The following is a 55937-nucleotide window of genomic DNA, read 5'->3' on the forward strand; positions in this document are numbered from 1 at the left end:
AGGGCCCAAGGAGTCTGGCGTAGCTTGCCAATTACCAAGACCTACCACCAATACCGGATCTGTCGGCCCTACCCGGAGGTGCTGAAGAAGAGCGGTTAATTTTTGGGCGAGCAGTTGAGCCACAGCTTCCTGTACCGGAGGGTTGGCCGTAAGTAAACCTGGGGCTTCTATGGTAATATATGTACCCGGGGGCTTTCCTAGAGCCTGCGCTCCTGTGGCACTAAAAATATGAATGGTTGTGACGGTTGCCTGGGGATAATGTTCTTTGTCTTCTTTGACCCCTGGGATTTCCTGCTTAGTGGCACCACGTAAGAGAGCGTGGGCTTCTACCGCTAAATCTAGGTTTACGCCACAAGCGCGATAGAACTGGTAACGGTCCACGGGCTATTTTCCTCCTTGGATTTCCTGCAATAGGTTATCCAGAACTAAAAAAAATATGCATGGGCAGGGAATTTCTCCCCAGGTGTTGAATAAATTTAGTAGGTGCTAATATTGACAGCGAAAAAGGGCTATAGTATAATCCTGCACAAAAGGAGGGATGAAAAAGTGGAAATAAGAATTTCCCCCAAGGCGGAGGAATACATCAAAGGGAAAACAAATGCTATAACTATTCGCTTGGAAATGTGTGGTAGTTGAGCTGGGCTTACTGTTAGACCTGCCGTGTTAGCAGGACCTCCCCGTGATCCCAGCGGTTACCTAGTACATCAGGTAGATGGATTACAGGTTTATATTCAAAAAGGGATAAAAGCTACCAATCGAGGGCTCGATATAGATCTTATAGGATTTGGCCCCTTTAAACAACTAGTAGTGGATGGGATTTCCCTGCACTAGTGAATTTTAGACTTAGGAGGTGACATCATGGCTGGGCAGGTTATTAATGTAGATCAAGGGGATTTTGAAGCGGAGGTTCTTACAGCTCCTATACCTGTAGTAGTGGATTTCTGGGCCGCTTGGTGTGGTCCATGCCGGATGATGGCTCCTGTCTTAGAGCAGGTGGCTGCTGAATACGGTGGACGTATCAAGTTTGTAAAATTAAATGTAGATGAAAACCAGGAACTCGCGGCCCAGTATGGGATTATGAGTATCCCTACCCTAGTTATCTTTAAGGATGGCGAGGAAATAGGTCGTTTGATAGGGTACATGCCTAAGGAGAAGTTAAAACAGAGCCTGGATTCCCTCCTTTAATGGGAGAGAGTACCGAGAGGATTGCGGAGGAAGAGAAGATGCAAAGACGGCAAGCATATATAGATGCTTCCCGGTGTGATGGTGCCTCAGATTGTCCTCCACGGGACAATTGTCCTGCGGGGGCCATTTTCCGGGAAGGGGATGAGGGACCTTATTTTGTAGGTCCTGAATGCCGTGGCTGTGGCCGATGCATCTCTTTCTGTAATCTAAAGGCTATTACTTTGCTTTAGGTCTAGAACAGTAGTAGGCAATTAGTGGGAGACCAGCTAGCTCCTCGTGGTTACGGGTGAAGGGAGAGCGGAGCTACCGGGAATTCCGGTGGCTCTGCTTTTTTGGTTAAAGCTGTTTTCCCGAGTGATAAATTTTACTTAATTGGAGAAGGCATCTTTTAGATTGTGTCGAAATGTTGTAATAAAAGGGAGGGGTGACTTTGAAAAAGATTAAGGTAGAGGATAGTATAGGGTATGTTTTAGCCCATGATCTAACTAAAATAGTGCCTGGTGAGTTTAAAGGGTGCCGCTTTAAAAAAGGGCATATTATTCAGGAAGAAGATATTCCAGAACTATTGAATATGGGTAAAGAGCATATCTACGTACTGGAACTTAGCCCCCAAGACGTGCACGAAGATGAAGCAGCCTTAAGATTAGCTAGGGCAGCTGTGGGGTGGGAGAATACAGGGCTTAAGATAGGGGAACCTTCTGAAGGCCGGGTCAATGTAGTTGCTGAGTATCCTGGGCTTCTTAAGGTCAATCTCTCAGCCCTTAAGGCGATTAACCAGATTCCCGATGTCATTTTAGCTACCTTGCATAACAATTATCCTGTTCAAGGAGGACAAGTGGTAGCAGGTACCCGGGTTATCCCTTTGGTCACGAAGGAGGAATATGTGGCCAGGGCTGAAGATATTTGTCGGGCAGCAGGGGGGATTTTAAAGATAGCTCCTTATCGACGCCTCCGGGTAGGTGTGGTTACTACGGGAAACGAAGTATATAAGGGCCGGATAAAGGATGCCTTTGGGCCAGTAGTCAAGGCTAAAATTGTCCAATACGGGTGCCAAGTAGAAGAGGAGAAAATAGTACCGGATGATGCTGTAATTATAAGCCAAGCTATTAGAGAGATGGTGGACCGGGGACTTGAACTCATACTCATTACTGGTGGGATGTCAGTAGACCCTGATGATGTAACCCCGCTAGGTATACGTTTAACAGGGGCTGAAGTAATTGCCTATGGTGCACCTGTATTGCCTGGGGCTATGTTTATGCTGGCCTACCTTGAAAGTGTCCCTTTAATGGGTTTGCCTGCCTGTGTCATGTATTACCGGGCTACTATTTTTGATTTAGTCTTGCCCCGTATTTTAGCTGGAGAACGGCTCACTCAAGCAGACATAGCGGATCTCGCTGCGGGTGGGCTTTGTCTTGGCTGCCAGGAATGCCGCTATCCGGTTTGTCCCTTCGGGAAGGGTGGGTTATCTTAATAAAAATATAAAAAAATCCGCTCCCCAGCGAGGAGCGGTAGTTTTCGCCGCCGACGGGCACCGGCGGCGTGGGAGAGGAGAAACCGGAGGAAGAGCTCATGGGGGAGGGTTGTTAGGTAACCCTAAGCTCTTCTGGCTATATTATGGGAAATGGAAGCCTGTTCTATACATGGGAAGGAGAAATTTTTTTGTGATATAATAGCCCGGGGGTATCCTAATGTTACGCATTATAGGCGGGATAGCCCGGGGAAGGCAACTTAAAGTACCTCGTGGCTCTAATATCAGGCCTACTTCTGCACGCGTACGAGAAGCCCTTTTTAACATTGTACAAGTAGAGGGAAAAAGCTTTTTGGATGTTTTTGCAGGTGCAGGCGGGGTGGGTCTTGAAGCTTTAAGCCGCGGGGCAAGGGGAGCTACTTTTATTGAAAACCATCCCTTGGCTTTAAAAGCCCTCCGGGAAAATCTAATACTCACAGGTTTTACTGACCGGGCAGAGGTTATTGGTCAAGATGCTTTACGAGCTGGACAGAGGCTGTTGGAACAGGGTTATAGGTTCGATATTATTTTCCTGGATCCACCCTACGAGAAGGGGTTAGCGGAGAAGGTGGTACCTATTTTGGGGGAGCTACTTTCTCCAGATGGGTGGCTAATCTTAGAAAGTAGGAGCCGGGAAGTCCCACCAGAGATCCCAGGCGCGGCTTTAGTAGACGAGCGCCGCTATGGGGATTCTGCATTGCGTTTTTACCGGAAGGTAGTAGAGGAAAGGGGAGAAGGGTGAAGAATAGACAAAGGAGACTAAATGTTATGGTAGGTTATGGTAGGCTAGCGCAAGAAGGGCGAATGGGGGTAACTTTAGGGTGAAGATTATAGAGCTTATAGATGAACTAGAAAAGATAGTGGAGAAGTCGCCCAGGATCCCGTTTACTGAGCGGATTTTAGTTGAGGGGAGTTTGCTGCTCGATTACTTAGACCGGTTACGGACCCTGCTTCCAGATGAGCTGAGACAGGCCCAATGGATACAGCAAGAAAGGGAGCGCCTGCTTGCCGAAGCCCAGCAGCAAGCCAAGGAGCTTCTGGCTGAAGCGGAGCAAAAAGCTCAATCGCTAGTCCAAGAGACGGAGTTGGTAAAACAAGCCAGGGTAGAAGCCGGGGAGATAACAAGCAGGGCACGCCGGTTGGCCGCAGAGATTAAGACCAGGGCTGTAGCTTATGCTGACGAAGTCTTACGGGAGCTAGAAAACTATCTTTCGGAAATTCTATCCAATATAAAGCAGGGACGACAGGAACTAGAGGCTTATCGTCCCAGCTCTTCTCCATCAGCGTCTCCGGATGATCAAGGACCAGACCCCAAGGCTTAAGAAAGCCAGGAAAGTAAAGATAAAGAAATTCCATAACCCGAAGCTAATATAGTAAACCCATAGAGTTGGCCAGGAGGATGGAGGTGGTGAGAAAGGCCGTTCCAGGAGCTTAATTACGGGTTCTGCTGGGCCATAGAAAAATAGGACTAGCTGGGAAGCTAAAACGGCGTGGAAAAAGCGGGCCAATATAAAGGGCCAGAGGCGCAAGTTCGTAGAACTTATCATGGAGGCTACCTGGGCATGGATAGAAAGGCCAGCCCATCCCAAGATAAAGCTAATGGTGGCTAGGCGTGTAGTAAGCGGTAAAGGTAATTCACTGGCTAGTTTGGTTCCTATGGTCATCTCTAAACAACCAGCCACCAGGGCCGGGGCTACCTGGGGATCTAGGTTTAAAAGGCGGAGCAGGGGTTTTAGGATAAGGCTTAAGTTATTTGTCCACCCCCAAAGCTGGATCATGCGGATAAATACAGAGAAGACTATAATAAAGCCGCCTATGGTGAGGAGGGCTTGAAAGGAATGCCTGATGGCTTCCCCAAGGAGGTGTCCTAAAGGCGGGGACTTTTGTTGCTGCCCGCGCAAGAAGACTTCCCAGGCCCGGCGGAGCCAAAAACGCCAGGCCAGGGTTTCTTTAGAAGAGGCGGCATCAGAGCGTCGATAAAACCGGAATATAAGACCTAAGAATAAGTTAGCTCCATAATGAGCTGCGGCAATAATGGGTCCTATCTCGGGTTTTTGCAACATTCCTACGGCTACAGCCCCAAGCATGAAAAGTGGGCTAGCGTTATTTGTGAAACAGATTAACCGTTCTCCCTCTGCTGCTGTAAGGACTCCTTGGTTTTTAAGCTGAGCTGTCAAAGAGGCGCTCAAGGGGGCCCCTGAAGCGTAACCCATGATCACTACTAAACCTGCTGCACCAGGGATATTAAAAAGGGGCCTCATGATCGGCTCTAAAAGCACTCCCAAAAAATGTATTATACCTAATCCCAATAAAAGCTGAGAAAGTACAAAAAAGGGCAGCAGAGCAGGCACCACGATCTGCCACCAGGCTTGTAGACCGGTGAGGGCGGCCTCAAAGGCCTGGCGCGGGTGAAGGATGACGCTACCGGTAAGTATTACTATAAGTACAGTAGTGACAAGGTTTAGTATAAGAGAAGAAGGGGTTTTAGCCAATGCCAATTATCCTACCCCCTCATTTTCAAATATACTAACGTTAAGATGGGATTAGACCTTAAGGAGGGTGAAAGGGTAAAAGTGAAAATACTAGTACTCAATTGTGGAAGTTCCTCAGTAAAATATCAACTCTTTGATATGGCTGAGGAAAAATCCCTGGCCAAAGGATTGGTAGAACGCATAGGTCTTCCTGGTTCACGTTTAACTCATCGCCCGGTGGGCAAGGAAAAGATAGTAAAGGAGGTTCCCGTACCCGATCACGGGGCAGCCATTAAGCTTTCCTTGGAAGCTTTAACTCATCCCCAGCATGGTGTAATAAAAGAATATAGCGAGATCCGCGGAATCGGTCACAGGGTGGTTCACGGTGGCTCCTTTTCTGCCTCAGTATTAATCGATTCCCAAACTAAGGATTTAATTGCGGAGCTAGAAGCCCTGGCTCCCCTACATAACGGCCCGGCTTTGCGAGGGATTACGGCTTGCGAGGTTATATTGCCCCACACGCCTCAGGTAGCTTGCTTTGATACAGCTTTTCATCAGACCATGCCAGATTACGTCTATACTTACGCTTTACCCTATGAGCTTACTCAAAAATACCAGATCCGGCGTTATGGTTTCCATGGCACCTCCCATAAGTATGTAGCTCAACGGGCTGCTGAGCTGGTTGGCCGACCGTGGGGGGATCTTAAAATAATTACTTGCCACCTGGGTAACGGATCTAGTATCACAGCCATAAAAAACGGAAAATCTTATGACACCAGTATGGGATTTACACCTTTACCTGGCTTAGTCATGGGAACACGTTGTGGGGATATCGATCCAGCCATCGTAACATTTCTTATGGAGAAGGAAGGATGGACTACTAAAGAGGTGGAGGAGGTTTTAAACCGACGTTCAGGAGTCCTGGGGGTTTCTGGCTTAAGCAGCGATTTTCGCGATATTGAGGAAGCTATGGAGGTCCAAAATGAGCGAGCCCGGTTAGCATGGGATATGTTTGTTTATAGTGTTCGCAAGTATATTGGAGCCTATATAGTAGCCCTGGGGGGGTTAGATGTTCTGGTCTTCACGGCTGGGCTAGGGGAAAACTCACCACGGGTTCGCCTGGACATTTGCCAGGGGTTGGACTTTTTAGGTATCCAAATTGACCAAGACAAGAATAATGTACGTGGTGAGGAGAGGGAAATTACAGCGCCGGGGGCACAGGTGCGGACCTTTGTTATCCCGACTAATGAGGAATTGATGATCGCTAAGGATACTCAGGCTGTTTTACAGGAGAAGGGGTTAATGTAAACTTGCCTGTGAGGACAAGAGGGATGATCTACAGGTTTGTGGCCTACTGTTGACAGTATAGAAGGGTGTCCGTTATAATGAGCGAGGTGAACCGCAGTGAAAATTGGGATAAATGAGCTTAAGATGAAACCGGGAAACCAATTAAGGTTTAGTTTTGAGGAAACGTGGAGGGAGCTTCAAGGAGGTAAAGAGAGCATTCCTGTGGTGGCACCGGTAAAGGTAGAAGGGGAACTTACAAACACAGGCAAGTTTATTTATTTAAAGGGCGAGGCTTCAACCAGTTTAAAGTTGCGCTGTGCCCGATGTTTAGAGACCTTTATTTATCCCCTTGAGGTACCCTTAGAAGAGGAATACTGTAGCGAGGCTGTATTCCAGTCTCTTCCAGAGGAAGATGCCTTGCGGGATGAAGTCCGCGTTTATCAAGGGGATATTTTGGACTTAAAGCCTGCAGTGGAAGAGGCTTTTATCCTGGCTCTACCTATGAAATGGGTTTGTCAGGAGGAGTGCCGGGGGTTATGCCCCCGGTGCGGGAAGAACCTAAATATAGAACAATGCGATTGCCGGGAAGAAGAGGTTGATCCGCGCCTGGCCAAATTAGCCAAATTGTTATCTGAAGATAGGAAAGGAGGTTCGTAAAGGTTGGGAGTACCGAAAAGGAGGGTTTCTAAGGCCCGTAAGAATAAGCGGCGTTCTGCATGGGCTAAAATGTCTCCTCCCACCTTGGTACCTTGCCCGCAATGCCACGAGCTGAAACTTGTCCACCGGGTTTGCCCTCATTGTGGATACTATAAAGGGCGAGAGGTGCTTAAAGTAGCTGAGGAGTAGATTTTAAACCGGCAATGGAGCCGGTTTTATTTTTAGGAAGCTTTGTTAGGCCTTGCATAAAAGTGCCAACCCGTCTATACTTATTATAGCCTGGTAATATTACATGGTCCCAAAGAAGGTCGGAGATAATCCGTGCCACGGCTACGCAGCAGGCGGGAAGAGCGCCAAAAGGCCCTCCTCCGGTACTTAGAAGAGCATCCCTTCGCCACCGATGAAGAACTGGCGGCGCGGTTTAAGGTGAGTATTCCGACCATCCGCTTGGACCGCTTGGCTTTAGGGATCCCAGAAGTGCGGGAGCGGGTGATGACTTTAGCCCAGGAAGCACGAACCCGGATGCGGGGGATTACGGAGGAGGAATTGATAGGGGAGCTGATAGAACTCCAGCCCGGACGGTTAGGTATCTCCTTGCTAGAAGTACGTCCTGAGATGCTAATTAAGCCTGGGGGAGCGTGCCGTGGCTATTATCTTTTTGCCCAGGCTAATTCCCTAGCTCTGGCCACGGTAGGCAAGGAAATGGTTTTAACCAGCAGCGCCCGGGTACGGTATCGGCGTCCGGTGTATGAAGGGGAGAAAGTAATAGCTAGGGCTACAGTCAAGGTGCAGCGAGGAAGTACATTCCTGGTTTCTGTCCATTCACGCGTCAACACAGAAATAGTTTTTAAAGGCCAATTTGTGATCATGGCTCCCGAAGTGGAGAGTAACCAAGGAGGAGTAACCAGTTGAAAATAGCTGTGGATGCCATGGGTGGCGATCATGCGCCGGCGGCCGTTGTGCGGGGTGCGGTAAGGGCGGCCGAAGAGGGTTTAGCTGAGATTATCCTGGTAGGAGATGCTAGCGCTATAGAAAGAGAGCTTAAAGCTCTTCCAGCTACTAAAAAATTAGAGGTTGTACATACTGAACAGGTCATTACTAATGAGGAACCCCCAGCGCTAGCCCTACGACGCAAAAGGGAAGCTTCCATCGCCCTTGCTACGCGATTAGTAAAGGAGGGCCGTGCCCAGGCGGTAGTTTCCGCCGGAAGTACAGGTGCCCAGATGGCGGCTGCCCTTCTTATCCTCGGCCGTAGCGGGAACATCCAACGGCCAGCTATTGCTACCCTTTTGCCCACCCTTCAAGGTCCCAAGCTACTCTTAGATGCGGGGGCTAATGTAGATTGCCGCCCCGAGCATCTCTATGAGTTTGCCCACATGGGAAGCCTCTATGCTAGCAAAATTTTGGGTGTTTCTGAACCCCGCGTGGGTCTCGTAAATATTGGGACAGAAGCTGCTAAGGGGAATGAAGTAACTTTAGCAGCTTATCAATTGCTAAAAGAAGCGGAAATTAATTTTGTAGGCAATGTAGAAGCCCGGGATCTCCCGCGTGGGGTGGCCGATGTCTACGTATGTGACGGCTTTACGGGCAATGCCTTGCTTAAATTTGGAGAAGGCCTGGCCGAGGCTTTCTTTATTAAAATTCAGAGCGAAGTAAACAAGAGCTTTACTGCCCGTTTAGGGGCAGCTCTCCTTTTGCCTACTTTACGGCGTCTTAAGCGGGAGGTGGATTATGCCGAGTACGGTGGGGCTCCCCTTTTAGGGGTTCAAGGCATCAGCATAATATGTCATGGCAGCTCCGACGAACGGGCTATTTACAACGCTATCCGAGTAGCAGTGCGTTGTGTGCAGGAAAGGCTCGTAGAGAGCCTGGGGCTACTCCCAAGAATTAATAGCGAGAGAAAGAAGGTGGAGGATTGGCAGGGTTAAAAAGGGCTGGTATTATTGGTACAGGTTCCTACTTACCAGAAAGAGTTTTGACTAATGAAGATCTGGAAAAGATAGTGGATACTAGTGACGAGTGGATACGTACCAGAACTGGTATCCGGGAGCGCCGTGTGGCTAGGGAGCAGGAGGCCGCCTCTGACTTAAGCCTAAAAGCTTCTGAGCGGGCTTTAGAGAGTGCCGGGGTAAGAGCAGAGGAGATCGAGTTAATTATTGTAGCTACGGTTACACCGGATACCCTTTTCCCAGCTACAGCCTGTCTAGTACAGGATAGGCTGGGGGCTAAAAAGGCCGCTTGTTTTGATCTTTCTGCCGGTTGTACTGGCTTTTTATACGCCTTAGGGGTAGCCCAGCAATTCGTGGCCTGTGGAACCTATCAGAAGGTTCTTGTCATTGGAGTGGATGTATTAACCAAGATTATTAACTGGGATGATAGGAGCACTTGTGTTTTGTTTGGTGATGGGGCGGGTGCAGTAGTGCTAGGGCCTGTTCCCGAAGAGGAGGGGATACTTTCCCTTTACCTAGGAGCTGACGGGAGCGGCGGTCCATTACTGGTAATGCCGGCGGGAGGTTCGAGGTTACCGGCTTCACTAGATACAGTAACGCGCAAATTGCATACTATTCACATGCAAGGCTCAGAGGTTTTTAAATTCGCGGTACGGATCATGGGAGAAGCTTCCCTGAAAGCCCTTGAGCAAGCTAGTCTGACCAAGGAAGATATAGATCTTTTGATCCCCCACCAAGCTAATATGCGCATTATAGAGGCGGGGATGAAAAGGTTGGGTTTACCGCCAGAAAAGGTTTATGTTAACCTCGATCGGTACGGCAACATGTCTAGCGCCTCTATACCTGTGGCCCTCGATGAGGCGCAAAAGCAAGGGAAGCTTGCCCGGGGTGATAACGTACTCCTCGTTTCCTTTGGTGCTGGTCTTACTTGGGGAGCGGCAGTGGTAAGATGGAGCATGGATTAAAAAGATTTGGGGAGCCAGAATGGGAAGGGGAGGCTATTTATCGTGTGGCGTACGCCCTTATGCGATCTTTTGGGCATTACCTATCCTATCCTCCAGGGTGGTATGGCCTGGGTGGCCACAGGGGAGCTGGCAGCAGCGGTCTCCTCTGCTGGAGGGTTAGGGATAATTGGGGCAGGTAACGCCCCACCGGAGATGGTTAGGCAAGAGATCCGTAAGGTCCGGGAGCGTACAGATCGTCCCTTCGGGGTAAACCTCTATTATATGTCTCCTTACATAGAAGAGCTGGTGGACCTGGTAGTGGAAGAGCGGGTGCCGGTGGTTACTACGGGAGCAGGGAATCCTGGTAAGCATCTTCCGCGGTTCCGGGAAGCCGGGATCAAGGTTATCCCTGTAGTAGCCTCTGTGGCCCTGGCTAAGCGGTTGGAACGCTTGGGTGTTGATGCTCTTATAGCCGAAGGGATGGAATGTGGGGGACATATTGGAGAGATAACCACCATGGCGCTAGTACCCCAAATTGTAGACGCTGTTAAAATACCGGTGATCGCAGCAGGAGGTATCGCTGATGGTCGCGGCTTGGCTGCAGCTTTAGCTTTAGGAGCTCAAGGGGTGCAAATGGGGACCCGTTTTATCTGCGCTAGCGAATGTACAGTACATCCCAATTACAAGGAGGCTATCTTGCGGGCTGGAGATCGGGATACGGTAGTAACCGGTGGTCATGGGCATTATGTTCGCGTCCTGCGCAATAAATTATCTCGCCAGTTTGAAGAGCTAGCTGCTCGGGGCGCTAGTTGGGAAGAAATGGATAAACTAGGTGCGGGGAAACTACGGGCAGCAGCCGTAGAGGGAGATATAGAGTATGGCTCTGTCATGGCTGGTCAAATAGCTGCTTTGGTCAAAGAGATTAAACCCGCAGCCGAAATTATTAAGGAAGTAATGGAAGAGGCTACAGCTATACTTTTCCGGCTGGGCGACATGGTAAAAGGTGGAAATTAAAGGGAGTAAAAGAAAAAATTTAAGGGAGAAAAGATTTTAAGAGATTTTAAAGGGAAAAGACAAAGAAGAGGAAAAAGATAAAGAGGAAGAAATAAAAAGGAGGAGAAACTTTGCAGGCTGGTATTGTCTTTGTATTTCCAGGCCAAGGCTCCCAGTATGTAGGTATGGGAAAGGAACTAGCCCAGGCCTTCCCTATAGCTGCCCAGACCTTTAAGGAAGCGGAGGAAACTCTAGGTTGGCCCTTAACTAAGCTTTGTTTTGAGGGCCCACCGGAGGAACTGGCCCAAACCCAGATCACCCAGCCGGCTGTTTTGGCGGTAGAGGTAGCGTGTTTGCGCGTTCTTACAGAACATGGTGTAGAGCCTCAGGCGGCGGCTGGCCATAGCTTAGGAGAATATGCAGCGCTGGTGGCAGCAGGAAGTCTAAGTTTTCCTCAGGCGTTAAAGCTCGTTGCTCGGCGGGGGGAGCTCATGGCCCAGGCTTGTGCACCAGGCAAAGGAGGCATGGTAGCTGTTTTGGGGGTTTCCGCGGCCCAGGTGGAAGAGATATGTCGACGGGTAAAGAGGGGGGTAGCAGAACCGGCTAATTATAACGCACCTGGGCAGGTAGTGGTGGCTGGGGACCAGGAGGGCTTAGAAGAACTTATGGAGTTAGCTCGAAAGGAAGGAGCCAAAAGGGTGGTACAGCTTAATGTCAGTGGTCCCTTCCATTCTAGCCTGATGAAGCCGGCTGCCGAGGGGTTGAAGGTGGAATTAGAAAGGGTCACTTTCTCCCGCCCCAGGATTCCGGTAGTCTCCAACGTTACTGCTGACTATGTCCAGGAGGTCGAAGAGATTAGGCAAAATCTAATAACCCAAGTAGCTAGCCCAGTCCGTTGGGAGGAGAGTATTAAAAGATTGATTAGCGATGGCTTCGAGATCTTTATAGAGGTAGGTCCAGGGAACGTACTGAGCGGCCTGGTACGGCGTATAGCACCTGAGGTGAAACTTGCCCGCGTGGAAGATCCGGAAACTTTGGTTAACACATTAAAGATGCTGGGGAAGGAGGGCTAGCGTGATCCTGGCCGGACAGGTAGCGGTGGTTACTGGAGCTTCACGGGGAATAGGGAGGGCTACTGCCTTAGCTTTAGCCCGCGCGGGAGCCAAGGTGGTGGTAAATTACCTAACCCAAGAAGAGGCGGCCCTGGAAGTGGTAAACCTTATTCATCAGGGAGGAGGCCAGGCCCTGGCCCTAAAGGGGGATGTGTCCCAAAAGGAGGAGGCCCAGGCCCTTATTGAAGGCGCTTTATCCGCTTTTGGAAGGGTGGACATCTTGGTAAACAATGCGGGCATTACCCGGGATAATCTCCTCCTACGGATGCGCCATGAGGACTGGGAAGCTGTTTTACGGACCAATCTCACAGGGGTTTTTTTCTGCTGCCAGGCAGCTCTAAAGCCCATGTTCCGCCAGCGTACAGGGCGGATTATAAATATCACCTCAGTGGTGGGCTTGACTGGAAATACGGGGCAGGCCAATTATGCGGCAGCCAAGGCAGGGGTCATCGGCTTTACCAAATCGTTGGCTAAAGAAGTGGCTTCCCGGGGTATACTGGTCAATGCTGTAGCCCCTGGCTTTATAACCACCGATATGACAGAAAACTTAGGAGAGGAGGTGCGCAAGTCTTTCCTAGAACGTATTCCTTTGGGCCGGCCGGGACAGCCAGAAGAAGTGGCGGATGTAGTGGTGTTTTTGGCTTCTCCGGCCTCCCGTTACATCACAGGACAGGTTATTGTCGTAGATGGGGGCCTTAGTATGTAACGGGATATTGTTTTATTCTTGGAAGGAGGTGAACTAGGGTGGATAGTATCTTTAATAAGGTTAGGAGCATAGTGGCGGAACAATTGGGGGTCGATGAAGAAGAAATAACCCCGAATACTTCCTTCGAGGATCTCAATGCGGATTCCTTGGATATTGTAGAACTTATAATGGCTTTAGAAGAGGAATTTGACATTGAGATCCCTGACGAGGATGCAGAAAAACTTACTACAGTAGGTGCGGCAGTGGAGTACATCCGGGAACATATCAAGTAGGAGAAGCTTTTAGAAAGTGGCCTGCTTTGGGAGTAAACCAAAGCAGGCCTTTAGGACTAACTCCTCAAGAATGCGGGGGAGAGCAGGTGCGTAAACGGGTAGTTATCACTGGGATGGGCGTAATTTCTCCCATAGGCAACGATAAGGAAACCTTCTGGCGGTCCCTGGTCGAGGGGAAATCAGGGATAGGGCCTATTACTCGCTTCGATGCTAGCGGATTGCCCACCCGTTTTGCTGCCGAAGTAAAGGACTTTGATCCTACTCAAGTTTTAGAAAGGAAAGATATTAAGCGTATGGACCGCTTCAGCCAGTATGCTGTGGTGGCCACCAAGATGGCCTTACAAGATGCTGGGTTGGAAGTTAATAAAGTGGGGCCTGAACGGGTGGGAGTAGTGTTCGCCACTGGTATTGGGGGAATGGAAACTTTTGAGGAACAGACTCGTATCTTGCTCGAAAAGGGGCCAGGCAAGATCAGCCCGTTTTTTGTGCCCATGATGATCGCTAATATGGCGGCAGGGCAAATAGCTATTCATACGGGAGCGCGAGGCCCTAATTTTACTGTGGTGAACGCCTGTGCTGCTGGTACTAATGCGGTAGGGGAGGCCTTCCGGGTGCTCCAGCGGGGAGAAGCCGAAGTAGTTATTACTGGTGGAAGCGAGGCTAGTGTGACCCCCTTAGCCCTGGCTGGCTTTAGCGCTATGAAGGCCCTTTCTACCCGGAATGAAGCGCCGGAGAAGGCTAGCCGACCTTTTGATCGTTTACGAGATGGCTTTGTCCTGGGTGAGGGAGCTGGTGTACTTATATTGGAGACTTTAGATCATGCTTTAGCCCGGGGGGCGAGGATCTATGCCGAAGTGGCCGGGTACGGCTGTACAGCTGATGCCTATCATATAACTGCCCCGGATCCTGAGGGTCAAGGGGCTGCCCAGGCTATGGCTTTAGCCTTAGCTGATGCCGGTGTACAGCCAGGAGAAGTAGATTATATAAATGCCCACGGTACTTCTACAGATCTTAATGACCGGATTGAAACTTTGGCCATTAAAAAGGTTTTTGGTGCCCATGCTTATAAGCTGGCCATAAGCTCCAATAAGTCTATGATTGGGCACCTTTTAGGGGCGGCCGGAGCTGTGGAACTTATTGCCACTACCCTTACCATTTACGAGGGGATTATTCCACCTACTATAAATTATGAAGAACCGGATCCCGAATGCGATCTCGATTATGTACCCAATAAAGCGCGGCGGCAAGAAGTGAAAGTGGCCTTATCCAATTCCTTTGGCTTTGGAGGCCATAACGCTACCGTTTTACTTAAGCGGGTGGAAGTTTAGTGGAAGAGGGAAGAAGGCAAAAGTTACAAGCCTTTCTTCGAAAATGGGGCCTGCAAGTCACGGAGCTCGAGCTTATAGATCTTGCCCTAACCCATCCCACCTATGCTATAGAACATAATTTACCGGACCATAACCAGCGGCTAGAGTTTTTAGGCGATGCAGTGCTGGGTTTAGCGGTAGCGGAATATTTATATAAAGAGCTACCCACTTTAAGTGAAGGAGAGCTTACCCGCCTCCGGGCAGCCATAGTCTGCGAGGCTAGTCTAGCCCAGGCTGCCCAAACCTTAGGTTTAGGCGAATTGCTCCTTTTAGGTCGGGGCGAAGAACAAAGCGGTGGTCGCCAGCGTCCCTCTAATTTAGCCGAGGCCTTGGAAGCATTTTTTGGTAGCCTCTACCTCACCTTAGGCCTTTCGGTAGTTAAAGGGCTGGTGCGGCGCCTTTTCGCCCATTTTTTGAAGGAAGAGGCTCGTCGGGAGGTTATAGATAGTAAGAGTAGGCTTCAAGAGTGGGTTCAGAGCAGGGGACCAGAAAATGTGACCTATCAGCTTTTAGCCCAATGGGGGCCGGACCACGATAAAAGATTTAGGTGCGGCGTTTTTTACCGGGGGAAGCTTTTAGCCACAGGGGAAGGTAAAAGTAAGAAGGAAGCAGAACAGGAAGCCGCCCGCAAGGCCCTGGAACAACTATGTACTCATGGTCTTCTTCCCTAGATAATAAACTTTTGGAGAATAACTTTGGGAGAATAGCTTAGCTTTTCAATTAAAATATGCTGTATAAAATGCTAGTAACCCCTGGGAAAGGCAGGATTTACTATGTTGGCGTCGAAATAATATATAAGATTTTTAGATAAAATCGGAAAAAGAGCCTACACAGGCCGCTACAAACTAAGGGGAGGAGGACCATGGAAGTACTAAAGGTGTCTGCACAATCTAATCCCAAGGCTGTAGCTGGGGCCCTGGCAGCTGTCTTTCGCCAATACGGTAAGGCCGAGGTTCAAGCTGTAGGGGCAGGGGCGGTAAACCAGGCAGTTAAGGCTATTGCCATTGCCCGCGGGTTTATCGCTCCCAATGGTATAGACTTAGTAATGATCCCTGCCTTTACCGAGATAAACATTGATGGCGAAACACGAACAGCTATAAGGTTTATTGTAGAGCCGAGATAAAACAACGACGGGAACTGCTCAAAAACTTGGGCAGTTTCTTTTATGGGGGTCTGAACTCCTTTGTTGTTGAAATCCTTGGAAATCCAAGGTTTTAAAACCTTTGTGGACAGGATTAAATTAGAATTTGGGCCTGGTATCACCTGTATCGTAGGCCCTAATGGAAGCGGAAAAAGTAATATTGTAGACGCCATAGCTTGGGTTCTTGGTGAACAAAGCGCCCGGGCCCTCCGGGGTTCACGCATGGAAGATGTAATTTTTGCAGGCAGTGAAAAGCGCCGGCCTGTAGGGTTAGCAGAGGTCACCCTTGTATTAGATAATACCGACGGCACCTTGCCCCTCCCTTATCCTGAAATAGCTATCACCCGACGTCTAATGCGCTCGGGGGAGAGCGAATACAAATTAAATAAGATCCCCTGCCGGCTACGCGACATTCAGGAGTTACTTATGGATACCGGAGCAGGAAGGGAAAAGTTTTCTTTTATAGGTCAAGGTCGGCTAGAAGAAATTTTAACTGCCCATCCGGAAGAAAGGCGCCTTCTTTTGGAGGAGGTCGCAGGTATCACCCGTTCCCGGTGGCGGAAGGAGCAAGTTTTAAAACGCCTGGCGGAGACGGAGCAAGACCTAGTAAGATTAAAGGATATTTTACGCGAATTGGAAACTCAGCTAGAACCCTTAGAAAAAGAAGCCCAGAGGGTCCGTCGCTACCAAAAATTAGTGAAGGCCCTCCGGCTAGCTGAATTGATAGAAAAGGAGAAAGAACTTAAAGCGCTGACCCAGAAAATAGAGGATTGCAAGGAGCGAAAAGAAAAGCTTCAAGGAGAGTTTATAAAAGTCCAGGAGGAAAGGGAGAGACTAGCTGAACTTTTAACCCACCGGGCCCAGGAGGTCGAAACTGCCGAGTTAGAAAAACAGCGCCTGGAAAGGGAGCTCCGGACACAAGCGGCAGAACTCGAGAAGACCAGAGGGGAGGAAAGGATTCTAAAGGAAAGACAGGAACTTATAAATAAACGCCTGGCCGAATATGAGCAGGAACTCTCCCTTTTAGAAAAGGAATTGGCAAGCCTAGCGAGTGAGCAAAAAGGTTGTCTCCAACGCCTTGCTCAGTTAAAAAAAGAAAGGGAAGATTTACAGGCTGAAAGCTTAGAGTTAGAGGGAAAAATTAGGGAGTTACAGGCCCGAAAAGAGCAAGCGTTAAGGGGTTTGGCCCGCTGGCAGGAGGAGTTCCGTCAAGCGGGTGATTCTTTTTTACACCTTCAAAGTGAATGGGCGCGCCTTTTAGAGCGGGAAGGGCTAGAAAAACATCGCTTAGCCCAGGAGAAGGGTGAACTCAAGGATCTCATAGCTAAAGCTCAAAGGTTGCAGCAGGACAAGGAAAATTGGCGCATAGAGCTTAAAAAGTGGGAAACCACGCTAGAAGGTTTAAAAAGTAGAAGGTATACTCTTAAAGATGAGATGGCTACCCAGCAAAAAAACTTAAAAGAACTTGAAACCCATTTATCCTCCTTGGAAGAGCGTCGCCAAGCTTTGCTTACCCATTTGCGGGTATTATATCGAGCCCGGAAGGAGCGCCAAGGATTTTTCGAGGGTGTAAAAGCTATCCTTACCGCCGCTGAAAAGGGGAATATAGGGGGGATCCTAGGAGTAGTAGCAGAAAAGATTGAAGTTCCCCCTGGCTTGGAAAAGGCTCTGGAAGCTGCTTTGGGGTCTGCTGCCCAGAACATCCTGGTAGAGACCGCTAAAGATGCGGAGGCGGCTATTAGATTCCTCAAGGAAACTAAGGGAGGATGGGCTACTTTTCTTCCCCTAGATTGGCTATTCTCGCGTACACTCCCAGCAAGGCCTTTAGACGTTGTAGGAGAAGAAGGAGTACTAGGGGTAGCCTCTGAACTTGTACAATATGAAAAGACCCTGCAACCGGCCATGGAGTATCTATTGGGTTATACTATCGTAGTACGCGATGTGAACCTGGCCTTGAGGCTAGCTCCCCGCCTACGGCCACCAGCACGCCTGGTTACCTTGGACGGAGACTTGATACATCCCCAGGGTACCATAACTGGCGGCTTCCTATATAAGCGCCAAGGTTTTTTCACTCAGATGGCGGAAATTAGGAGTAGGGAAGAAGAAGTGGTCGCCATCGAGGCCGAGCTCCAGAGGATAAAGGAGGAAAGGAACAAGCTAGTTTCTGTTTTGGATGAAGCCCGGGAAGAATTGTTAAAATTAGAAGGTGAGATCTCTACTGCGAAAGGCCGGATTCCAGTCCTGTTGCAAGCTATAAGCGAAGCAGCAGAAGAACTTAGAGCGCTGGAGGATAAAATAAGTTTAAGGAAAAGTAAACTTGAAGGGATAAACGAGGTTTCTCTTAAGCTCCTAGAACAGAAAGAACTACTCAAAAATCAGATGGAAGCTATAAAGGCCCATAAGGTTAGCCTAGAAGAGAAGTTAAGGATAGCCACTCGAGAAGTAGAGGAGGCTGAAGAAAATCTTAAATCTAGCCAGCAACGCTTGGCTAGTGTCCTGACCCGGTTAGAAACCCTGGAACTTATTTCCCGGGAACTAGAAGCCCAATTGACCTCGTTGGAAAGGCGGCAGGGAAACTTATCCTCCAGGCGGCGGGAAATTTTAAGGGAGAAGGAAGAAAAAGAGAAGGTGGTGGTAAGGCTTAAGCAAGAATACCAAAACCTGATAGAGAAGCTTAAGGAGCTTATTACCTCCTATGGCCAGTTGGAAGAAACTCTCCAACACGTTACGAAGGCCGCCTGGGAACAACAAAAAGAGTATTCCAGGTTGGTTGCTCAAAGGAATGGGTTAGAGCGGGAAATGGAAGACCTTTCTAATCGGCTACAAAAAGAAGAAGTAAATTTGGCCCGGTTAGAAGCGGCTTTAAATAATGGCTACCAGCAGCTTAATTTGCTTTACGGCCCTGATTGGCCGGAGTTACTAGCCAAACCGCGTCCCCATTTGCTTAAGAAAGTACCTGAAGCGAAGAAACGTCTCAGCGCTAAATTAGAAGAACTAGGGCAGGTAGACGTGGGGGCCTTAGGTGAATTTGAAAGACTTAAGTCCCGTTATCAACAGCTTGCCAAAGAAGTGGCTGATCTGGAAAATGGGAGGGCTTCCCTTCAAGCTGCCCTCCGGGAAATTGACACCTTTATGGCAGCTAAGCTACAGAACACCCTAAGGGAAGTGCAAGAAGCTTTTAATTACCTTTTCCAGGAATTGTTCGGCGGCGGAGAAGCTAAATTAGTCCTTAGCGGGGATGGAGATATCCTCTCAGCAGGTATAGATGTCATTGCACGGCCTCCAGGGAAGAAACCCCAACACCTGGCCCTCCTCTCCGGTGGCGAGAAAGCGTTGACAGCAGTGGCTTTTGTTTTTGCTCTGTTAAAAGTGAGGCCCCAATCCTTCTGCATTTTTGATGAGATTGATACCGCTTTGGATGAGGCAAATGTACAACGCTTCGCCCAGCTTTTGCGTTCCTTTTCTTCTAAGACCCAGTTCATAGTGATTTCCCACCGCCACGGCACTATGGAAGCTGCCGACGTCCTGTACGGGGTCACTATGGAGGAAGAAGGGGTATCCCGGCTTGTTTCCGTGCGCCTGGAACAAATACCAGCTTAAGAAAAGGATTCCCCCTGGCTAAAGCATCAATCTCTTAGCCGAGTATAAATTAAGGGGAGGTAGGGGAGCAGTTGCAGTTTTTACAGAGACTTAAGGCGGGACTTTCCAAGACCCGGGAAAATTTAGCTAGTAGGATAGAAAAGCTCTTTACAGGGACACAAAAAATAGAAGAAGGCTTTTTTGAGGAACTGGAAGAAATTTTACTTGGGGCCGATGTGGGTGTAACTACCACTTTGCAGTTGGTAGATAACCTTCGCCAAAGGGCGAAAAAGGAGAGGAATGTAGATACTTCATTCCTTTTTTCTGCCCTCCGGGAAGAAGTTATAAAGCTCCTGGGGGAAGAAGTACGGCAGCTAAACTTATCCCCTAGCCCGCCTACAGTTATCCTAGTAGTAGGTGTTAACGGGAGCGGAAAAACAACAACTGCTGGTAAGCTAGCTTATCGTTTTAGCCGGCAGGGGAAAAGGGTTATTTTGGCGGCAGCCGACACCTTCCGGGCTGCAGCAGCCGAGCAGCTAGCTATTTGGGCTAAAATGGCTGGGGCAACCTTAATACGGCACCAGCCGGGAGCCGATCCTGGGGCTGTAGCCTTCGATGCAGTGAAGGCCGCCCTTAGCCGTCAGGCGGATGTAGTTCTAGTAGACACAGCCGGGCGCCTGCATACTAAATATAATCTAATGGAAGAACTTAAGAAAATACGCCGGGTTATTGAAAGGGAACTACCCGGAGCACCCCATGAAGTATTGTTAGTCCTAGATGCTACCATAGGGCAGAACGCCCTTGCCCAAGCCCGGCTGTTTAAAGAGGCCGCAGGGGTAACGGGTATCGCTTTAACTAAATTGGATGGCACGGCCAAAGGCGGGGTCGTTTTAGCCATCGCCCATGAACTGAATATCCCGGTAAAAATAGTGGGCCTGGGTGAGGACCCGGAGGATTTGGAAGATTTCCGACCGCAGGAGTTTGTCCTGGCCCTTTTTGATAAGCCTTGATTTAAAAAACGAAGGGGAGAAGAAGTATGGCCAAATTACTCATTAAAGGATGTATCATTGTTCCTGTTAATGGGCCGGTCATCGAAAGAGGAGCCATCGCTATAGAGGGAGACTATCTTACGTATGTGGGCCCCCAAGAAACTCTCCCCCCTGGATGGGAAGGGGCCGAACTGATAGAAGCTCAAGGCATGGTAGCCTTACCAGGTTTGGTGAACAGCCATACCCATGCGGCTATGACCCTCTTCCGGGGGTATGCTGACGATTTGCCCTTGCGCCAGTGGTTGGAAGATAAAATCTGGCCCTTAGAAGGGAAGCTCAAAAAGGAAGATATCTATTGGGGTACCATGCTTGCCCTGGCCGAGATGATACGTTCTGGTACCACCACCTTCGCCGATATGTATTTTCATATGGAGGTAGTGGCCCAAGGGGTGGTGGAAGCGGGCTTAAGGGCCTGCTTGTGCCAGGGCCTTATAGGCGTGCAGGATATAGCGGGTTTAAGGTTACGGGCTGGGGAGAGCCTGGTCCGGGAATGGCAGGGGGCAGGGGAAGGCCGGATCACCACTATGCTGGGGCCCCATGCACCTTATACTTGTTCCCCTGAGTATTTAGTTAAAGTGGCCGACCGTGCCGCCAAGCTAGGGGTGGGATTGCACATCCATCTAGCTGAGACTCGGCAGGAGGTCGAAGAGATTAAGAATAAATACGGTCTTCCGCCTGTAGCCCATGTGGCCAAATTAGGCCTCTTTAAGGTGCCCACCTTGGCTGCCCACTGCGTACATTTAACTGAAGAGGAAATACATATTTTAGCTGAAAATAAGGTGGGAGTAGCCCATTGCCCGGAAAGCAATTTGAAACTAGCCAGCGGTATTGCTCCAGTACCTGCTATGCTTAAAGCTGGTGTCCGGGTGGCCATTGGGACCGATGGAGCAGCCAGCAACAACAACCTTGATATGTGGGAAGAAACGCGGACAGCAGCTCTTCTGGCTAAAGGAGTTACCGGGGATCCCACAGCCCTTAAAGCCAGCGAAGCTTTGACCCTGGCCACCTTAGGCGGCGCCCGGGCCTTAGGGCTAGAGAAGGAGATAGGAAGCCTAGAACCGGGCAAGAAGGCGGATGTGATCCTAGTTAGGACTAGTGGCCCCCACTGGCGACCCCTTAACGATGTTGTGGCCCACTTAGTCTATTCTGCCCGGGCAGAAGATGTGGATACAGTAATTGTCAACGGCCGCGTATTAATGAATCGCGGAGAGCTTAAGACCTTAGACCTGGAACGTATATATACTGAGGTGAACCGAAGAATGGCAGATCTTACCGGATCTCCTCGCTTTTTAAAGGTATAGTCACGCTCACAGTTGTACCCTTACCCGGAGCAGTGATTATCCTTAGCTGACCGTTTAAAAGTTGTACCCGTTCACGCATCCCGAGGAGGCCATAACCTCCTCCTTCTTTTCTATTCTGGACGGCTTCCAAGTCAAAGCCCTGCCCCTCATCGCGGATTACCACAGTAACTTTATCGGGCAACATTTCCATCTTAACCACTGCGCTCTTCACTTTAGCATGCTTCTTGATATTGTTAACGGCTTCTTGAATAATGCGGAAGAGGGCGATCTCCACGGCACTGTCCAGGCGGCGTTGTTGACCAAAACAAAGGAAATCCACTTCCAGTCCATACTGCTCGGCATAAGTAGAGAAATAGCGTTTCAAGGCAGGTACAAGTCCCAGGTCATCGAGGACCATGGGTCGTAGGTCGAAGATGATTTTGCGTATATCTTGGAGACTGGTAAGTACGATGTTTTGCAAGGCCTGGAGCTCATCCCGAACCTTGCCCGGGTCCTTATCTAAAAGTTTTACACAGTATTCCGCCCGCATGACTATATTGGCTAAGGACTGGGCGGGACCATCATGGATTTCCCGCGCTACGCGCCTACGCTCCTCTTCCTGGGCGCGTATAATACTAAGCGCTAAGTGGTATGTTTGTTCCAGTTCACCTATCCTGGAGGTTAGATCTTGGAGTTCCCCGGTTAAAAATTTAAGCACAACTCCTACCTGGTGCACGAGTTTCTCGGCTTTTTCCATTGTGAGCTGCAAACGCCGCAAGCTAATCTCCAGGTGGTTCCGGCGAAAGCTTAGTAATTTTTCCTTTTCCCGCAAGCGAATAAGCTCCACCTGCAGGTTATAAGCTTCCTCATAAGCTTTTTTGATATCTTGCTCAGTGTACCGGTGGAAATCTTGGCTGACCTCGGCTAGGCGGAGCCTGGCCCTTTTTTCAGCCTGTTCCAGCCTATCTACTTCTTCTATAAGGGCTTGAAGCTCAGCTTTAACCTCGGCCAATTCTGCACTGACCTCTTTTACCTCAAGGCGGGTGTTTTCAGCGATTTCATAGATCTCGGAGCGGTTGCGTTCAATGGTTTCAATGGTTTCCTTAAGGATATGGTCCAGGGCCCTAAGGTCTTGCACCAGGTTCACTCCGTTCCAGCAGTTTAAATCTTGTATTGAGCTGCCAGAGCGTGGAGCCGTTCCCCTAAGCGTAAGAGCCTTTTAAGGTGAATATGGATTTCTGCCCAATCAGGCTCCCCTTCTTCTTTTGGCCAGTGCAGCAACAAGTTGCGTAAGACGCTTAAGGGTTCTTCCAAGCTTTGGACTAAAATTTGGGCTGATTCCTTTAATTCTCCATACCTCTCTTGAATCTCCTCCTGCTCTAAGGCTTCTTTAGCTCGCATTTTTCCTTCCAGTTCTTGCCATGTATCTTGGAGAGAAGAACATTGCTCTTCTAAAAGATTTAATTCAGCCAAGATTCTTTGGGCGGCCTTAAGATCCACTTGTACTATATCCAATAGTTTAGAAATCCTGGTTTGGGTTTCCTCTAAGAGTAGGTTTATGTTTTGAAGGGAGCGGTGTAATTCTTCGGCAGAAGCGATCAAATCGTCCCTTCCTGATTTAGCTGCTTCTAGCGCTACTTCAATTATGAAGGAGGCTAACCGTCCTGTTAGGGATTTTAAACTTATCATATGGTGAGACCACGGTTCACCCTGACTTAAGATTAGCTCATGGTACTCCTGCCCTTTATTGAAAGCGGAACGGAATTCCCTAAGCTGACGGGTCACTGAGTCTAAAATGCTAACAGTTTCACTAATCATACCCCGGCATTCGCTGCTCCATTGGCTACTTATTTTTTGCCTTTCATCCAGGCGTTTCAGCCCTTCACTGATTTTATTAGCTAAGGTTGTAGATTGGATAAGCACATTTAATTGTTCCTGGGCGCTTTCTCGTATATAGGTTAAATGTTGGTAGAAATTATTTCTTGCTTGAGCACTACCTTCCAGGGTTTCAGCGAGTTTTTCTATCGCCTTTTGCCAATCAGCTGTACTTGTTTTTACAGTATCTACTAAATTGGCTAAGTGAAAGGATAGGTTGTTAAAACGTTGGGCCAGGGTTTCCCATTCATCTCTAGGTATCTCCAGACGATGGCGGAGATCACCAGTTGAAGCTAGCTCTGTAACAGCCTCCAGTTGGCTAAGGCGTTTCCGCCAAATTATCCTAGCCAAATTAAGCGAGCATAATAGAGTAGCTGCTACCAGGCTGGCGGTATATGTAATGCGGATAAAAGCCATATTTTTCCAATATTTTTGCCACCCTATCGTGCCCAAGTTTCCTGTATTTATTTCTGAAGTTAACTTTAAAAACATTACCTTTTCATACTGGAAGTAGGCCACAGTAATACATAAGATGAGGCTTACGAACAAAAGGGACCAGATTAACTCTTTCTTACGGACACCCACATGGATTTTAAAGGTCATGGCTTTTTTCCCTCCCATAAAGTACAAGTTTATCGCCTACACTGGTGTTAGTCGCCAGAATGCGCCCAGCCGGCAATTCTACTACAGCTTGGGAGGAAAGTACCCAAGGGCTAAAACGAAAAGGGGGGAAGTTCTTTAAGGCAAGTAGAACTTTGCCTTCCTTCGATAAGAAAAGTATATCTAGGGGGAAACGTAAAAACCATGTGTGGATACCTTTACAGGGGTATAATAGTAAAGCCTCCCCATCTTCTAGTTTTTGTTTCCCCATCCATCCTTTAAACCTCTCCTTGAAGGTGCAGGCCAAGCGAACCTGGTGGGCTAGTACTACTTGTTTAGTGAGATTCCACAAAACCATTTTTTTACCCCCTTATTCCTGCCGAGGTATATACCCGTAGCTATTCCGGTTTTAGTCTAAAAAATATTCAACCACTCTAATTAGGGCTGGACCTAGAAGGACCACAAATAGGGCTGGAAATATAAAAAAGACTAAGGGGAAGAGCATTTTTACAGGGGCTTTCATAGCTGCTTCTTCAGCCTGTTTCTGCCGTTTTAGGCGCATCTGCTGGGCATGGAACCGAAGGACGTTACCGATACTTAGACCCAGTTGATCAGCCAAGATTATAGCTGAAGTAAAGGAAGCTAACTCTTCTACTCCAGTACGGTCGGCCAGGCTCCTCAAGGCCTGGGCCCTACCTTTACCCATTCTTATTTCTTGCAAAGTAAAGGCTAATTCTTGAGTTAAAGGGCCCTTGCTTTTTTCTACTACTTTAAGTAAAGCGCTGTCTAAGCTTAAGCCAGCTTCCACACTTACCGTAAGGAGATCCAGTACCCCGGGTAAGGCTTTCTCTATAGCCCGCTGGCGAGCCTTGCTACGGATCTCTAGATATATGTCCAGAAAATACCATCCTGCAAGCCATCCTCCTACGATAAGGGAAGCCCAAAGGCCAGGTTTTTCCAATAATCTTATGGATATCCCCGCTGCTCCGGCAGCACATAACCCGCTAGTCAAGTACTTAAGGACCAAGAGTTCGCGCGGGCTTAACTTGCCTTGCAAGTGGGCGTAGATTATTTTCCGGTATAGTTCGGCTTCCTTTTTAGCTGGGAGGATCTTAATAATTTTATGGCTTAAGCTATGTAAGAGAGGTTTTACTATACGGGAATAGAAAGGTAGCTTAAGTTCTTCTTCCCTAGGTGTCCGACCGGGGGTATTCCCAAATATTTTTTCGAGCTTATGAACAGCCCGTGTAGAGAACCGGGAAGAAAGGGCTAAGGCTAAGGTTAGAATTGTGGCTAGGAACTCGACTGCAATAACTGCTCTTCCCATGGGTACTCCTCCTAAAACTCTATACGTACTATTCTACGAATAAGGAGAACGCCAATAATTTGAGCTGTTGCAGCACCCATTAACATAATTAAACCAGCCCTAGTGCTAAAAAGGGGATTTAAGTAACCAGGATTAAGCATCTGTATCATGGCGGCTAAAGCTAGAGGTAGCAAGCTGATTATAAAGCCAGAGATACGGCCCTGGGCAGTAAGGGTCTTGATCTCGGATTTTATCTTGACCCGCTCTCTAATAGTATGGGCTATATTTTCCAGTACCTCTGCCAAGTTACCTCCTACCTGGCGCTGGATCAGGAGAGCAGTAATCACCAGGTCTAAATCTTCACTTTTTACGCGTTGGCCTAGACTGATCAGAGCTTTTTCTGTATCTGTACCCCAGTTGATCTCCAGCAAAGTAAGACCGAACTCCCTGGAAATGGGTTCAGGCATCTCGCGACGGATCATGTCCATGGCTTGTAAGAAGCTAAAGCCCGAACGTAGGGCATTAGCCATGGTAAGGAGGGCTTCCGGAAGCTGGTAGTTGAATTTATTAAGGCGCCTGCTTTGCCGGAAGCGCAAAGCTCCCCAGGGGAGATACATCCCTACACCAGCTATTAGTAAGGTGGCTAGGGGTTCACTTGACCCTAGGTACGCTATAAGTCCTAATCCGAGGGAAGATAAAACCATTATTCCAGCGAACTCTTCCGGCCTTAAGGGCAGATCGGCCCGGGCCAGTTCTTCCTCTGCTTTTTTAGCCCACTTCTTGGTACCCATTAGCAGGCTTCCCAGGAGTTTAAGGAGTTGGCGGAGTCTAGAGAACTGCTTTTCAGGGGAAAGGTTAACTTGCATAAATTCCCGCTCTCCAAGAAGTTTTTTAAGACGTGTTACCCTTTGCACTTTCCCTTCCCTTAAGGAGATCCCGAGTCCGCCCACCACTAGTATTTCCAGGAAAACAAGAACTGCTATTAAGGTTGGACTCTCCATAAAAGTGCCTTCCTTTCTTTTTTAGTAGCCAGGGGCAAAGATTTCAGGAGGCAACTTTATATCGCGGGCCTCTAACTTATGTAAGAACCGGGGTCTGATCCCGGTAGCTACAAAGCGGCCGCGCACCCGGCCGGCTGAATCGTAACCTTCTTGCTGGAACAAGAATATATCCTGAAGGGTGATAACCTCTCCCTCCATACCTACTACTTCGGTTATATGGGTTATCTTCCGGGAACCATCTTTAAAACGGCTTTGGTGGATAATTAAGTCGATGGCGGAGGCTATTTGTTCCCTTATAGCTCGTACCGGTAGATCCATACCAGCCATAAGAACCATAGTTTCCAAGCGGGAGAGCATATCGCGCGGTGAATTGGCGTGACCAGTAGTTAGAGAACCATCATGGCCTGTATTCATGGCCTGCAGCATGTCTAAGGCTTCACCGCTCCGCACCTCTCCTACCACAATGCGATCCGGGCGCATACGCAAGGCATTTCTTACCAGGTCCCGGATGGTGATGGCACCTCGCCCTTCGATATTGGGAGGTCGGCTCTCCAAGGTGATAACATGTTCTTGGCGTAATTGTAACTCGGCAGCGTCTTCTATGGTAATAATCCTTTCATCTTCCGGGATAAAGGAAGATAGGACGTTCAAGGTGGTGGTCTTCCCGCTCCCTGTGCCTCCGGATACAATAATGTTTAACCGCCCCTTCACGCAGGCTTCTAAAAAGAAGGCCATCTGGGGTGTTAGGGTGCCTAGTTGGATTAAATCTTGTATCTTTAAGGGGTCTTTAAAAAATTTCCGTATGGTAAGCACAGGGCCATTCAGGGATATAGGCGGGATAACGGCATTAACCCGGGAGCCATCCGGAAGACGGGCGTCTACCATGGGTACGCTTTCATCTATGCGCCGTCCCAGGGGAGCTACAATTTTTTCAATGATGTGCATTACATGGGAGGCATCGCGGAATTTAACTTCTGTACGTTCAAGCTTTCCTCGGCGTTCTACATAAACTTGGTCCGGTCCGTTTACCATTATTTCGGAAATCTCCGGATCCTTAAGTAAGGGAGTGATAGGTCCCCAGGCTATTGTATCATCTGTGATTTCCCTAGCCAAGCGCTGGCAATCTGGCCGAGGTAAAGGGGTTCCCATTTCCTCAAGGATCTTAAGTACCCTATGTTCAATTGTGTTAGCCAACTCTTCTTCTTTTATCCCATCGCCCAGGGGTTGTTCTTTCAATTCTTCGATTATCCTTTGATGAACTAGCTGTTTTAATTCTCCATAAGGGTCCTTCTTGTTATCTGGGGTCCTCGTTTCTCCCTTTTGTTGGAGCCGGGCGAGAAGGGACATGACGAATTATTCCCCCCTTAAGATAGAGCCTAAAGAAAACTTACGGAAGAAAAGGGTTTTTCTTTGGGGCTTTTTTACTGGAGACTGTTCTGGGGTAACTAATACTTGAGCTAGTTTCTTCACTTTTAAGGCTAAAGGACTACCTGGTTGAGCCAGGACAAAGGGATGCCCGCGATTAAGGGAAGCCAGCACAGTTTTTTCATCCTGGGGTAGAATAGCCAGGGGTTTAACACCCAAAGTTTCTTCTATCTCCTGCGGTTTTAGACTGTTCCACCGCCCAAATTTGTTTACCACAGCTTTTACCTTTCCGGCCTGATTGAGCTTTTGTAATACTTCTAGATCGGTCCGGGCGTGCTTAAGACCGGCCAGATCGGGGGTTAAAATGAGAAGGATGTCCTGGGACCAATCGAACAGAGCTAAGTTTAAGTCATTGAAGGCGGGAGCTGTATCTAAAATTATGTAGGTATAATTATTTTTAAGCAAGTTGAGAAGGGTTTCTACCTGGTTTACCCCTACAACTTCTCCTTCTTCCGGCCGGAGAGGGGCGGGTAAAACTTTAAGACCGGAGAGATGGGGATAAAGGTATCCGTTTACTAGGCTACTTTCTGCCCAATCCTGTTCCTGTACGAGTTCAGCTATACTACCCCTGGGCGATATATTAAGTAGCAGGGCTACATCCCCGCCCTGGAGATTTAAATCCACCAAGACAACTTGGCCCCGGGCGCGTTGGGCCAAGCTAACCCCTAGATTACAGGCTATTGTTGTTTTACCTACTCCACCTTTAGTAGAAAATACTGTAATTACCCGGCGCTCTACAACTTGAGGTTCGGCTGGGGAAGAGAGGGCTGGAGCTTTAATCAAAGCTACTTGCCGCTTATGGGCTTGCCCTACCCTCCGTATAGTTTCTGCCAGCTCGCTGCTACTAAAGGGTTTTACCAAGTAATCTCTAGCTCCAGCGGCCATGGCTTTACGCAGGTATTCAGTTTCTCCTTGGATAGAAATAATAACTACTGCCGTTTCTGGCAATTTACTGGTTATAGCTTCTGAAGCAGCTATCCCGTCCATCCCCGGAAGGTTGATGTCCATAAGTACTACATCTGGGCGAAGGGTTTCGGCTAAGAGGAGGGCCTCTTCAGCGTCCCCAGCTTCCCCTATTACCTTTATATCTTCTTCAAAGTAAAGTAAGCGCTTAATATCTTCCCGGGTAGTGGCTATATCATCTACAATAAGGACAGTGATGGGGTTCATTGCATTACCTCCGGTTTAGAAAGAAGTTCGTAGATTTTTAAAGGAGGAAGATAAATAGGCTCCCTATCGCTTGGCGACCGCAAGAGCAATCTAAGGCTCCCTTTTTCTGAACTTAAGACCAGGGATTGGGCTTGTTTAGGAGTTACAAGGAGGGTGATGTTGCGCTGGCCTCCTTGTTTTTTACCTTCCAGGCTAGATGGGGTATTTTCCAGGGATTGATCTACGGAGAGGACTTCTACGTTTTGAACGACTAAAGAGGTTGTACTGACCTTATCTTGGCCAGGCCCGGGGCTTACCTCCAAGGTGGCTAGAATATCGACGCGATCTCCTGGCCGCAGCAAACCGGCTAGGCCCGATACGTCATTTACGGCTATAGTCACGGCCCGTTTGCCAGGGGTTACCAAGAAGGCCAGCTCATTAGTGGCTTCTTTCCCGGTAACTAGCTTTTCCTGGCGGAGTATCTCTCCTTGTAGTATCTCGGTTCGGGTTATTTTCCCTAAGGCCTCGCGAGTTTCTGTTAAAAAGTGGCCGCTTAAGTATCCAGGAGGTAGATATTTTATTTCTAACATAGAAGCTGTTATGGGAGTCCGGGCCGGTATTCTCTCTTTAGCGACCACTACAGGTTGAAAATCACCCTTTTGCCGGTACCTTTCTTCCAGTTTCTGCAGGTAAAAATATACCGATATAGCTGTGATGAGGGATAAGGAAAAGAAGAGTACCCATAATAATTTCTGGCGCAAAAGCTAATCTTCCCCCTTACTTAACAAGCTTGATACCTTCCAAACCATAATCGGGCTGTTGAGGGTCAGCTTCTCCAGCTACTATGGTCCGAATGAAATAGCCTTCAATATAATTTTCGTTCCCTTCCCCCCGCACCTGTTCTACCAAGAAGGCGGCAAAACCGATAATAGTTATGGAGCTTATCTGGTGTCCCTCAAGGGTAGAGGGGTTGTAGAGCGGGACTATCAATATCCGAGGGCAATCAGGTTCGAAATGCTGGGGCGTACAAGGAGGAGAATGTTGACAAAGGGCAAGACGATACTCTATGGCCCTTCTTGTGGGATGGGACATATTACCGGTTTCTGTAGGGACCTCGTCACCGACTTTTAGCCATCCAGGATACCCGTACTTTAAGTTGTCCTCGTATTGACTTGCGCCTGTTCCTCCTAAAGACAAGGCTGAGTAGTTACCAGGACCCAGAGGCGATTCTTGCCCTGCAGCCTGCTTCAAGGTATATTTAACCCCTAACTGGTAATCCTGCCAGGGAACAGCCAGGGGAGCCGCCTTCTTTACAGCTTTTATACCCCCGATACGAGCAATAGCTTGAGCTTTTGCCTCTCCGCGGTGAAAGCCTAATACTGGAGCTAGAAAGTAGGATAATTCCTTACGGGCCTTGACGGTTAGGGAAGTATTATCCGGGGATACTTCCGTTTCTATGGATTCTGCGCCGTTTAAGGAAGCGTATTCGGCAGCCACTATGCGGGCACGGTCGGGATTAAAAGGTAACTCCCTGACCCCGGCCAGGGCAGCTGCATCTACAGCGTTCAGGAGTTTATGCCGGGCTGCAGCCAGAAGGCCGAGATCAATTACCAAGGCTACGAAGCCCAGCAAAACCACCATGTTTATAGCCACCAGAACCAAAGCTCCTCCCTTTTCGTCCCGCCAGAATAGATCCATAAGTTATTCCACCCTCATAACGGTCTCTACTTTTAAGGGGAAGGGGTTAGGTATTAACTGGGAAAGGAGCGGTGTAAATAACCTTGCTTCATACTCGATCCTTACCTGTAAAGCAACTCCTGGTCGGCGTAGGGCTTCTTCTGGCGTGATAAGGATTTTATCGTCCGTGATCTCCAAGGTGGGAGCTGCTTCTTTTATTCGAGCTCGGATAGCTTCGTCGCTAGCGCCCACTGCGCCTACCCGGGCTCCCTCACGGCTGGCACTGAGGAGAAGGAGATAATCCCCTAGGATATGACCTAGATCCCAGGTGCCCATAATGAGGAGCACGAGTAAGGGTAAAATTAAAGCCATCTCTACTAGGGCTTGACCCTGACAATCTCGAAGCCTCATTTCAGCGTAACCCACCCACCTCCTATATAAGTAAACAGGGCACCCAAGGCCAGAATAGCCCCATAAGGTAACGTATCGGTAGAGGCGACCTTTCCTGTAAGGAGGGTTAGTTTTTTCTGGCGGACCAAGTGGATTAGGGCCCATACTCCGCCTATTAAAGCACTGGACAAGAAAGTATGAAAAGTAAATTGGGGTCCTTGTAGAGCGCCGATGGTAGCCAGCATTTTCACATCTCCGGCCCCCATACCGCCCGAGTAATAGGGTAATGCTAGGAGGAGAAATCCTAAAGCTAACCCTGCCCCGCTTTGCTTAAGCCCTTGTAGACCTCCTTCCATCCCAGCAAGGAGGAACCCCAATAGTAGCGCTGGAAGCAAGACATGGTTGTATATTAAACGCTTTTTTAAATCAGTAAAGGTACACGTAAAAAGTAACAACAAAAATACCGCATCTTTTACCATACAAACACCAGCCTTTTAAAAAACGACCCTACCTAAGAGCTAAATCTCAAGTAGGGCCGTGGGGGGTAAGGGTTGATAAACTATTGACCAGATATGGTCTGGGCTATTCGTTGAAAAATATTGTTTAAACCGCCACCTAGTAAAGTGAGGGCACCGATAACTACGATGGCTACCAGGGCTAATATAAGACCATATTCCGCCATCCCTTGACCACTTTCGTCTTTCCAGAATTTTCTAAGCCAGCCCATTATGCTTTGCCCCTTTCTAGAGAATTTAGGATTTGTAAGCTGGTCTACTTTAAATTTTAGCCTTCTTTTGGCTAGTTTCTATCCGGCTTTAGCCTCATTTTGATATATGACTAGGTCCCCTTTTTACCAGGCGTATGGTCCTAATTTATAATTGAGCCCCATCTTGACAATCATATACTGTACTGCTGTATGCTGTAGGTAGCACTTCCAGCAGATGGGCTTTGAATGGGTAGGTACTTAAAGGAGCTGCTTAAAGGTGGGTATATCAGTGGCTACAGAGTTCTTAAATAATCCAGTGATGATACAGAATTTAAGCTTTTACTGCCGGGCTATTGCGGAAAAGGCGGGGGTACCGCGGGAGGATGCTCAGATACTTGTGGAGGCCTTAATAGAAGCCGATCTCCGTGGTGTCCACACCCACGGTGTGGCCCGGCTCGGCATGTACCTGGAGCGCGTGAAGCGGGGAGTACTCAATCCGGCGGCCAAGGTTAAAGTAGTGACCGAGGCAGGAGCCGTTGCCGTGGTCGATGGCGATAATGGTTTGGGACCTGTTGTGGGTCGGCGCGCCTTGGAGCTAGCTCTAATTAAAGCTAGGGAGTATGGGGTGGGCGTAGTTGGTGTAAGGCATAGTAATCATTTAGGAGCGCTAGGGGTTATAGCTGCTTATGCTACTTACCACCATATGATGGGGATAATTTTTACCAATACCTCACCTATAATGGCTCCTTGGGGAGGTTATAAACCTATCTTAGGCAACAATCCTTTTGCTATTGCCGTACCTCGCAAGGGCGAAGACCCGTTGGTACTAGATATCTCATTAAGTAAGACAGCCCGCGGTAACATTATTCTGGCGGCAAGGGAAGGGAACCCTATTCCGCGCGATTGGGCAATAAATGAACGCGGTGAACCCACTACAGATCCCCAAGAAGCGTTACGCGGTGCAGTACTCCCTATGGCGGAACACAAAGGGTATGGCCTGGCCGTGATGGTGGATATTTTGGCGGGCGTTTTAACCGGTGCTGCTTTTGCTTCCGAGGTTGGTTCTTTAATCCCACCCGACTTCAGTAAGCCACTTAATATGGGGCATTTAATTATAGCCTTGGATATATCTAGGTTCCTGCCCTTGGAGGAATTTTACCGGCGCTTAGAGGAATTTATTGGGGTGATAAAAAGTTCCCCCCTTGCTGTGGGATTTAAAGAAATACTGCTCCCCGGAGAAAGGGGAGCGAGGGAGAAGAAAAAATGCCTTAAAGAGGGTTTGTACCTGGAAAGCACGACTTTAGATGAATTGAGGCGCTTAGGGGAGGAATATAATGTCAGAGGGGGTTAGCCACCCCCTCCTTTTAATATTTAACTTATTTAACTTATTTAACTTACTACTTCAAAGGCTTCTTTACCAGCACCGCAGATGGGGCAACTCCAGTCTTCTGGTAATTGGTCAAAAGTTGTACCTGGGGCTACTCCATGCTCAGGATCCCCTTTAGCAGGATCATAGATGTAATTACAGATTGTACACCGGTATTGCGGGGCAGTAGGTATTTGAGTGGAAGCCATGGCGGGTACAAAGGTGGGAGCGGTTTTGGGCGTAGTGCCGCGCTTTACTTGGTGGTAGTAGGCATAAGTCATAGGTTCCCCCTGACGCAACATTTCAGCTTCCGTAAGGGTTCCTATGAATACAGTACGGGTATGTACATCGAGGCTACTAGTAACCCTGGCCTCCAAATAGGCTAGGGTGTGTTCTGTTAAGTAGGGAAGTCCTGCAGGGGTAAGTTTATAAGAAATTCCAGCAAATTTATCCACTTCCCGGCCGCTCTTAAACCCGAACTGGCCGATGAGCGACAAAGGTGCCTCTTTAGCCAACACCGAAACAGCAAAGATACCATTATCCCTAATAAATTCATAAGTTAAATTTTGCTTATTGATGCTCACTGCTATTGTCGGCGGCTCAGAGGAAATCTGGAAGACTGTATTAGCAATTTGACCGTTTAAGCGCCCTTCCTTTTTAGCAGTTACCACATAGACTCCATAGGAAAGGTTGTATAACGCTTTGGGATCCATAAACTAACTCCTTTCACCCTATAGATTATTAAAATTATCCTCCTATTCTACTAGCTATCTCCCGACCCAAGTTCTGGCAACGCTTAAGATCGTCAGGGCTGGGTACCCATTGTACAGTCAAATTCGCTTCGATTACTTCTATCTTAGCAGCTTTTAAACGCTCCTCAATTACTTTCTGGGCCCCACCACCCCATCCATAAGCGCCAAAGGCCACCCCGAGCTTATTCTTGGGCCTTAAGCCTACAAGATCATCTAGTAAGGGGGACACTGCAGGCAGTACATCGTTGTTAATAGTAGGTGAACCTAAAAATACGGCCCGTGCCTCTAGCAGCTCCTTTATAATTTCATTCCGGTCTGACACAGAGATCTTAAATAGCTTTACCTCTATTCCTCCCTCGGATAGGCCCTCAAGCAAAGCATAAGCCATCTTTTCTGTGCTGCCCCACATGGTATCATAAGCTATAATTGCCTTGGGCTTGCCCCGGCATTCTGCCCAGCGGGCATAGGCTTCTATAATACGGCTTGGATTCTGGCGCCAGATTATACCATGGCTAGGTGCAATAGTTTTTATCACTAGCCCCATTTTTTGGATTTCTTCTAGCTTTTTGGTAATCAGATGGCTAAAGGGGAAGAGGATATTGGCATAATACTTAGCGGCTTCATCCATTACGAGTAGCTCATCTACTTCATCATCGAAGCGGGCTGTGGTAGCTAGATGCTGGCCAAAGGCATCGTTAGGAAGAAGAAGACCTTCCTCTGGTATATAAGTAAACATGCTGTCTGGCCAGTGGAGCATGGGAGCTTCTATAAACTTAAGGGAGCGGCGGCCAAGGCTTATAACGTCCCCTGTCTTTACTACCTTATATTTAAATTCCCTGCCATAATAGGCTTTAAGGCCCTCTAAGCCACGCTGGGTGCATAAAACTAAAGCATCGGGGCAGAGATCCATTATAGCTGGGAAGGCGCCGGAATGGTCGATTTCAGTGTGGTTGATAATTAGATAATCCAGCCTTACTGGATTAATAAGCGACTTTAGGTTACCAATTAATTCCCCGGCGAAAGGCCCATATACAGTATCTACTAGGGCTATTTTATCATCTACTATAAGGTAGGCGTTATAAGTAGTACCGCGGGGAGTGGAAAAAGCGGGCCCATGAAAATAACGTATATTCCAGTCTATAGCTCCTACCCAATATATCCCTTCCCCCAAAGCCACTGGTCGGCCCATAAAAGATACCTCCTTTTTTGTAAGTTAGTAGTTAGTCACCAGAAGTTCAAAGAAGGCGCGGGGATGGGCACAGGCAGGGCATACTTCGGGCGCTTCCTTGCCTTCATGGATATACCCACAATTGCGGCAACGCCAGGTTACCTTTTCTTCTCGTTTAAACACCTGGCCGCCTTGGAGATTACTTAAAAGAGCCCGGAAACGGTCTTCATGTCCTTTTTCGGCCCTGGCGATGGCTCGAAATACAGCAGCAATCTCATGGAACCCTTCCTCTTCAGCTACCTGGGCGAAGGAAGGGTACATGGAAGTGTATTCATAGTTTTCTCCTGCAGCGCTAGCGGCTAGATTTTCAGCTGTAGTTCCGATAATACCGGCTGGGAAAGTACCGGTTATCTCGACTTCTCCACCCTCTAAAAATTTAAAGAGACGCTTAGCGTGCTCCTTTTCATTCTCGGCAGTGTCCAAGAAAAGGGCCGCAATTTGCTCGTAACCTTCCTTTTTGGCTTGGCTGGCGTAAAAAGTATACCTATTGCGTGCCTGCGATTCGCCAGCAAAGGCTAGTAATAAGTTTTTTTCAGTGCGTGTTCCTTTGATGCTGGCCATATCGATGTTTTTCCTCCTTAAAATTAAGTATCTCTTAAAAAATAGATTTCGACGTTTTTTTGCTTTATCCTGCCATCCTTGGCAGGTTTTACACAAAAGGAAACAAAAGTTAAAAGAAAAGAAGGAATGACGCTAGTGATGGCGAAATGGAAATAGTAACCTTATGAATAAAAGGAGGCTTGTTTATGACGGCCTTAGGCCAAGTTTACAAGTGCAATATTTGTGGTAACATTGTTGAGGTATTGCATACAGGAGCAGGAACCTTAGTATGCTGTGGCAAACCCATGGTATTGCTAGCCGAAAATACAGTAGAAGCAAGCAAGGAAAAGCATATACCGGTTATTACCCGGGTAGAAGGTGGTTTTAAAGTAACCGTTGGTTCGGTTCCCCATCCCATGGAAGAAAGCCATTACATTGAATGGATCGAATTGCTGGCCGGCGGGCAAATCTTACGGCAACATTTAAAGCCAGGGGAGTTCCCTGAAGCTGAATTTTCCACCAAGGCTGAAACAGCCCTGGCTAGAGCTTATTGTAACTTACATGGGCACTGGCGGTCGGAATAGGAGTGAAAGAGATGTTCCGGGCTAGCGAGATATTCGATTTTGCCCTAGCAATTGAAAAAAACGGCCAAGCTTTTTATCAGGCCATGGCAGCTTTAGCTAAAGATGAGAGAGTAAAGGAGCTGTTTCAGAGGCTAGCCGAAGAAGAGGCTCAGCACTTTCAAGATTTTGCCCGCTTGAAAGAGAAGGTCACCAGTTATAATCCACCAGAATCTTATCCTGGAGAATATGAAGCTTATATGAAAGCTTTAGTAAACAGCCATGTCTTTTCCCAAAAGTTAGATCCCGAGGCTTTGGCCCAGGGTATATCTTCCGACCAGGAGGCCTTAGATCTAGCTATCCAGTTGGAGAAGGATGCCCTCTTGTTTTTTACAGGTTTAGGTAATTTAGTTTCTTACGTAGAAGTTAAATTTGTTGATGAGCTTTTAGCACAGGAAAGAAAGCACTTGTGCGAGCTATGTAGTTTGCGCCATAGGTAATTTCTTAAGGAAACGTTCTAGCCGGTCTAGGCCTTCTTTGATATTTTCCATGGAGTTGGCGTAAGAGATGCGCAGGTATCCTTCGCCATTTTGACCGAAGTCGATGCCCATTTGGAACGTCAGAGGCAACGTCGAGAGGAATATTGCCGTTCCAGATGATATGAGATAGTGGCAGTTATTGCAGAACAGGGTTCGGACCTGAATGAAAAGCGCAAAAGACTTGCACGGCTCTTCAGGATGGTCCGGGAAGGGAAAATGGACCCGGTGGTAATCGAATTTAAAGACCGGTTGGCCCGTTTCGGCTTCACCTATATCGAGCGCTTCTTTAACGCTTTTGGCGTAAGGATAGAGGTCGTTAACGAGGAAGAGCCGAAATCTCTTCAGGAAGAGCTGGTACAGGACATGCTCTCCAAGCCCGGTAGCCGAAGGCCTGAAGCCGGGAAAATGTGGGCCTCCCTATTTACCAGGGGTACCGGGCTTACCAGACGGTGATGGAGGTAGCCGTCGGTACCAACAGCATATTTCTTGGTGGTGTCTGTACAATGAGTACCTAACAAAGCTATAGATTGTTTAGCTTTGTATAGGGAAAATTGACCTCTTTTTCCAAGAGCACGCTTAAAGTCAACAGAGCTGGAGAGGTACCGGAGGTAACCATTATTTGATCGGGAGACACTTTTACGCCGTACTTGCGCAGGTAGTAGCGGGCTATTTCTTCCCGGAGCTCTGGTTTACCCAGGCTATGAGTGTAATGGGTATCTCCCTTTTTTAAAGCGCGCCAGGCTGCCTCTTTAATAGGCTCAGGTGTAGGAAAATCAGACTCGTCGATCTCCAGATGAATAATGGTTTTACACATTGCTTTGTTCGCCCAAGAAAGGGGTAAATCCTGCTAAGCATACTAAAGGTTTTTACTAGGCAAAACTAGGCTAGAAAATGCTTTCTACCCGGACTTCTAGTCCAGGTATTACCCGCGACTTAACTACTCCCTGTTCTTCTACTTCCTGATCCAGGACAAACTTACCTTCTTGTAAATAAAAAATTTGTATCGACTTAACCTGGGGATCGACTATCCAGTATTCCTGTACACCCTTCTTCTCATAAACCTTGTACTTGCTGCGCAGATCATAATAACCAGTATTAGGGGAGAGAATCTCTACTACAAGGTCTGGGGCACCTTTAATGCATTTCTCCTCAATAATATCTAGTCTTTCGTTGGAAATAAAAATTATATCCGGCTGGTAGGTTTCCGTTTCGTCCAGGTAGACATCGAGCGGGGCATATAGTACAATACCTAATTTCTTTTCCAAAACATAAGTGGCCATCTGTAACTCTAATTTCATAGATACCATCTGATGATACGGTGTAGGCGAAGGCGTCATTACTAGTTTCCCCCCGATGAGTTGATAAGGTGCTCCTTCTGGTAGGCGGCAATAATCTTCATAGGTGTACCGCTCCCGTCCTGCTGCCAGTTCTGCCAGTATAGCGCTCATTTGCTTCCCCCTCCATTCCTCTGGTATTGACTTCCTCCTGGTAGCTTTTTACCTTAATTTTAGCCTTAAGCCTGCCTATTAGCAAGGGACTAACTTTTCCTCTAATTTATTCCTCGTTTTATGATTCATGTGTTCAGAAAGCGGAGAGGAAGCGGAGTGAAAGTGGAGAGGGTCCCGGCAAGTGGAGTTAAATGTAATTTAATAAGACCATGGCTGCCATGCCGCATAAGATGGTGAGGGCTATACTGCGCGTCCTAATAGCTATTAGGCTGGTGGGTATAGCTGCTAGGAGATAAGGATTTCCTACCAAGGCGAATTTCCCTTCCGGGAGAAATAAAGCAGGGGCCAGCAGAGCGGCCAGCACAGCCGCAGGGATATAGCTTAGCCAGCGTAAGAATATATTTGGCAGTTGCGTGCGGCTTAAGAGTACCAGAGGCAACATGCGGGGTAGATACGTTACTAAAGCCATACCAAGGATAACTAACAGGATCTGTCGATCCACGGTTCTACAGCCACCCCTATAGTGGCCGCCAAACAGGCGGCCAAGATAATATTCCAGTTGCTGGGCAGAAAAAGCGCCATAACTACCGATAAAATTCCTGCTATCCCTGCTACTAGCATGGTCTTTTTATTTTTAAGCTGCAGGATAAGTAAGATAATAAACATGGCCGGCAGAGCAAAATTGAAGCCTAAACGGCTGGGGTCTCCCAAGAGATTTCCGCTCAAGCCGCCTAGGAAAGAAGCCAATACCCAGGAAAAGTGGGAGGTAAGGTGCAGGGTAAAATGATAAAAAAGGCTGGGCTTATAGTTCCCGTAATGGGTCATGGCCATGGCAAAAGTTTCGTCCGTGATTTCTGCCGAGAGCAAAGCTAAGAAGCTGGGATGGTAACGCCTGAGGTAGGGTACCAAGGAAGCGCTCATGAGCAAGTGGCGCAGGTTAACTAAGAAGGTTGTAAAAATAATAGAAAGAGCTGCGGCGCCGTTGGCTAGAAGACTAACGGCGATAAACTGAGCAGAGCCGGCGTACACTAGCATCGACATTAGCACGGTGGTGAAAAGATCTAACCCGGCTTCCCGAGCCAGTACACCGTAAACAAAACCCAGAGGTAAATAGCCCAAGACAATGGGAAAGGCGCTTTTTAAACCGCGCCCTATTTCTTCTTGCCAGTCCATTTCCTCCAGCCCCCTTGCCTGTCCTATCTTACAATAAGCCTAGGAGGAAAGTCAATCTAATCAAAACCCAGGATGTACAGACGTTTCGGCGTTCCATCCAACCGCCTTTCCGATTGCAGCACCCTCAGAAGGAATTATCAAATAAAAGTAGAATAGTTGTATAAACAGTAAAAAACATCGAGGCCAGTTAACTTTCCGGCTGTCGGGCGCCCTCCTTAAGTGCCGGGGATAAGGCACCTAAATTATTTAAGAAGGCGGGGAGGTAACTAAAGAAAAGAGAGAATTGCGAGGTGAGTTAATACGTGTCTATAGACAAAAGCTCATTTATACCCCCGTACTATCAGTTAGCTCAAATTCTCGAACGCCAGATCAGGTCAGGTGAATACCGTCCTGGCGATGCCTTGCCCTCCGAAGCAGAACTTAGCGAAAAATATGGGCTTAGCCGAATGACTGTGCGGCGAAGTCTTAGCCAGCTGGCCAGGGCTGGCCTCATCCGCACTGAAAAGGGGAAGGGGACCTTTGTCTCCCGGCCTCAGCTTGACCGGGCTGTTTTTGTAATGGATGAATTTCACAAAGAGATGGCTGCCCGGGGCCTAACTTCCAGTGTTCGGCTCCTGGAAGCCAGGCTAGTTCCTGCCCCAGAAAAGGCGGCCAGGAAATTACAACTCCCAGTAGGCACCAAAGTGCTTTATATTCGCCGTTCCCTATTAGCTGATGGGGAACCCATGGCCTATGATCGCAAATACCTCCGTTATGACCGGGGGCGGCCTATACTAGAGAACGAACTCCAGTACCAGGCGCTGCCGGATATGGTAGAGAAACATGCCGAGGTTCTACCTGCTAGTAGTAAAATGATTCTCCAGGTGACCCTCCTAAATGACGAAGAGGCCCGTGCCCTCCATGTGGCGCCAGGATCACCAGCCTTCTTGCTAGAGCAAATACTTCTAGCCAGCGATGGCCGGCCGGTAGGTTGGGGCTGGTGCTTATACCGTGGAGATCGGTATCAATTGACTTCAGTTCCAGGAACGATTTAAACCCTGGGATAAGAACCGCCAGGATTAAGAAGAAATCAAAGAATAAAAAATGATAATGATTATTAGGAGAAGGTGGTTTACTTTGGGTCCTTTAGCCCTGGCTATGGCCGAATTGGATGAAAAGAGGGCCCTAGAACTGGTAAAGCTAGCGCTGCGTGAAGAGAAGTCACCTTTAGAGATCGTAGAAGAATGCCGGCAGGGGCTTAAAGTAGTAGGTGAACGTTATTCCTGCGGGGAATATTTTCTAAGTGATTTGATCATGTCGGCGGAAATATTTCAAGAAGTGTTACGGGCCTTAGAACCTTATTTACCCGTCTCGTCCACCCCACAAGAACAACCCAATAAGGCAGACATCGTTTTTGGAACGGTGGAAGGGGACATTCATGACATTGGAAAGAATATAACTATTTCCCTTCTGCGCTGTGAAGGTTTTCGAGTTTATGACGCAGGTGTAGATATCCCACCCGATGTCTTTTTAACTCTCCTCCGGGAAACAGGCGCTCAGGTTTTGGCGTTATCTGCTCTGCTGACTTCTTCCTTTGAAGCTATGCGCCGGACCGTCCAATTGGTCCGCATGATGGCTCCGAAGCCCCCGGTGAAAATAATAATAGGAGGATTGGTAAATGAACGTGTCTGCCAGTACGTGGGGGCCGATGCTTGGGTGCGAGAGGCAGGAGAAGGGGTGGCTATCTGCCGGCGCTGGTTAGGGATGAGAGTTGTTAGGGGGCGGGCTGAGAAGATTATGGGACTATAAAAAATCTTCCGTGGCTTCTTACCTAGAACCAGTAGAAGGCAAAAAATTTTTATCTTTGAAGAAGGAATTATCAAACAGAAGTAGAATATATGTATAGACAAATAGACTAGAACTGTTATCTTCACTAATCTACAAAGGGGTGTATGGGATGACTTTGTTGGGACAATTGCTGGCTGATCTACAAGAGGAAAAGGTATTAAATGAAGTAAGGGCTCAGTTGGCAGCAGGGAAAGATCCTTTACAGATTATTGAAGAATGCCGCCAAGGTATGCAGCTAGTAGGGGAACGGTTTGAACAGAAGGAATATTTTGTGTCAGATCTGGTGATGTCAGCCGCTATTTTTAGCCAAGTGACAGAATTGATCGCTCCTCACCTAAAAGGAGAAGCAGGTGGCCCAAAAGGTAAGGTAGTGATCGGCACTGCTAAGGGAGATATCCACGATATAGGCAAAAATATTGTAATTGCTATGCTTCAGTGCCATGGGTATGAGGTCATCGATTTGGGGGTGGACGTAGAGCCGCAAAAGTTTGTAGACGCGGTTCGAGAAAGCGGGGCGGGTATTGTAGGTATTTCCTGTTTGTTGACAGTAGCTTTCCCTGCCCTTAAGGAGACGGTGGATGCTTTTGTGGAGGCTGGTATACGTGATCGGGTGAAGATCATGATTGGCGGTGCGCCTGTAAACGAGAAGGTTAAGGAGTATGCTGGTGCTGATGCGGTGGGAAGAGATGCTATGGCAGCAGTGAATTTAGCTAGGGAATTTTTAAAAGTATTTTCAAAATAGGTGCGTTTAAATGTAAACTAGAGCATGTTTTACAGCAGTAGCTGGTGTAACCCTTTATGCAAGGGCCTGCTTTCCTTTATATATTGGAAGCAAGGTTAGCTTCTTTAAAGCTGTTGCCTCAGGTTTGTAGGTTGGGTGGGAGTCTCTGGGTTTTTATGGAGTGGTGTATGTTATTGTTCACACAGGCTACTAAGTTTAGTGTTTCGGGAAACAAATGATGGGGGAACACGAAGGAGAGATCATTTTTGTGAAAAAATAAAGCTATAAGGGGGCGATACAAATGGGTAACAATAGTAACCAATGGGGGGCCATGGCCCAAGTGTTTTTCGGCAAGGAGACACATGATTACGAAAGCTTTGAGAAATTAATGGAAGCCATTATCAACAAATTGAGGGAAAAAGCAGGATGCGATGATTAGTAGACATTTAAGTGTCAATGGTACCTACGTATTTGGAGGTAGTGTTAATTTGTAAAACAATTTTGGGGGGAGATGGATTAAAATGATGACTAGCAAGGAACGTGTAAGAGCAGCTATTAATTTACAGAAACCTGATAGGGTTCCAGTTGCACCTCTTCTGGAATGGTATATTCCATTTCAGGCAGGTATTACAACTAAGGAGTTCATTTTTGACTTTGATAAGGCATGTAATGCGATCATACAAGTTTGGGAAAAGCATGGAAAAGATATAGATTACATTGTAACTTTCCCCTATAAGTTCCTACATTACTTACCTTTCCCAACATCTCATTCTGTTTTGTTTTTTAATTGGATTATACCAGATGGGAATGAGTTACCACAGTTTAGGGAATACCCGCCAATCATGAAGTTTGAGGACTATGATCGCGTTATGGAAAAGGGGTGGGTAGAACTCTTACGTGACGTATCAGTGCAGCATGTGCTGGAGCCCTTACAAGAAATTAAGAAGCTTCGCGAAATCAACCTTGAATGGCAAGAAGTGAGGAAAGTACAACCGCTGGCTGCGTGTTATGTTATGCCACCGGCGGAGTTACTTTCTTTTGCCCGGGGCTTTCAGGAATTTACCATTGACCTGTATCGTCACAAGAAAAAGATTCTTGAATTCGGCGAGTTTATGATTCGCGGAACTATTGATTGGGCTGTCTGCGCCTGTGAGGCCGTAGGTGTTGATATTGCTTTCATTTACGGTGGTCGTATATCCGCATCATTTCTTTCCCCTCGGCTGTTCGAAGAGGTTTGTTGGCCCCACTTAAAACAATTAGTGGATGGGCTTGCGGAAAAGAATATTATATCCCTTTTACATTTCGATGGCGATTGGGAACCTATGTATCCTTACTTGAAGGAACTCCCTCAGGGAAAATGTATTTTGGAATTGGAGAAGTCGGATATTTATAAGGCAAAAGAAATGTTAGGCGATCGTATGTGTATAATGGGGAACGTAGATTCTACTATCCTTCGTTATGGGACACCAGAGGATGTAAAAAGGGAATGTAAAAAGCTTATTGAGATATGTGGGGAAGGCGGCGGATTTATTTTGAGTTCCGGTTGTGAAGTTCCGTTGGATACTCCATTTGAAAACGTACAGGCTATGATTGAGGCTGCAAAAGAATATGGTGTGTACTAACCTAGGTTTATTTGCTAGTCCTCCGGTGTTGGCTATGGTCGTAATTTAATTCTGGCCTGGGTCCAACGCTCTGAGATACTTGTTGGCATTTCTGGTTATAGTACCGTTTCAAAATTCTATTAAGATGCAACTCTGTACTGAAACCTACTACATTTATTAGGGAGGCTACAGCTTTGCTTTCCTTCACAGTTCAACAAAAAGTTTTCACCTGGGGTGAAACCTGTGTTGGCGGGCAGCCGGGCGAGCGCCCGCCAGTGCTTATCGGGAGCATCTTTTTCAGCGGGCATCGCATCGTGAGCGATCCAGTGAAGGGTATTTTTGATAGGGTACGGGCCAAGGAGTTGCTTGACGCTGAGGCCGAGCTAGCCGAGACCTACGGTCTAAAGCGTATGATCGATGTTATTGGAGATACGGAGGAGGCCCTTACAAAGTATATCGAATTTGTAGCTACCCACACTGAAGACCCCATTCTTGTAGATTCTTCTTCCACTGATGTGCGGTTGAGGGTATGCCGGCGCTTCAAAAATACCGAGGTTTGGCCGCGGTTGATTTACAATTCCATCGACGAGCACCATACCGAGGCCGAATGGGAGGAGTTGACCTCCCTGCGATTAGAGGCGGCGGTGATCCTGGCCTTTTCCCCCCGGGCCCTACGGCCAGCAGCTCGTCTGCGCTTGCTATGCGGGGAGGACGGCCAGAGTGGATTACTGGGCCGCGCCCGGGCCGCGGGCATTGATAAGCTGTTAGTGGATGTGGGCTGCTTGGATGTACCGGGCACTTCATGGAGTGCTATAATGATCAAGGAAATTAAAGAAAAACTGGGTTATCCGGTCGGCTGCGCGCCTTCCAACGCTTTCCATACCTGGCAGAAATCGCGCCTTCAAGAGGAAAAGGCGATGGCAGCGGCGGGGGCAGCAGTTTACACGTTACCTCTGGTCTATGGTGCTGATTTCATCTTTTATGGGCCCGTCCGCCATGCGCCTTGGGTTTACCCCGCCTGCGCCACGGCCAGTGCTATAATAGCGTATGGTGCCCGGTTAAATGGCTTAAGGCCGGTAAAAGCTCATCCTTTATATAAAATCTTTTGAACCGGTGGGGTATGAGGCGATTAAAACATGGGGCGATATATGGTCATTGCCTGTAAAGTTTTAGAAGAAGAACTTTTATCTCTGGGTCTAGATGGGTACGAATGGTATTTTTTGGATCAAGGGTTGCACCGTTCACCAGACCAGCTGCGGCTGGCTTTACAGGAGGCCATTGATAGCATTCGTAACAGTGAAAGAATATTACTGGGGTATGGTTTTTGCGGCGGAGCCTTGGAAGGACTGCGGGCGCGAACCGTACCCCTTACTATTCCAAGACTAGATGATTGCATTCCGCTTCTTCTGGGTTCAGTGGAGGCTAGGAAGGCGTGGGGGTCTGAGACATACTTTTTATCGGCTGGCTGGTTAGCTGGGGAAGAGAGCCTGGTGCGGGAGTATGCGCGTTGTGTTTCCCGTTATGGTGAAGAACGAGGGAGCCTTCTAATACGTCAACTTTTCTGTCATTACCGCCGGGTAGTATTTATAAAGACAGGGCGGCAAGGAGAGGACTTAGAGGGAGAAAAGGTGCGTGAAGTAGCGGAAAAGATTGGACTAAGATTCGAGGTAACCGATGGGCATAAAGGCTATTTACAGAAGCTGTTACAGGGTCCCTGGGATAATCTATTCCTGCACGTGCCTCCCGGGGAGGTAGTTACACTAGGAAAGTATTACGGTCACAGTCATTCCAAAGAGCGGATGAACTTGAACTCTTGATCCCTGAAATTCTATTTGTTTCTTAATGGTGGGGAACCTAGGATGGAGTTAGCTGAACTTTTGAGGCTTAATGAACTTTGGGGGCCGGTATATCCTTATCTGGCCAGGCATGTGCAAGAAGTTCTGCCACCTGAGGCTAAGGAAATCCTGGAACTAGGACCCTTTTCTGGCGGGATAACCTGGGCTTTAGCGGAAGTTTTGCCTTATGCGTTTTTTACCATAGGTGAGGAAAGGCAGGAAGTAAGGGATTGGCTAAAAGAAGAAGGTCGAAAGCGGAGGCTTTTAAATCGCCTCCATTTGGTAAATACACCTCTTAAGCCTTTGGCTTTTCCTGATGAGAGGTTTGAAGGTGTAATTTTCCGCGGAGCCTTTTTCTTTCTGGATGTGGATGTTCTTAAGGAAATATATCGGGTCCTTAAGAGGGGAGGGAAGGGTTTCGTGGGTGGAGGATTTGGTAAGTTTACCCCTCCTGCCGTTATTAAAAGCATTGCCGAAGAATCCCGCCAGCTTAATTACCGGCTGGGGAAAAGATGGTTGGCGGTAGAAGAAGTAAAAAATATAGTACTAGCTGCTGGATTATCACACAGCTGCCAAATATGTACTGAAGGCGGCTTGTGGGTGATTGTGGAAAAGTAAAGGTGCTCCCGTACATGGCAAGGGGAATGGCATAGGCTAGCAGAGAGTTTTATAGGTGGCTTATTACTTTTTTTAGGATATAATTAGGTTTGAGGTGGTGGAGGGGGTGGATAAAGATCTTACAGAAACAATTAAAAAACGTTATAACCGCACAGCTTTCTTTTATGACTGGATGGATCGGGTGATTTCTCCCCATTGGCGAAAGCTTGTCTGGCAGGAGGCTTATGGCCGGGTGCTGGAGGTGGGAGTGGGTACAGGGGCTAATTTCCCTTTTTATCCTCCTTATTGCCAGGTGACGGCCATAGACTTTAGCCCCAAGATGCTGGAACGGGCCCAGCAGAAACTTTATTTAGCGCGGGCCCCGGTGACGCTACTGGAGATGGATGTACAGCAACTTAAATTTCCCTCTGGTAGTTTTGATACGGTGGTGGCCACTTTTGTTTTTTGCAGTGTCCCTGACCCGGTGCGCGGGTTACAAGAAGTATGCCGGGTCTGCCATCCAGAGGGGAAAATTGTTTTGTTAGAGCACGTTCGCAGCGAAAATAGGCTTTTAGGATCCCTTATGGATCTGCTAAATCCTCTAATTGTTTACCTTTTCGGCTCTAACATTAACCGGCGAACTGTAGAGAATGTAAAGAAAGCAGGAATAAAGATTGAAAGGGTGGAGAATCTCGCTGGGGAGATAGTAAAGTTAATTGTAGGAAGACCAAAAAGAGATAACCCCAGGCTAGCAGATTAAATCTTTAGCCTGGGGTTTTTATATTGTTTTACTTTTTATAGCTTGGATAAAGACATAAGTTTTAATATCACCCAAGTTAACGGATTAGCGCCATCACAGATGGAGGAGATGGCAGTGGCCCCTTCTGGGAATTTGAAAGCAGCGTCTACAGCAGCCTGGGTATGAAGGGGAGATACATTAGTAGCGATCAACAGGCCTACGGCAATTACTATGGCGCCGATTATAACTGAGCGGAAAACGTTACCGCGACAGATGGGGGCTACCATAGCTACCATGAAGGGAATAGTGGCCAGGTCCCCAAAGGGGAGAACACGGTTTCCAGGTACAATTAAAGCTAAAAGAATAGTAATAGGCACCAGTATTATTCCGGTGGAGATGGCTGCTGGATGTCCTATGGCTATAGCAGAATCAAGACCAATGTAGAATTCTTTACCAGCAAATCTTTTTTGGAATAGCTCGCGAGCTGCTTCAGAGACAGGGATAAGCCCTTCCATTAAGATTTTTACCATACGCGGCATAAGCAACATGACTGCTGCCATAGCTACACCAAGCTGAAGAACTTTCTTAGCTTCAAATCCTGCTAGGATACCTAGGATAAGGCCTAGTACCAATCCCATGATTAAAGGTTCACCTAAGATACCATATTTTTGCTGGATCTTCTCTGGATTTAGCTCAATTTTGTTTAAACCTGGTATCCGATCAATTAAAGCATTGAGGGGTATAGCAATCGGCACATAGGCAGCGGAAAACCCATGGGGCAAAGAAATACCTGGGATTTCGTAAAAATTTTGTATGAGAGTAGCTGTCCAATCCGCAAGTTTTAATACAATAGCAGCGTTTATGGCAGCGGCAACAGCTCCCCAGGCAAAGCTTCCTGTAGCTGCTGTTACTAAGGCACCGGTGAAGGCGAAATGCCAAAAGTTCCAAATATCAACGTTTATTGTACGCGTAAGTTTAGTTAAAAGCATAATAAGATTAACAGCTAATCCAATAGGGATGACCACGGCTCCTATTTTGGAAGCAAAGGCAATGGCCGCTGCTGCTGGCCAACCTACGTCTATTACATTAAGGTGGATGCCAAAACGATTAACCATGCCTTGGGCTGCTGGTCCTATGTTATTGACTAGAAGCCCTATTACCAGGTTTATACCTACAAAACCCACACCAATAGTTAAGCCAGAGCGAAAAGCTCGGCCTGGCCGTTGGCCTAACAGGAGACCTAGGACAAAGATTATAATAGGTAGCATTACAGTGGCACCAAGATCTAGGATAAATTTAATAATACTCATCTAGTATAAAACCCTCCTAACTTAAAATTTAATTTAAACTTGTTCACTACAACCCATTTACTTAAGGGCTTGGGCAATCTGATCTAATAATGTTTCTTCACCTAAACCAGTAAGAAAGGCAAGGCCCTTTATGACTGGGACAGGCGTACTTACATTAATTGGTGTAGTAGCTACTATAAGATCCACCTCTTTAGCATAACTTGGAACTTCTACCACTTTAGCCTGGATGGTATCAACCTCGATGCCCCGTTTTTTTAGCCCTTCTTTTACTTTTTCGGCCACTACTGTAGAAGTAGCAATACCTGTACCACAAACAATTAATACCCGTTTTTTGCTTACCAATTTTCTGCTTACCTCCTACCTTGTAAAATTTTTAATAGGAGTTAAGAAAATTTCTTTCCATTATCCCTTCTCCTCACCCCCTAATCTTAATTTTTGGGTTAATAGGGAATATACTTGTTCAGCATTTTGGGCAGAAATAAGGTTAGCCAAGCTTTCGCCGTCTTGTAAAAAACTAGTCAATTCTTTAAGAACACTTAAATGACTATGGGGCTGGGTAAGGGCTAGCATAAATATGGTATGTACTTCCACGGTTTTAGTTGGTTCATCCATGCGAGCAAAAGAAACGGGGGTTTTTAGAATACCAACAGCTATACTATCTTGCAGGACATGCTGGGTGTCTGCATGGGGAATCGCTACATTGTATTTACCTAGCTCCAGCCCGGTAGGGAACTTCTTCTCCCTCTCAATTACAGCTGCCGGGAAGCTAGGTTTTACTACTCCTTTTTCTAAAAGCAAGTTGCCTAGTACATTTAGGGCCTCATAGGCTGAACTGGCTTCCAGGGAGGTAATAATCAGGTCGCGGCTAAATAGACTGATCACTAGTTAAGACCTCCTTGACTGCTTTTGCCGTTGGAGCATGAAGCAAGCGGTTAAAGATAGCCTGTTTTTCGAGCTTATGCCGGAGCTTAAGCACGAGGTGAGCGTTGTCTACTGTCAAAGCTAGCATACATATTATCTTTACCATTTGCCCTTCGCCCCACTCTATAGGTATCTGGGAGATGGCTATAGCTATGGCCGGCTTTAGGACATTTTCCGGGCTACCATGAGGGATAGCCACCTGGGGCAAAAGGATAGCAGGGGAAAGGAGCTCCCGTTTTAGAACATCGGTCAGGAATTCTGGGAGTACTGCTCCCCATTCCCTTAGCCCTTGAAAAAGCAACTCTATTGCTTGGGGCTTGTTAACTTCTCCTTGCCAGAGGTAAATAAGATCTTCGTGCATAGCTTCGTCCAAGCCTATTTCTTTTTTAGTGAGAGGGGATAACTTTACATTTAATTCAGACCGCGTTAAAGAAAAGGCGGGAATAAAAGGTATATCTTTAATCTGGGGATCTATGGTCCCCATTATGGCTACTACTCGCCTTTTTTGTCTAATTTCTTTAAGACGTGCCTCGAAGGGTGTTTCTCCCAAATAACTTATAGGGATTATCTCTATTGCCCTCTCTATTTCTGGTAATCGATTTTTTATTTCTCGCTTTAGTAACATGGCCCCTCCCTGACCAGTAAGGCACACAGTCAAAATAGCTGGTGGTTGCTCTAAAACCAGGTTAGGGGAAGACAAGCTAGAAGCTAGTTTTTCTAGATCCATCTCGGGTAGCAGGGCTCTGCGGGTGGCTTCAATGGTTAACATAGTAGTAGCTGGTATTATATTTTTAACTGGTACACCAGCACGGAGGCCAGCTACTTGGGCCATTTCCCCCAAAGCCTGGGTATCGGCTAGCACCAGAACCCCTTTCCCTTCATCTATTTCCCGGATGGTCTGAGCCAATTTTTCTAAAAATACCTGAGAGTCTTCTTGCAGAGCAACAAGCCCTTTAGCGTGGCATACTCCTAAAAGATTATTAGCCACCTCAGCCATGGCAGGAGCTACTTGGCCATGGCTTAAAACAAGGATACCCACTTTTTTCCCCTGTTCTGGTCTTTTTTCTTTAAAAATCTGTAAATATAAGGTCAAAAAGCCTATTTCTTCTGGGGGCAAAGCAGTGCCACTGATTTCTTGAAAATAGACGGCCAGCTTGCGAGCTACTTCATATTCCAAGGGATACTTTTCCTTTATATGAGCTAAAGAGAAATCCGCTTTTAGCTTAAGGGAAGCTCTCCTTTTTAAGGCTTCTTCTATATGCAAACTCAAGGCGATCAATATATGGGGATCTAGAGGCCCTAATTCTTGTTGGGCGATCCTTATTAACTTTTGGCAGATGTCAATTATCTCCGGGCTAGCCAATTTTTTAAGCTCGTCTTCGGATAGGGCGGTTTTTCTTTTGGTCACCCATTTAGCCCAGGAGGAAAACTTTAATTCAATTTCTTTGGTGATTTGCTGATTTATGTCATTTACTGATAGCCCTTGACTTAACAGCTCCTGGAATCTGTTTTCAATATAATCATAGATTTCCCGCGTGCCCTGATAAACTTCTGGCGAAGGAGTAGTCTTTTCTTTTAGCCTGCTGGGCAATACAACAGTTTCGGTAATATCTAGCTCCTCTAAATCGGTTTCTAAAGTGCTTAGTTTTTTTAACCCTTCTTTTACTACCTGGGGGAGTTCATAGTAAGTTATCTTAATGGTTTTGTTTACCCCCGAGATGTAGCGTAAGTAGGCTGAAGCGCAGCAGGTTTTGATGTCACTAGCGAGCTGCCCAATATTGCCCGGGCAATCATAAAAGAGAAAAGCGTAAAACACCTCCGGCTTTATCTCAAAAGGTAAATTTATTACCTCAGCCTCTCGCAAGAAAAATGCTTTTATTAAGGCCAGCCGCTCGCTTAACGGCCGCTGGGCTAGAGAAGGAAGCTCTATGATCATGGGGATTCTTCGCTTAAAGGCGGAAAGCAAGTAAGAATGGATGTTTTCGGTGGTAGCCCCAATTAGCAATACCTTTATTTCGTGCTCATATTCTGTCTCCCCTAGGCGCCGGAATTTTCCTTTATCGATGACCTGGAAAAGTATTTCCTGACCTTCAGGAGGTAAGCGGTGGATCTCATCTAAGAATAAGATGCCGCCGTGGGCTTTTTCTATTAACCCACTTTTGTTTTTTTCTGCTCCCGTAAAGGCCCCCTTTACATACCCAAATAATTGGGACACTAAAAGCTGGGGGTTATGAGCATAATCGGCGCAGTTAAAGGTTACAAAGGGTGCCCCCGGAGACAGGCGGCCGCTTTCTACGGCAAAGTTGTACATGGCTAAAGCTAGCTCGCTTTTTCCTACCCCTGTGGGTCCTATCAGCAAAGTATGAAGGCCGTGCGGTGGATAAAGAATAGCTGCCTTGGCTTTTTCAATAGCCGGTTTTAAGCTTCCTTCATATCCTATAAAGTGGGTAAAAGAAAGGCCTGGATGGATAGGGGTAGGCAAGATAGGGGAAGGAGAACCTTCCTCCAGGTTGTTAATCTCTTTAAGAAGCAAACTTACTGTAGAGCGGGATATACGGAACCCTTCCTCCCTTAAAGCCTGGGTTATTTTGCGCTCTGAAAGATGAGGATTGGTTTGTAAAATATTTTTAATAGACTTAAGTAAGAGGGGTTTACGGCGTTCACGGGAATCGGGTATACCTAGCTCCTGGCGCAACATGGTAACCTCACAGCGGGGGAGTCGTAATATCTCGGCTAGAGCCTCGTCCGGTAGGGGATTTTTCTTGTCCTCTTTAAGTATGAGTTGTTTAAGTTCCCATTTCTTTTCTTTCACTTTCATCAAACCCCTCACTTTTTGTTTTTAGCAAGAAATATGCCAGCCCTTTAAAATCTTAGGAGATCTGTAGGAGGACAACAAAGTTGGCCATCCCTTCACTAACCATTTTAGCAAAGGGAGTAAGAAATTAATTTCACAAAGAAGGAATTAAGAAAGAATGCGAGAATAATAAATATAGAACAGATGTACAACCCATGAACAAAATTTCATAAGACTTGATGAGGATTTCGTATGAATAACCAGGAGCACTTGCATTTCCTAATACGGGTAGCAGAGTTATATTACTTAGAAGGTTTAAACCAACAAGAGATTGCAGCTAAATTTCGGGTTTCCCGAGCTACCATTTCACGGGCTATCCAGCAAGCCCGCGAGCTAGGAATAATAAAAATCGAAATAAACGGGTACAAAGAAGATTTTCTTGATTTAGAAAGGGAGTTGGAGAGCAGATTTGGCTTGCGGGAAGCCATTTTGGTTCCTAGCAGCGATAGCATTGAACAGTTATTCAAAAACATAGGGAAAGCTGTGGCAGGGTATTTATTGCGTATTGTACGCCCGGGTGATATTATAGGGGTTTCTTGGGGAAGAACATTACGGGCAGCCATAGAGGCTTTAAAGGAAACGCATGTCAGTCGTAGGAATATAACAGCAGTTCCTTTAGTAGGAGGGGTAGGAGAGACTAACCTGGAAGTACATTCTAATAGCTTGGCTATGGAATTAGCTAATATATTTGGTGGTACCTGGCATGCCCTCCATGCACCTGCTCTGGTAAGCTCGGCTGCTGTCTGTCAGGCTTTACTTGAGGATAGCTCAATTCACGAGGTGCTGGAGAAGGGGAAGAAGGCTGATATAGCCTTAGTAGGTATAGGGGCTACAGTAGAGTCTTCTACCATGATCGATACGGGGTATTTCACCCTACAAGAGATTGAGGCTTTGAAACTAAAAGGGGCGGTAGGGGACACGTGTTCCCGCTTTTTCGACCTAGAAGGCAATAGCTGCGCTCCAGAGTTAGAAAAAAGAACTATAGGTATAAGTCTAGAAGATTTAAAAAAAATCCCGATAGTTATAGGTGTAGCTGGGGGTAGCAATAAAGTTAAATCTATCTGGGGAGCTTTAAAAGGAAGGCTTATAAATGTTCTGGTAACCGATGAAAGAACTGCCCGAGAGGTGCTGGATATAGGGAGGAGAGGTCTTTTTAGATGTCATGGTCGTATATAATACTGGCTTTAGGAGTAGCGTGGCTATTACAGGTTATTTTAAGCTTCTGGCAAATGCGGGATTATCGTGCTACCTGGGAGAGGTTACTAGCCCATAAGGATGGGTATATAGGGTTCGGAGCAGTTCGCCAGCGTTGGGGGAAAGGGGCCATGGCTTTTATCTTGGCGGATAGAGAAGGAAGAGTCAAAGAATGCTGGCTTATGGAAGGATTAAGTACGCTGGCTAGATTCAAGAAAAAGGATTTAACCCCTGGGACCTTACCAGAATTGATAGAGCGCTTAAAAGGTGAGACCGCACCTGGGTTAAGGGCTCTTTCTATAGCTGCTCAACAAGCATTGGCTAGAATGGAGGATAGAAAAGTTGAGTAAAATCCCGCTTTTAAAGCCGGGGAATCGTATTTATCAGCTATTACCATACAAAAAAGCTTATGTGGTAGGAAAAGAAGGTATATTTCTAATTGAAGTTAAAACGGTAGAGGAGGTAATAAAAAATTATAAAAATAGTCACCTGTCAGGGCCAAGGGCCGGCGGGTAAATAAAATTTCAATAGACCGCCGGCTTTAAGTTTTCTAAGGGGGTGGGATAAAGAGTTAGGCTGATTATTTTAACTTAGTCTCTTACCCAAATTTATTAAAATTCCAGGAGGTGCTAGAGGTTTATGGAAACATTAGCGCACATAGCGGAGGGATTTATAGGGCTTTTTAAAGAGGGTGGGAAGGTTTTTGTTAGTCTACTTACCGGAATTATTCCTACTCTGATCACCCTTATAACCGCAGTTAACGCCTTGATCAAATTTGTAGGTCAAGAGCGTATTGAACGGTTTGCCCAAAAAATAACCGGCAATATAGTACTAAGGTACACGGTATTACCAGTGATGGCTGTATTCTTTCTTACCAATCCCATGGCTTATACTTTTGGGAGGTTTTTACCCGAAAAATATAAGCCTGCCTTTTATGATGCAGCTGTATCCTTTGTTCATCCTATTTTAGGATTATTTCCCCACGCTAATCCGGCAGAACTTTTCGTGTACATGGGTATTGCCCAAGGCATCCAAAAGCTTAACTTACCTTTAGGCCCCCTGGCCATACGCTACTTCTTAGTGGGTATAATAGTCATTTTCCTCCGGGGCATAGTTACAGAAAAGATTACCCAAGCCATGCTAGCACGGCGAGGAAGCGAGTTATAAGGCTAAAGATTAAGGAGGGGAGAAAGTTATGGCTTATCGCACAGTTAAAGTGGAAAAAGGAGAAGGCGGTTGGGGTGGCCCGCTATATATTACCCCCACTGAAAAGCGTAATAAAATAGCTTGCATCACTGGTGGGGGTATTCATCCTGTGGCCCAGCGTATAGCAGAGCTAACTGGAGCAGAAGCAGTAGACGCCTTTAAGACTTCTGTGCCGGCTGAAGAGATGGCCTGTGTGGTTATAGATTGTGGGGGGACAGCTAGAGTAGGTGTATATCCTAAGATGGGTGTGCTTACAGTTGATGTTACCCCCACTTTTCCCTCGGGTCCTCTTATGGCTTTTATAAACGAGAAAAACTTTGTCTCGGGCGTTAAACCCAAAAATGTTATCCTGGTGGAAGGCTCGGAAGAAGTTGCCCACGAAAAGATAGAAACAGCACCCTCAAGAGAGGCTCAAGTTATAGCTCCTTCAGTACCCCAGGAGGTACCTCGTCGGTCGTTTATTGAGCGAATTGGGCGGGGGATGGGGGGCATAGTTGCAATTTTCTACCAGGCAGGAAGAGAAACAGTAGACCAGGTTATAAGGAACATAATACCCTTTATGGCTTTTGTATCTACTATTATCGGTATAATTCTTTACTCAGGTATTGGAAATGTAATAGCTAAAATTATAGCTCCCCTGGCCGGTACCTTACCTGGTTTATTGCTTATTTCTCTTGTGTGCGCCTTACCTGTTTTATCGCCTCTTTTAGGTCCTGGGGCAGTAATAGCTCAGGTGGTAGGGGTGTTGGTAGGTGTAGAAATAGGAAGGGGTAACGTTCCTCCCCAATTTGCTCTTCCTGCTCTTTTCGCCATTAATCCTCAGGTGGGATGTGATTTTATACCGGTAGGCCTGACTTTAGGGGAAGCCAAGCCTGAGACCATTGAAATTGGAGTACCTGCTGTACTATTTTCCCGGCAGATTACAGGGCCTATAGCGGTAATAATAGCTTATCTATTTAGTTTCGGCCTCTATTAAAGAGATTTTAAGGAGATAAAGTAAAAAATGAAAAAAGCTGGCCGGGCTGGATTTATAAAAAGGATATACCAGCCCGGCTGGCTTCTGGGAGGTTTGCTTTGAAGTGGGCCAGGTTATTTTTAGCACTAAGGTTACTAGCTTAGGACCGCTGGTACCTGAATTCATAAAAGAGAAGATCTTGGTGTTCTTCCAAGAGGGGGCTCCCCCTGAGCTGATGGAGATATCGGTGTTACATCAACCGGAAATATTAACGGGAGAAGTAAAGCCGGGAGACATATTACTTATCAATAACCATTCTTTTAAAATTACAGCGGTCGGGGAGATAGCTAATGCCAATTTAAAACATTTAGGCCATCTAGTTATCAAGTTTAATGCCAGAACTTTTCCTGAGCTACCAGGGGATGTGTGTGTAGAAGAAAAGGAGATCCCTCCCCTCTTTCCTGGTACTTTAGTCCAGATAATTGGACAAGGACGAAATTAGGGGGTAATTAGTCATGCTTAATATTAATTACAAATTAGCTCAACTAGAGGAGGAAGGGCGTTTTATAAAAGTAGGATTAGTAGGTGCAGGCCAGATGGGCACAGGGATGGTTAACCAAATAAGTCTTATGAAAGGTATGGAGGTAGTAATAATAGCTGATTTGGACTTAGAGAGAGCTAGACAAGCCTATATCTATAGGGGAGAGGATCCTGGCCGCATAATAAAGGCCGATACCCGGGAAGAGGCTTTAAAGGCTTTGGAGCAGGGCCGACCGGCTATAACTGATAATGCGCGGCTAATTTGTGAACTAGACCCAATTGATGTAGTGGTAGATGCTACTGGTGTGCCGCAGGTAGGGGCTGAGATAGCCTTTTTAGCTATCCAAAATGGGAAGCATGTGGTTACCCTTAACGTAGAAGCAGATGTTACGGTAGGACGGAT

67 protein-coding genes (2 of these 67 only partly in view) are annotated in these 55937 nt (G+C 47.2%); 41 read left to right on the plus strand and 26 right to left on the minus strand.

What is annotated here, in order from left to right; translation table 11 throughout:
* Positions 1 to 381: the start of a GPR endopeptidase gene (gene gpr, locus B9A14_RS05595; protein ID WP_084664604.1), read on the minus strand. Its footprint begins 597 nt before the window's first position; the window shows 381 of its 978 coding nt (coding positions 1–381); its start codon is at positions 379 to 381; the stop codon falls past the left edge of the window.
* 165 nt (positions 382 to 546) lie between these two features.
* Here gpr and B9A14_RS17930 point away from each other — a divergent pair, with 165 nt between their 5' ends.
* From B9A14_RS17930 to B9A14_RS05625, 6 genes are all read left to right on the plus strand, one after another.
* Positions 547 to 831: a CC/Se motif family (seleno)protein gene (locus B9A14_RS17930; RefSeq protein ID WP_269456760.1), complete on the plus strand. Its 285-nt coding sequence runs from the start codon at positions 547 to 549 to the stop codon at positions 829 to 831.
* A 27-nt stretch (positions 832 to 858) separates the two neighbouring features.
* On the plus strand, positions 859 to 1185 hold the full coding sequence (trxA, locus tag B9A14_RS05600) for a thioredoxin (protein WP_084664606.1): 327 nt from the start codon (positions 859 to 861) through the stop codon (positions 1183 to 1185).
* On the plus strand, positions 1185 to 1415 hold the full coding sequence (locus tag B9A14_RS05605; protein WP_084664608.1) for an ATP-binding protein: 231 nt from the start codon (positions 1185 to 1187) through the stop codon (positions 1413 to 1415). The genes trxA and B9A14_RS05605 overlap by 1 nt, the downstream gene beginning before the upstream one ends.
* Before the next feature lie 200 nt (positions 1416 to 1615).
* The gene (locus B9A14_RS05610) at positions 1616 to 2656 is read left to right on the plus strand and encodes a molybdopterin-binding protein (protein WP_084664610.1); all 1041 of its coding nucleotides are present in this window, start codon (positions 1616 to 1618) and stop codon (positions 2654 to 2656) included.
* A 217-nt stretch (positions 2657 to 2873) separates the two neighbouring features.
* On the plus strand, positions 2874 to 3434 hold the full coding sequence (gene rsmD, locus B9A14_RS05620) for a 16S rRNA (guanine(966)-N(2))-methyltransferase RsmD (protein WP_084664614.1): 561 nt from the start codon (positions 2874 to 2876) through the stop codon (positions 3432 to 3434).
* A 79-nt stretch (positions 3435 to 3513) separates the two neighbouring features.
* Positions 3514 to 4014, plus strand: a complete 501-nt coding sequence (locus B9A14_RS05625; protein ID WP_084664616.1) for an SPFH domain-containing protein — start codon at positions 3514 to 3516, stop codon at positions 4012 to 4014.
* Here the strand turns inward: B9A14_RS05625 and ylbJ are convergent.
* Positions 3973 to 5190, minus strand: coding sequence for a sporulation integral membrane protein YlbJ (gene ylbJ / locus B9A14_RS05630; RefSeq protein ID WP_084664618.1), 1218 nt, complete (start codon positions 5188 to 5190; stop codon positions 3973 to 3975). The two genes, B9A14_RS05625 and ylbJ, sit on opposite strands and share 42 nt — an antisense overlap.
* 75 nt (positions 5191 to 5265) lie before the next feature.
* On the opposite strand from ylbJ, the gene B9A14_RS05635 reads away from it, so the two are divergent.
* The 16 genes from B9A14_RS05635 to B9A14_RS05710 all read left to right on the plus strand — a co-directional run bounded on the left by B9A14_RS05635 (position 5266) and on the right by B9A14_RS05710 (position 21520).
* On the plus strand, positions 5266 to 6471 hold the full coding sequence (locus tag B9A14_RS05635; RefSeq protein ID WP_084664619.1) for an acetate/propionate family kinase: 1206 nt from the start codon (positions 5266 to 5268) through the stop codon (positions 6469 to 6471).
* Between the two features lie 96 nt (positions 6472 to 6567).
* Positions 6568 to 7107 carry a YceD family protein gene (locus B9A14_RS05640; RefSeq protein ID WP_084664621.1) on the plus strand — a complete coding sequence of 180 codons (540 nt, stop codon included), beginning with the start codon at positions 6568 to 6570 and terminating at the stop codon, positions 7105 to 7107.
* 3 nt (positions 7108 to 7110) lie between these two features.
* Positions 7111 to 7296, plus strand: a complete 186-nt coding sequence (gene rpmF / locus B9A14_RS05645; protein ID WP_084664623.1) for a 50S ribosomal protein L32 — start codon at positions 7111 to 7113, stop codon at positions 7294 to 7296.
* 132 nt (positions 7297 to 7428) lie between these two features.
* The gene (fapR, locus tag B9A14_RS05650; RefSeq protein ID WP_084664625.1) at positions 7429 to 8019 is read left to right on the plus strand and encodes a transcription factor FapR; all 591 of its coding nucleotides are present in this window, start codon (positions 7429 to 7431) and stop codon (positions 8017 to 8019) included.
* A complete protein-coding gene (plsX, locus tag B9A14_RS05655; protein WP_084664627.1) occupies positions 8016 to 9035 on the plus strand; it encodes a phosphate acyltransferase PlsX in 1020 nt (339 codons plus the stop codon). Before fapR ends, plsX begins: the two co-directional genes overlap by 4 nt.
* Positions 9023 to 10021, plus strand: coding sequence for a beta-ketoacyl-ACP synthase III (locus B9A14_RS05660; protein ID WP_084664629.1), 999 nt, complete (start codon positions 9023 to 9025; stop codon positions 10019 to 10021). Before plsX ends, B9A14_RS05660 begins: the two co-directional genes overlap by 13 nt.
* A 42-nt stretch (positions 10022 to 10063) precedes the next feature.
* Positions 10064 to 11014, plus strand: coding sequence for an enoyl-[acyl-carrier-protein] reductase FabK (fabK, locus tag B9A14_RS05665; RefSeq protein WP_084664631.1), 951 nt, complete (start codon positions 10064 to 10066; stop codon positions 11012 to 11014).
* 110 nt (positions 11015 to 11124) lie between these two features.
* Positions 11125 to 12066, plus strand: coding sequence for an ACP S-malonyltransferase (fabD, locus tag B9A14_RS05670; protein ID WP_231967947.1), 942 nt, complete (start codon positions 11125 to 11127; stop codon positions 12064 to 12066).
* Position 12067: 1 nt separating this feature from the next.
* Positions 12068 to 12811: a 3-oxoacyl-[acyl-carrier-protein] reductase gene (gene fabG, locus B9A14_RS05675; protein WP_084664633.1), complete on the plus strand. Its 744-nt coding sequence runs from the start codon at positions 12068 to 12070 to the stop codon at positions 12809 to 12811.
* A 38-nt stretch (positions 12812 to 12849) separates the two neighbouring features.
* The gene (acpP, locus tag B9A14_RS05680) at positions 12850 to 13083 is read left to right on the plus strand and encodes an acyl carrier protein (protein WP_084664635.1); all 234 of its coding nucleotides are present in this window, start codon (positions 12850 to 12852) and stop codon (positions 13081 to 13083) included.
* A gap of 86 nt (positions 13084 to 13169) precedes the next feature.
* Positions 13170 to 14411, plus strand: a complete 1242-nt coding sequence (gene fabF, locus B9A14_RS05685) for a beta-ketoacyl-ACP synthase II (RefSeq protein ID WP_084667052.1) — start codon at positions 13170 to 13172, stop codon at positions 14409 to 14411.
* The gene (gene rnc / locus B9A14_RS05690; RefSeq protein ID WP_084664637.1) at positions 14411 to 15121 is read left to right on the plus strand and encodes a ribonuclease III; all 711 of its coding nucleotides are present in this window, start codon (positions 14411 to 14413) and stop codon (positions 15119 to 15121) included. The genes fabF and rnc overlap by 1 nt, the downstream gene beginning before the upstream one ends.
* 191 nt (positions 15122 to 15312) lie before the next feature.
* Positions 15313 to 15573 carry a stage V sporulation protein S gene (locus B9A14_RS05695; RefSeq protein WP_084664639.1) on the plus strand — a complete coding sequence of 87 codons (261 nt, stop codon included), beginning with the start codon at positions 15313 to 15315 and terminating at the stop codon, positions 15571 to 15573.
* A gap of 60 nt (positions 15574 to 15633) precedes the next feature.
* Positions 15634 to 19191 carry a chromosome segregation protein SMC gene (smc, locus tag B9A14_RS05700; RefSeq protein WP_084664641.1) on the plus strand — a complete coding sequence of 1186 codons (3558 nt, stop codon included), beginning with the start codon at positions 15634 to 15636 and terminating at the stop codon, positions 19189 to 19191.
* 71 nt (positions 19192 to 19262) lie between these two features.
* Positions 19263 to 20180, plus strand: a complete 918-nt coding sequence (gene ftsY / locus B9A14_RS05705; RefSeq protein WP_084664643.1) for a signal recognition particle-docking protein FtsY — start codon at positions 19263 to 19265, stop codon at positions 20178 to 20180.
* Between the two features lie 26 nt (positions 20181 to 20206).
* Positions 20207 to 21520: an amidohydrolase gene (locus B9A14_RS05710; protein WP_084664645.1), complete on the plus strand. Its 1314-nt coding sequence runs from the start codon at positions 20207 to 20209 to the stop codon at positions 21518 to 21520.
* Here the strand turns inward: B9A14_RS05710 and B9A14_RS05715 are convergent.
* From B9A14_RS05715 to B9A14_RS05770, 12 genes are all read right to left on the minus strand, one after another.
* Positions 21489 to 22637, minus strand: a complete 1149-nt coding sequence (locus B9A14_RS05715; protein WP_084664647.1) for a sensor histidine kinase — start codon at positions 22635 to 22637, stop codon at positions 21489 to 21491. The genes B9A14_RS05710 and B9A14_RS05715 overlap by 32 nt on opposite strands.
* A 23-nt stretch (positions 22638 to 22660) precedes the next feature.
* Positions 22661 to 23977 carry a hypothetical protein gene (locus tag B9A14_RS05720; protein ID WP_084664649.1) on the minus strand — a complete coding sequence of 439 codons (1317 nt, stop codon included), beginning with the start codon at positions 23975 to 23977 and terminating at the stop codon, positions 22661 to 22663.
* A complete protein-coding gene (locus B9A14_RS05725) occupies positions 23967 to 24332 on the minus strand; it encodes a DUF192 domain-containing protein (protein ID WP_084664651.1) in 366 nt (121 codons plus the stop codon). Before B9A14_RS05725 ends, B9A14_RS05720 begins: the two co-directional genes overlap by 11 nt.
* A 51-nt stretch (positions 24333 to 24383) precedes the next feature.
* Complete coding sequence (locus B9A14_RS05730) at positions 24384 to 25301, minus strand: type II secretion system F family protein (RefSeq protein ID WP_084664653.1); 918 nt, start codon at positions 25299 to 25301, stop codon at positions 24384 to 24386.
* Between the two features lie 11 nt (positions 25302 to 25312).
* Positions 25313 to 26281 carry a type II secretion system F family protein gene (locus B9A14_RS05735; RefSeq protein WP_084664655.1) on the minus strand — a complete coding sequence of 323 codons (969 nt, stop codon included), beginning with the start codon at positions 26279 to 26281 and terminating at the stop codon, positions 25313 to 25315.
* 21 nt (positions 26282 to 26302) lie between these two features.
* On the minus strand, positions 26303 to 27628 hold the full coding sequence (locus B9A14_RS05740; RefSeq protein WP_084664657.1) for a TadA family conjugal transfer-associated ATPase: 1326 nt from the start codon (positions 27626 to 27628) through the stop codon (positions 26303 to 26305).
* A gap of 6 nt (positions 27629 to 27634) precedes the next feature.
* Entirely contained in the window at positions 27635 to 28876 is a 1242-nt protein-coding gene (locus tag B9A14_RS05745; protein ID WP_084664659.1) for a CpaE/TadZ family protein, read from the minus strand.
* Positions 28873 to 29616, minus strand: coding sequence for a Flp pilus assembly protein CpaB (gene cpaB / locus B9A14_RS05750; RefSeq protein ID WP_084664661.1), 744 nt, complete (start codon positions 29614 to 29616; stop codon positions 28873 to 28875). The genes B9A14_RS05745 and cpaB overlap by 4 nt, the downstream gene beginning before the upstream one ends.
* Positions 29617 to 29632: 16 nt before the next feature.
* A complete protein-coding gene (locus B9A14_RS05755) occupies positions 29633 to 30553 on the minus strand; it encodes a TadE/TadG family type IV pilus assembly protein (protein WP_084664663.1) in 921 nt (306 codons plus the stop codon).
* A gap of 3 nt (positions 30554 to 30556) precedes the next feature.
* Complete coding sequence (locus tag B9A14_RS05760; protein ID WP_172839051.1) at positions 30557 to 30943, minus strand: TadE/TadG family type IV pilus assembly protein; 387 nt, start codon at positions 30941 to 30943, stop codon at positions 30557 to 30559.
* A complete protein-coding gene (locus B9A14_RS05765) occupies positions 30940 to 31401 on the minus strand; it encodes an A24 family peptidase (RefSeq protein ID WP_084664667.1) in 462 nt (153 codons plus the stop codon). Before B9A14_RS05765 ends, B9A14_RS05760 begins: the two co-directional genes overlap by 4 nt.
* Positions 31402 to 31481: 80 nt before the next feature.
* Positions 31482 to 31649, minus strand: a complete 168-nt coding sequence (locus B9A14_RS05770; protein WP_084664669.1) for a Flp family type IVb pilin — start codon at positions 31647 to 31649, stop codon at positions 31482 to 31484.
* 256 nt (positions 31650 to 31905) lie between these two features.
* Here B9A14_RS05770 and B9A14_RS05775 point away from each other — a divergent pair, with 256 nt between their 5' ends.
* On the plus strand, positions 31906 to 32979 hold the full coding sequence (locus B9A14_RS05775) for an Ldh family oxidoreductase (RefSeq protein WP_157109787.1): 1074 nt from the start codon (positions 31906 to 31908) through the stop codon (positions 32977 to 32979).
* Between the two features lie 38 nt (positions 32980 to 33017).
* Here the strand turns inward: B9A14_RS05775 and rd are convergent, their stop codons facing one another.
* From rd to rbr, 3 genes are read right to left on the minus strand one after another with little or no spacing between them, the layout of a single operon-like run.
* A complete protein-coding gene (gene rd, locus B9A14_RS18135; RefSeq protein ID WP_084664673.1) occupies positions 33018 to 33707 on the minus strand; it encodes a rubredoxin in 690 nt (229 codons plus the stop codon).
* Positions 33708 to 33741: 34 nt separating this feature from the next.
* Entirely contained in the window at positions 33742 to 34935 is a 1194-nt protein-coding gene (locus B9A14_RS05785; RefSeq protein ID WP_084664675.1) for an FprA family A-type flavoprotein, read from the minus strand.
* Positions 34936 to 34959: 24 nt separating this feature from the next.
* Entirely contained in the window at positions 34960 to 35535 is a 576-nt protein-coding gene (rbr, locus tag B9A14_RS05790) for a rubrerythrin (RefSeq protein WP_084664677.1), read from the minus strand.
* Positions 35536 to 35720: 185 nt separating this feature from the next.
* Here rbr and B9A14_RS05795 point away from each other — a divergent pair, with 185 nt between their 5' ends.
* Positions 35721 to 36098, plus strand: a complete 378-nt coding sequence (locus tag B9A14_RS05795; RefSeq protein WP_084664679.1) for a desulfoferrodoxin — start codon at positions 35721 to 35723, stop codon at positions 36096 to 36098.
* Positions 36099 to 36109: 11 nt separating this feature from the next.
* Positions 36110 to 36574, plus strand: a complete 465-nt coding sequence (locus B9A14_RS05800) for a ferritin-like domain-containing protein (protein ID WP_084664681.1) — start codon at positions 36110 to 36112, stop codon at positions 36572 to 36574.
* On the opposite strand, the gene B9A14_RS17935 is transcribed toward B9A14_RS05800, so the two are convergent.
* Positions 36551 to 36685, minus strand: coding sequence for a hypothetical protein (locus B9A14_RS17935; RefSeq protein ID WP_269456761.1), 135 nt, complete (start codon positions 36683 to 36685; stop codon positions 36551 to 36553). The two genes, B9A14_RS05800 and B9A14_RS17935, sit on opposite strands and share 24 nt — an antisense overlap.
* Positions 36686 to 36742: 57 nt before the next feature.
* Here B9A14_RS17935 and B9A14_RS05805 point away from each other — a divergent pair, with 57 nt between their 5' ends.
* Entirely contained in the window at positions 36743 to 37066 is a 324-nt protein-coding gene (locus B9A14_RS05805; RefSeq protein ID WP_172839052.1) for a recombinase family protein, read from the plus strand.
* A gap of 67 nt (positions 37067 to 37133) precedes the next feature.
* On the opposite strand, the gene B9A14_RS05810 is transcribed toward B9A14_RS05805, so the two are convergent.
* The 4 genes from B9A14_RS05810 to B9A14_RS05825 all read right to left on the minus strand — a co-directional run bounded on the left by B9A14_RS05810 (position 37134) and on the right by B9A14_RS05825 (position 39234).
* Positions 37134 to 37427 (minus strand): aminotransferase class I/II-fold pyridoxal phosphate-dependent enzyme, encoded by a 294-nt coding sequence (locus tag B9A14_RS05810; protein WP_084664685.1) that lies wholly within the window; start codon positions 37425 to 37427, stop codon positions 37134 to 37136.
* 70 nt (positions 37428 to 37497) lie between these two features.
* On the minus strand, positions 37498 to 38061 hold the full coding sequence (locus B9A14_RS05815; RefSeq protein ID WP_084664687.1) for a Uma2 family endonuclease: 564 nt from the start codon (positions 38059 to 38061) through the stop codon (positions 37498 to 37500).
* 187 nt (positions 38062 to 38248) lie between these two features.
* Positions 38249 to 38563 carry an AzlD domain-containing protein gene (locus B9A14_RS05820; RefSeq protein ID WP_084664689.1) on the minus strand — a complete coding sequence of 105 codons (315 nt, stop codon included), beginning with the start codon at positions 38561 to 38563 and terminating at the stop codon, positions 38249 to 38251.
* Positions 38542 to 39234, minus strand: a complete 693-nt coding sequence (locus B9A14_RS05825; protein WP_084664691.1) for an AzlC family ABC transporter permease — start codon at positions 39232 to 39234, stop codon at positions 38542 to 38544. Before B9A14_RS05825 ends, B9A14_RS05820 begins: the two co-directional genes overlap by 22 nt.
* Before the next feature lie 302 nt (positions 39235 to 39536).
* Between B9A14_RS05825 and B9A14_RS05830 the strand changes: the two genes are divergently transcribed.
* From B9A14_RS05830 to B9A14_RS05865, 9 genes are all read left to right on the plus strand, one after another.
* On the plus strand, positions 39537 to 40268 hold the full coding sequence (locus B9A14_RS05830; protein ID WP_084664693.1) for a GntR family transcriptional regulator: 732 nt from the start codon (positions 39537 to 39539) through the stop codon (positions 40266 to 40268).
* Between the two features lie 55 nt (positions 40269 to 40323).
* Positions 40324 to 41022 (plus strand): cobalamin B12-binding domain-containing protein, encoded by a 699-nt coding sequence (locus tag B9A14_RS05835; protein ID WP_084667053.1) that lies wholly within the window; start codon positions 40324 to 40326, stop codon positions 41020 to 41022.
* 148 nt (positions 41023 to 41170) lie between these two features.
* On the plus strand, positions 41171 to 41803 hold the full coding sequence (locus B9A14_RS05840; RefSeq protein WP_084664695.1) for a cobalamin B12-binding domain-containing protein: 633 nt from the start codon (positions 41171 to 41173) through the stop codon (positions 41801 to 41803).
* 280 nt (positions 41804 to 42083) lie between these two features.
* Positions 42084 to 42221: a hypothetical protein gene (locus B9A14_RS16940; RefSeq protein WP_157109788.1), complete on the plus strand. Its 138-nt coding sequence runs from the start codon at positions 42084 to 42086 to the stop codon at positions 42219 to 42221.
* 82 nt (positions 42222 to 42303) lie between these two features.
* Positions 42304 to 43404: a uroporphyrinogen decarboxylase family protein gene (locus tag B9A14_RS05845; protein ID WP_084664697.1), complete on the plus strand. Its 1101-nt coding sequence runs from the start codon at positions 42304 to 42306 to the stop codon at positions 43402 to 43404.
* A 173-nt stretch (positions 43405 to 43577) separates the two neighbouring features.
* Positions 43578 to 44492 carry a hypothetical protein gene (locus B9A14_RS05850; protein WP_084664699.1) on the plus strand — a complete coding sequence of 305 codons (915 nt, stop codon included), beginning with the start codon at positions 43578 to 43580 and terminating at the stop codon, positions 44490 to 44492.
* A 27-nt stretch (positions 44493 to 44519) separates the two neighbouring features.
* The gene (locus B9A14_RS05855; RefSeq protein WP_084664701.1) at positions 44520 to 45200 is read left to right on the plus strand and encodes a DUF1638 domain-containing protein; all 681 of its coding nucleotides are present in this window, start codon (positions 44520 to 44522) and stop codon (positions 45198 to 45200) included.
* 42 nt (positions 45201 to 45242) lie between these two features.
* Positions 45243 to 45836: a methyltransferase domain-containing protein gene (locus B9A14_RS05860; protein WP_084664703.1), complete on the plus strand. Its 594-nt coding sequence runs from the start codon at positions 45243 to 45245 to the stop codon at positions 45834 to 45836.
* 106 nt (positions 45837 to 45942) lie between these two features.
* On the plus strand, positions 45943 to 46575 hold the full coding sequence (locus B9A14_RS05865; protein ID WP_084664705.1) for a class I SAM-dependent methyltransferase: 633 nt from the start codon (positions 45943 to 45945) through the stop codon (positions 46573 to 46575).
* A gap of 35 nt (positions 46576 to 46610) precedes the next feature.
* Here the strand turns inward: B9A14_RS05865 and B9A14_RS05870 are convergent, their stop codons facing one another.
* Genes B9A14_RS05870 through B9A14_RS05885 form a run of 4 tightly spaced genes read right to left on the minus strand, consistent with a single transcriptional unit; the run spans position 46611 to position 51597 of the window.
* A complete protein-coding gene (locus tag B9A14_RS05870; RefSeq protein WP_084664707.1) occupies positions 46611 to 47864 on the minus strand; it encodes a PTS galactitol transporter subunit IIC in 1254 nt (417 codons plus the stop codon).
* Between the two features lie 57 nt (positions 47865 to 47921).
* On the minus strand, positions 47922 to 48206 hold the full coding sequence (locus B9A14_RS05875; protein WP_084664709.1) for a PTS sugar transporter subunit IIB: 285 nt from the start codon (positions 48204 to 48206) through the stop codon (positions 47922 to 47924).
* Between the two features lie 60 nt (positions 48207 to 48266).
* Entirely contained in the window at positions 48267 to 48746 is a 480-nt protein-coding gene (locus B9A14_RS05880; RefSeq protein ID WP_084664711.1) for a PTS sugar transporter subunit IIA, read from the minus strand.
* On the minus strand, positions 48730 to 51597 hold the full coding sequence (locus tag B9A14_RS05885) for a sigma 54-interacting transcriptional regulator (protein ID WP_172839053.1): 2868 nt from the start codon (positions 51595 to 51597) through the stop codon (positions 48730 to 48732). The genes B9A14_RS05880 and B9A14_RS05885 overlap by 17 nt, the downstream gene beginning before the upstream one ends.
* Positions 51598 to 51831: 234 nt before the next feature.
* Here B9A14_RS05885 and B9A14_RS05890 point away from each other — a divergent pair, with 234 nt between their 5' ends.
* The 6 genes from B9A14_RS05890 to B9A14_RS05915 all read left to right on the plus strand — a co-directional run.
* On the plus strand, positions 51832 to 52815 hold the full coding sequence (locus tag B9A14_RS05890) for a sugar-binding transcriptional regulator (RefSeq protein WP_084664714.1): 984 nt from the start codon (positions 51832 to 51834) through the stop codon (positions 52813 to 52815).
* The gene (locus tag B9A14_RS05895) at positions 52797 to 53183 is read left to right on the plus strand and encodes a transcriptional regulator GutM (RefSeq protein WP_084664716.1); all 387 of its coding nucleotides are present in this window, start codon (positions 52797 to 52799) and stop codon (positions 53181 to 53183) included. The genes B9A14_RS05890 and B9A14_RS05895 overlap by 19 nt, the downstream gene beginning before the upstream one ends.
* 289 nt (positions 53184 to 53472) lie before the next feature.
* Entirely contained in the window at positions 53473 to 54000 is a 528-nt protein-coding gene (gene srlA / locus B9A14_RS05900) for a PTS glucitol/sorbitol transporter subunit IIC (RefSeq protein ID WP_084664718.1), read from the plus strand.
* A 28-nt stretch (positions 54001 to 54028) separates the two neighbouring features.
* Positions 54029 to 55015, plus strand: a complete 987-nt coding sequence (srlE, locus tag B9A14_RS05905; protein WP_084664720.1) for a PTS glucitol/sorbitol transporter subunit IIB — start codon at positions 54029 to 54031, stop codon at positions 55013 to 55015.
* 103 nt (positions 55016 to 55118) lie between these two features.
* On the plus strand, positions 55119 to 55496 hold the full coding sequence (locus B9A14_RS05910) for a PTS glucitol/sorbitol transporter subunit IIA (protein WP_084664722.1): 378 nt from the start codon (positions 55119 to 55121) through the stop codon (positions 55494 to 55496).
* Between the two features lie 13 nt (positions 55497 to 55509).
* Positions 55510 to 55937, plus strand: the beginning of a protein-coding gene (locus tag B9A14_RS05915) for an NAD(P)H-dependent oxidoreductase (RefSeq protein WP_084664724.1). Its footprint extends 856 nt past the window's final position; only the first 428 of its 1284 coding nucleotides appear in the window; the start codon lies at positions 55510 to 55512; its stop codon lies beyond the right edge, outside the window.

It is taken from the genome of Thermanaeromonas toyohensis ToBE (assembly GCF_900176005.1).
Taxonomy (GTDB): Bacteria; Bacillota; DSM-521; order Neomoorellales; family Neomoorellaceae; genus Thermanaeromonas; species Thermanaeromonas toyohensis.

Coding starts and splice junctions, on each gene's coding strand:
- B9A14_RS05720 (WP_084664649.1), bottom strand. CDS start 23,977: ATGACCTTTAAAATCCATGTGGGTGTCCGTAAGAAAGAGTTAATCTGG.
- B9A14_RS05800 (WP_084664681.1), top strand. CDS start 36,110: ATGTTCCGGGCTAGCGAGATATTCGATTTTGCCCTAGCAATTGAAAAA.
- B9A14_RS05810 (WP_084664685.1), bottom strand. CDS start 37,427: ATGTGTAAAACCATTATTCATCTGGAGATCGACGAGTCTGATTTTCCT.
- B9A14_RS05735 (WP_084664655.1), bottom strand. CDS start 26,281: ATGGAGAGTCCAACCTTAATAGCAGTTCTTGTTTTCCTGGAAATACTA.
- B9A14_RS05725 (WP_084664651.1), bottom strand. CDS start 24,332: ATGGTTTTGTGGAATCTCACTAAACAAGTAGTACTAGCCCACCAGGTT.
- B9A14_RS05710 (WP_084664645.1), top strand. CDS start 20,207: ATGGCCAAATTACTCATTAAAGGATGTATCATTGTTCCTGTTAATGGG.
- B9A14_RS05695 (WP_084664639.1), top strand. CDS start 15,313: ATGGAAGTACTAAAGGTGTCTGCACAATCTAATCCCAAGGCTGTAGCT.
- B9A14_RS05760 (WP_172839051.1), bottom strand. CDS start 30,943: ATGAGGCTTCGAGATTGTCAGGGTCAAGCCCTAGTAGAGATGGCTTTA.
- B9A14_RS05835 (WP_084667053.1), top strand. CDS start 40,324: ATGATTATTAGGAGAAGGTGGTTTACTTTGGGTCCTTTAGCCCTGGCT.
- B9A14_RS05890 (WP_084664714.1), top strand. CDS start 51,832: ATGAATAACCAGGAGCACTTGCATTTCCTAATACGGGTAGCAGAGTTA.
- B9A14_RS05860 (WP_084664703.1), top strand. CDS start 45,243: ATGGAGTTAGCTGAACTTTTGAGGCTTAATGAACTTTGGGGGCCGGTA.
- rbr (WP_084664677.1), bottom strand. CDS start 35,535: ATGGCCAGCATCAAAGGAACACGCACTGAAAAAAACTTATTACTAGCC.
- B9A14_RS05815 (WP_084664687.1), bottom strand. CDS start 38,061: ATGAGCGCTATACTGGCAGAACTGGCAGCAGGACGGGAGCGGTACACC.
- B9A14_RS05605 (WP_084664608.1), top strand. CDS start 1,185: ATGGGAGAGAGTACCGAGAGGATTGCGGAGGAAGAGAAGATGCAAAGA.
- srlA (WP_084664718.1), top strand. CDS start 53,473: ATGGAAACATTAGCGCACATAGCGGAGGGATTTATAGGGCTTTTTAAA.
- B9A14_RS05770 (WP_084664669.1), bottom strand. CDS start 31,649: ATGGGCTGGCTTAGAAAATTCTGGAAAGACGAAAGTGGTCAAGGGATG.
- B9A14_RS05755 (WP_084664663.1), bottom strand. CDS start 30,553: ATGGATCTATTCTGGCGGGACGAAAAGGGAGGAGCTTTGGTTCTGGTG.
- B9A14_RS05765 (WP_084664667.1), bottom strand. CDS start 31,401: ATGGTAAAAGATGCGGTATTTTTGTTGTTACTTTTTACGTGTACCTTT.
- B9A14_RS05845 (WP_084664697.1), top strand. CDS start 42,304: ATGATGACTAGCAAGGAACGTGTAAGAGCAGCTATTAATTTACAGAAA.
- rsmD (WP_084664614.1), top strand. CDS start 2,874: ATGTTACGCATTATAGGCGGGATAGCCCGGGGAAGGCAACTTAAAGTA.
- B9A14_RS05870 (WP_084664707.1), bottom strand. CDS start 47,864: ATGAGTATTATTAAATTTATCCTAGATCTTGGTGCCACTGTAATGCTA.
- srlE (WP_084664720.1), top strand. CDS start 54,029: ATGGCTTATCGCACAGTTAAAGTGGAAAAAGGAGAAGGCGGTTGGGGT.
- B9A14_RS05825 (WP_084664691.1), bottom strand. CDS start 39,234: ATGGACTGGCAAGAAGAAATAGGGCGCGGTTTAAAAAGCGCCTTTCCC.
- B9A14_RS05895 (WP_084664716.1), top strand. CDS start 52,797: ATGTCATGGTCGTATATAATACTGGCTTTAGGAGTAGCGTGGCTATTA.
- trxA (WP_084664606.1), top strand. CDS start 859: ATGGCTGGGCAGGTTATTAATGTAGATCAAGGGGATTTTGAAGCGGAG.
- B9A14_RS05795 (WP_084664679.1), top strand. CDS start 35,721: ATGACGGCCTTAGGCCAAGTTTACAAGTGCAATATTTGTGGTAACATT.
- B9A14_RS05745 (WP_084664659.1), bottom strand. CDS start 28,876: ATGAACCCCATCACTGTCCTTATTGTAGATGATATAGCCACTACCCGG.
- B9A14_RS16940 (WP_157109788.1), top strand. CDS start 42,084: ATGGGTAACAATAGTAACCAATGGGGGGCCATGGCCCAAGTGTTTTTC.
- B9A14_RS05730 (WP_084664653.1), bottom strand. CDS start 25,301: ATGGGAAGAGCAGTTATTGCAGTCGAGTTCCTAGCCACAATTCTAACC.
- rd (WP_084664673.1), bottom strand. CDS start 33,707: ATGGATCCCAAAGCGTTATACAACCTTTCCTATGGAGTCTATGTGGTA.
- B9A14_RS17935 (WP_269456761.1), bottom strand. CDS start 36,685: ATGGGCATCGACTTCGGTCAAAATGGCGAAGGATACCTGCGCATCTCT.
- B9A14_RS05855 (WP_084664701.1), top strand. CDS start 44,520: ATGGGGCGATATATGGTCATTGCCTGTAAAGTTTTAGAAGAAGAACTT.
- B9A14_RS05740 (WP_084664657.1), bottom strand. CDS start 27,628: ATGTCCCTTCTCGCCCGGCTCCAACAAAAGGGAGAAACGAGGACCCCA.
- B9A14_RS05785 (WP_084664675.1), bottom strand. CDS start 34,935: ATGGGCCGACCAGTGGCTTTGGGGGAAGGGATATATTGGGTAGGAGCT.
- B9A14_RS05840 (WP_084664695.1), top strand. CDS start 41,171: ATGACTTTGTTGGGACAATTGCTGGCTGATCTACAAGAGGAAAAGGTA.